A 57671-nucleotide genomic window follows, 5' to 3' on the forward strand; every position below is an offset into this window, starting at 1 on the left:
GTAACCGCAGAATGTGAGGTAACAACATTAACAACTCCTACCGCTACCGATAATTGTGGAGGAAGTGTAACGGTAACTAATAATGCTACATTACCCATTACAACTACCACGGTAGTAACCTGGGCATATGATGATGGAAATGGAAATATTACTTTCCAAAACCAGAATGTAATTATTGACGATACTACACCGCCTGTGCCAGATGTAGCTTCATTACCAGATGTTACAGCTGAATGCGAGGTAACATTGCTAACAACACCAACCGCTACAGATAATTGCGGAGGAGCGGTCACCGTAACTAACGATGCTACCCTTCCTATTACTACCCAAGGTACTACCGTAGTAACTTGGACATTTGATGATGGCAATGGAAACACTGTCACTCAGAGTCAGAATGTTGTTATTGATGATGTTACAAATCCTGTAGCTGTATGCAATAATATTGAGGTAATACTTGATTTAAGTGGTTCGGCAACAATAACTGCCGCACAAATAGATGGAGGATCTACAGATAATTGTGGAATTGCTTCTGTAACTATTGATAATGATACGTTTACATGTACAAACGTAGGGTTAAATACAGTAACACTCACAGTAACCGATATTAATGGAAATACCGATACTTGTGAAGCTACTGTGAACGTTAGTTCTGATGGGATGGCTGTTGCATCAAATGACGGTCCTGTTTGTGCAGGTGAAAACATCCAGCTTAGCGAAACCAGTGGTATTGCAACATCATGGACATGGAGTACTGACGGAAATGCAACTTTTGATGATGCTACAAGTCAGAATCCAATAGTGAGTAATGCTTCAAATGGAGAGGTTTTCACTGTAGAGATCACTTTTTCTGGTGGTTGCACCGCAAATACTACAACAACGGTTACCATTAATGAGACACCGGTTCCAGGTGGAGAAGGCACACAAGAATTCTGTCAGGATATTGATGCAACTTTAGCTGACATTTCTATAGATGCAGATGAAACAATTATTTGGTATGCAAGTGCAACTGGAGATACTACGCTTAATGAAGACACTCTCTTAGTAGACGGTATCACTTATTATGTATCTCAATTTAATGAAACTACTGGTTGTGAATCTTTAACAAGATTAGCCGTTACCACAAGTTTAATTAATTGTGCTGATATAAGCACATTCAAGAAAAGAGCATTCTCGCCTAATGGAGATGGAGTAAACGATACCTTTAGAATAACAGAACTGTATGACAACTATCCTAATTTCAAATTAGAAGTTTACAGTCGCTATGGTTCTCTCCTTTATAAAGGTAATGCTTCCACCCCAGATTGGGATGGAACCTCCAAAGAAGGCAGTGCACTCTCTGATGGTATACTTCCTAATGGAGTTTACTTTTTTATAATAGACTTTGGAGATGGCGAAACGAAGCCTTTTCAGGGAATTGTTTACTTAAACCGATAATCTTTAGAAACTAAATAGAATGAATAATTTTAATTTTTTCCAACTTAAAAACTGTTTTATACTGTTGTTGTTTCTTTTGATTTCAAACGGAATAAAAGCGCAACAAGATCCTCAGTACACACAATATCTTTATAATTTGAGTATTGTGAATCCGGCATATGCAAGCGATCAAGAAGGACTCCTCAATCTTGGAGTACTATATAGAGCACAATGGAGCGGAGTTGATGGAGCACCCAAGACATTTAATGCTTTTGCCCATGCACCGCTAGGGAAGAACATAGAAGCAGGAATCTCAATTGTAAGAGATGATATAGGAGATGGAGCGCTTATTGAAGATAATATCAATGTAGATTTTGCATACGTACTTCAATTAGCCAGAGATAGCAAACTGTCTTTAGGAGTCAAAGCAGGTATTACTAATTTTAAATCTGACTTAAATGGTTTTGTTTTTGATGATCCGCAAGCAGACCCTGCGTTTAATCAAAATATAAATGAGAGTTTTGGAAATTTGGGTGTAGGTGCCTTTTATTTTGATAATAAGTTTTTTGCTGGTTTTTCTGCATTAAACTTGTTGAAAGCAAAACATCTTAATAAAAGAGATGGCCTAGTAAACCGTGGTAGTGAACAAACCCATTTTTATCTTACCAGTGGTTATACTTTTGATGTTAACGGTGACTCTTTCAAATTAAAGCCAAGTGTTTTGTTAAGAGGTGTAAAAGGAGCTCCATTGATTGTAGACCTAAATTTAAATGCAATTTTATTTGATAAATTTGAATTTGGAGTAGGATATAGAACTACAGAATCTATAATTGGTATGTTTAATTTAAAACTAACTCCACAAACACGTATTGGTTATGCTTATGATTATAGTTTCAATAATCTTGGAGATTTTGGTTCAGGGTCTCATGAGGTTTTCTTGCTATTTGATTTTGATCTAACTAGAGTAAAATAAATATTCTAAAATACTTTACTAAAAAAAGGGCTAATTAGCCCTTTTTTTAGTAATCATTTATAACTTTTCCACTGGTATCAACCGTATTTGTTGTTTCTCCCATGCCTTGTAAAGTGGTTTATTTTCCTTATCGTAAAAAGGCCATTGACTATTAGTAATATAATAGAATCCTAGCTCTTCCTCATAAAATCCATTTGTAGGCTCTCCTTTTACTTTTAGTCCGTTGTCTAATAAATCTACCGTCAATACTTGATCGTTTAAATACATAATTTTCACTACTCGTTTGGGCGTAGAATTATTTTGAATTGCTAATAATTTGCCAGTACTCAAATTATAAAGTCCATCGATTCCTTTTAAAAGGTATTCCTTTGAGGTTAGCCACATCATGTTATTATCATTCTCCAATTCAACTATCAAAATTCCTTTTACATAGTCTGCTACAAATAATTGTCCTCTTGCCCTATCTAATGTAAGCCCTTGTAAATTTACTCCATCCATTATTCGAATAGTTTTCACTATTTCCTTTTTGAGAATATCAATGACTAGAATCTCTGGAGTAGCTGAATTAGAAGCATAGAGCATATTATTCTCTCCTAAAACCATGCTGCCTACTATTGTTTCTTGAGGAAGTGCGATCTTATCAACAATGGCCCCGGAGTCTACATTCACTTTACAAATAAAAGGACGAGGAGGTGATTGATTTTTATTTTTAAATTGAGCTAGCTTTGCTGTTGATATCCATACTTCATTACTTTTATCTCCTTTTATGATGCCTAAGGCAGATAAAGGCATCTGTACCAACAATGTTGTTTTATTTAATTTGCTATCGTATTGGTATACATTGCCTGAATGGACATCTGTAAAGAAAAAACGAGAGCCAATTTTTACTAAATCTTCCAGATGAAACGAATCAGAAAAACTCCCAAAAGAATTACTACTTACAGTTAAAGCTTTATATTTATCCCGCTCACTGCTTAAGATATTAGAATAGTCATCATCAGATAGTAAAGCGTTTAAATTTTTATCTTCTTGATATTTTAAAGCTGCATTCCATGTTAAAAGTCGTTTTAAAATAATCATTGCTTCCTCCTCCTCATCCGTTAAGGCATAACCCACCGCTAAATTATACAAGAATGTTGGCTGACTCGGGTTTAATTCAATTGCTTTTAAATTAAGATCCTTAAACTTTTGGTAATCTTTAGCTTCATAAGCTTTTAAACTTTCTTTATACAAATATTCAAGATTTTGCCCCTTTATTCCTAAAAGGAAAAACATAAAAAAAAGAAGAGATATTGATTTCATATAGCAAGGTTATTAATTCGCTGTAACAAGTTACATTAAAACTTTTCAAAATCATCTTAAGAAAAACTTAAGCTAACTGAAAAAATGTTTTATTGCGCATTGATTTAATCTTTGGTTGAATTTAGTTTTACTACGGAGCTACCATTTACCAATACGTCTGCCAAAACTGCATTGCCCTTCTTTACATAAACCAAAGCAAAAGAATTGTTTGCAATAGTATCTCTTTGAGCTTTTAGATAAGCTAACTCTGCATCATATGCTTTTGTTTCTTCCATATAAAATCGGTCAAAAGGCAAATGAAAATTCAACACCCCATTATAATAGTCCCTAGTATACGCCGTTACATAATCATCTGTATCTATAGGCCTTTCTTTATTTATGCCAACTGCCTTTGCAAAGCCTAGAGAATCTTCTTTTATTGAAACATATACTTCTTCATTATAAGCCCAATCAGAGTTGTCTGTAGGAAAGCTTCTTATTTCGTAATTTAGTATAATAAAGGCTCCTCGAAAAGGATCTGTTGGATCTATTGGTTGTGTTTTAAATCTATATGCCTTCCCCGAAATTAGGACATTTTCACTATCATAAATCATTTTTAAGGGAATAGCCCATTGCATGGCAAAAAGTAATACTGATAAAAATATAATGACTTTTGTTTTCATTACTATAAATTCTAAATTAACGTTGAAATGTTTTCTCTAGTTCCTGTTTCTTTTTGAGCATTAAATAGTTTGCTATAAAAAAGCCTATCCCAACACTTACAAAGATAATTCCTCTCAGAACGAAACTTATATCTGTATCAAAAAACCTACACATTATAAGTGCTACAATTACCAATAATCCAAAATTAAATATTCCTAAATTCACTTCTAAAGCTCCATTTCTAATGAAAAGAACACCCATTAAGAAAATTAATAAATTCACAAATATTGTTGCTAAAATTGCATCAAGTGTACCTACAAAAAAGATTACTGTAAAAACCAAAGGAACGTAAAGTAGTGGATTAAAACCTTTATTGGATTGTATATGCTTCAAAATAAAAAGAAGAAGGATCACAAACATCCCAACAGAAATATAAATCTCAACCTCATAACGAAAAACTTCATTTGGTAATTTCTTCCATACATCATTAAAACTTGTGATTAACAAAAGTATTATCATCCCCAGCACTCCCAAAACCTTAAATCCGTTTTTACGTAAAGAATGACTACTTAGCATCTTTAAGCATCCTACCTGATAAAGAATTCCGAATAACAAAGCATACATTAGAAATCCTATTAATTCATTGTTATCTATAAAAGTCCCTAAGGAAATAATAAGGTTTAAGGGCAAAATCCAATTCATTATAGCTGTCATGTTCCCTTCATTATCTTGTTTGATAAGATTGAAATAGAATGGAACTACCCAAACAAAAAGCAGGCCATAAAACCACGGAATTTCAGAACGATATCCATATCCCACTAGAACTACCCACCAAGTGGTGAAAACCAGATGTAATAGGGTTAATGATTTTGATTTCAATAAATATATCAAAGGCGCACAAAGTAGCATCCAGGTAAAGAGAAAATCTTCCATCTTTCCTGGTAAATGGTAGATTTGACTGATTAAAGAAATTGAAGTTCCTACAGAAAAAAACAATAAGGTGCCTGATGATTCTTTCAAAACTTCACCTTTTTTTCTCATTGAATAAATTACCAAAAGCTGCGTTATAGCTAATGGAATAAAGGCAATGATTGTTTTAGAAACTTTAGGAAATGAATCCCAATTATGGGCCAGAATAAGAATAATTCCCAGCCCTATCAAAATAGCGCCTAAAACCCCTGAAATTAGTAACAATCTATTGGGCCTTCGCACAGCTTTCTCCTCATACCACAAACGTATTTTAGTGGCGGTATCAGAACTAATTACTTCCTGATCTACCATCTCAGGTAAATCTTTCAAAAATCTAACACTCATAATTATGGGTTCTTAGGTGATTTAATTTAGTGAAAATAAACGGATATACCCTGCAGATTCTAAAAACCACTCTAGAATACCGCAGGGTTCTCCTCTATGAAAACTAATCGTTCTTTTCCGAAAACAACTGAAGATCGCGAGTATTTTTTTGTACTGCTATAGCCGAAAAAAGACTCAATGTAAACGCTATGCCGTAAAATCCTTTTTCGCTAAGCAGTAAATCAGCGTTCCAAAGACCAACAATTAACAATAAAACAGCCGCTATGGTTGCAAACCAACTTATTCCATAATACATATCTGTTACGGGTAAGCCTTCCAATCTATCCCTAACACTTTTTTGAACAGAGATAACAGAAAAAAGACCAAAAAGTAGAATGGTAAAATAGTATCCTTTTTCATTAAGAGCCATCTCAGCATTCCATAAGCCTATACAATAAGAAACCATCCCTGTAAGAACAGCAAGCCATGAAGCTCCTATAAAAGCGGGAGTAGGTTTTCTAGCGTCTAGAGGAGTTTTAACCTTCTCTTCAGTTGAAAGATCTGAATAATCTTTAATAGCAGTTTCTTTTAATTTTTGTGATGCAATCGGGTTCATAATTTGTGGTTTTTAGTATTGTTTATAGAGCAAATATGCGAACCAAAAACTATTTTCAAAAATTAAAATAACTATATTTATGACGATTTATAAATATGTAAAATATATTAAAATATTGATTTTAAGGTAATTAAATTCTAATAAAATAACGATTTAAATGAACAACTTAACCGCTGTAATTGAAAAAATGAGTAATGAGCAGCGACATCGTTTTATAATTTATCAAAAACAAAAGAACAGACGATCAGACACTCATAACATTCAACTTTTTAAGTTAATAGCTTCAGACAAAGGAAAAAAAATTACTTCTGAAAAAATTTATGGGGAAGAAAATAGCGCTGCTTTTAATGCTCTTAAAAAAAGACTATTTGATAGCTTAATTGAATTTATAGCTGTAGAAGGTTTTGATAATGATGCAACCAACGAAATGGAACTCCTGAGACTACTTCTGGCAGCCAGAATTCTATTGAAACAACAACAATACAAAACTGCTTTTAAGTTACTCAACAAAACCATTTTAAAAGCAGAACTGTTAGAATTATATGGTCTTGCAACAGAAGCCTATCATACCTATATAGAGTATTTACATAAAGATAGTTCTGATAATGGACAACATATCTTCTTAAAAGCTCAAAAAAATATTGAAAAATTTAAGGAAGCAGAAACATTACATATGAACTTTTCTTTATTGCGAAAATTACTTTCAAAAAACCAAAACGAAAGTATTCCCGCGAACTTAAGTTCACTTTTAGAATCTTTGTTTACTAATAGTTTTACCTCACAACACTCGTTAACCTATAAATCCTTATGCCAACTTATGGATATTAGCAATGAATATGCTTCACTTTATCAGAACTTTCATTCAATTACTCCTTTTATGGAAAAAAGCTATGCGTCTATCTCCAAAAAAGAATCGTTGTCGGAACATCACCTTTATTATCACATACAGGTTATTTATTTTATGGCAAACCTATATTTTCGCAACAGAGAATTTAGCACTTCCCTTCACTGGCTAAGCAAGATGCAACTACTTATGCAGCAAAAAAATGCCACATACCAAAACCGATTCTTATTAAAATACACCTTACTTAAAACACTTAATTTACATTATGCCAATCAAACTAAAGAAGCAATTTCGGTATCTGAAGAAACTTTGAAAACGATTTTGAAACCTGATATTGGAGATCATTATAATTTGTTACTTGCGCTTGCCATGTACTATTTTAACATCAATGAACTTAAAAAAGCAATGGCAATTTTTAGAATTTGGAATAAAACAGACTCTTGGTATGAAGAACGACTCGGAAAAGAATGGACTCTAAAGAAGAATTTATTTGAGATTATCCTTCATATAGAAATTGAGAATAGCGAATATGCCCTAACTAGAATTAAAAGCTTCAAAAGAAGATATCGTACTTATTTTGAGAAGGTAGAAGCTAAAAATGCATTTGTATTTCTAAAATTAATAGAACAACATATCAAATACCCTGAAAATACCCGAAGCGAAAAGTTTATTACAAATGCTGAAAAATCAATAGCCTGGAAAGAACAAAATCAGGAAGATATATTTGTGATGAGTTTCTATGCCTGGTTAAAGAGCAAGATGACTGGAAAATCTCTACCAGAAGTGCTGCAAAATTTAGTTCAATCATAAATTTAGATAAAAAAACAATGCCAAAAACTTTTAGCTTATTAACAAATAAGTAGTAAGAGAAGTAACATATTTGGCACAAATTTATACCTTCTAATTGTTAAACAGAAACTACTCTTTAAACCATCCATTTTATTAAAATACGCTAGTATGCACTTTATGGTTTAAAATATTAATATATAATGTATGCACCACTTAAAAATAACTTTCACCTGTGTTTATGAATTTTTTTTATTATTTTAATAGAAAAATATATTATGGATAATGAAGGACAAAACAATAATGATGAAATGTCAGAGTCAGCAGGGTCAGAAATTTCTGCTCAAAACTCAAACAACAGGGCTAATAGCCCAGCTGTTGTAACAGACGATGGCTCTATTGCGAGTACAGATTATGATTCTGATTTAACCTTAACCTCTAGCGTTATTGAAGATTTTATGAACAATAAAAGTATGAGTGAATCTACTGTTGACACCACTTTAAGCTCTAATACAGACAGCACAAACATAGATTTTAATAAGCCTCCTAGCAATGCTGAAATTATGCAGCTTTATGATGAACTTGATAACATGGTGCCTGATAAAGGTGAGGGAGTGATTAAAGTTGAGAATGCTTCTTATGATAAAAGTTCCTTCTTAAGACCTCAAAATGAGAATCTTCAAAATACAAACAATAAGAACCCTAATAAACAAGAAGTAAAAAATAATAGTAAGAACAACAAATCAAAACGGAAGTCAATTTAATAACAAAATTATCTTATAATTTGTATACATTAATAATTTGCCAATGTAAATTCTAAAATCACTTTACTTGTCAATACTCATTCTAATTTGATTTAAACTTTTTAAATCAAATTAGAATGACTTCGATACTTATAACATAATTATCTAGCAACATTAATGCTCAAAAATATGTGACAAGAACATCGTACAATGCAGTTACCTAGACAGCTAAGAAATCTATATTTATTTTTCCGTAAGAGATGTTTATACAGCGCTTATAACTACATTAAAGAAGAAAGTTACGTGTTGTTTTTAATCTATATTGTGGTTCTCAAAAAAATAATGAATTTTCAAGGTTGCACCTTTTTATAAAAAAATCTTTTTACTTATCCTTATTTCCTGTTAGACCGTCGTTCAGAAAAGTTACTAATGAGATTGAATGCTGTTGCATAATATACTCGGAACTCATTTAACTCTCCTTTCAGAGATTTGTCACAAAACAATACAAAAAAATTTAAGAGTAATCTCAATTACTCTAAAAAACAAACCTAACAATATACATACTAAGCTATATCCTTTCTATTATTTTTAGAATAAGAGATCCTGTTGTTAGCAACAAATAACAACTTTACTAATTGAAAAGAAAGGAATTAGCCATAAAAATCCAACAAATAAATAATACTAGACTTAATTCCAAAGGCGTTCATAATTGACAAAATCTAACCAAGTTCTATTTAGATTTTATGAAAATTATAACATCTCTATTTGAAATTCAAAGCATTCCTACACGACTACCCTTGCATTACTAACCAAAAAAAACAACCATGTATAATAGCACAAACACCCCAGTACTTATTTATGATGGCGTTTGTAATCTCTGTAATGGAGTAGTTGAATGGGCATTAAATGCTGCACCACATAAAACTTTTGATTTTGTCCCTTTCCAGTCACAAAGAGGTCAACAACTTCTGAAAAAATATAATTTCCCCTTAGAAAGATTAGACACGCTCATTTATATAGAAGGAGATGATATTACCACGCACTCAGATGCTTTTCTAAGAATGACTCTGCTTTTACCAAACTACAAATGGCTAGGAAACACTTTAAAATGGATTCCTTCATTTTTAAGAAATAGCCTATACAAAACTGCTTCCAAATATAGAATTCAATGGTTTGGCAATAGAACTAAAAGCTGTACCGTAGTATTTTAAATCAGCTATTCTGTATTCAATTTGGTTATTCATCTATTTCACAGATTGTAAAAACTTAAGAATCTTAAGTTCTCTTTTTACTTGATTTACAATAATTAAGCCTATCCCAAAAAATACAAAAACTCCGCTTATTTGTATATAAAGGTAGAATCCTGATGATAGGTTTTCTTTAAAAAGTGGCATCATAGAGATAAAACTTATTATATAAAGAAGCAATAATAAAGGTGTAAACACAAAATGAATTTTTCTTCTCCATTTGTAAAAGATAGCTCTTTCTTGATGATGGTGCTCAAAATCCTGAGTTATTTTAATTGCTTTAAACCGCCTCATACTTAAAAGCTCAAGAATTAAACGTACTAAAAGTACTGCTCCCATAATACTTAATGCTATGCTAGTTCTATTGCTTTTCCATGCAGAGATGTAAAAGAAAAACCATATAATAACAATACATGAAATAAGTAGTATCAATTGCGTCCAAAAATGTTCACGTTTCATTTCTTTGGTCATTTTTTTTGCTTTATGTAATAATTCCGTCTTATCTAAAGCAGCTACACTTTCTTGTTGCTGCCATATATTTTCAATGTTCTTAAAATCAGTCATGATGTACACAATGAGTTAAACTTTTTTTAATTCTATGAATTCGCACTCGCAAAGAGGCTTCTTTAATACCCGTTACTTCTGAGATCTCCTCATAAGTAGTCTCTTCTAAAACCAACATAATTATCATTTTATCTAAAGGAGAAAGTTTTTCAATACACTTGTATAATTGATTCAATTGTTCCTCCTTCTCATTAGCATCCGCAGTAGCAGCTGGTTCTATAAAGGTTTCCGATTTTTTTTCTCTTTTATAAACTGCTTTTCGTTTTTCAGACAAACATGTATTTACTGCAATTCTATAAATCCAAGTACTTATTTTGGCTTCGTTTCTAAAGTTTTCCAGATGTTGCCATGCGCGAATAAAGACTTCTTGCGCCATATCTTTAGCCATGGCCTCGTCTCCAATAAAATATCCCTTACACAGTCTAAACACCTTCTCGTAGTGCGATTCAAATATCGTTTGAAATGTGGCTTCTCTTGTCACTATTTTATTAATTCAGAAGAAATGTGTTTCATAAACCATTCTGGTTGATCATACATGATAAAATGAGCTGAATTTTCTGCATACAATATATTCTTTTGGGGTAAGTTTTTGTATTGCTTCTCATACTGTAATAATATCATCTCCTTATTAGGATAGGTAGCAGCTAAGATAGTTACTGGAATTTCAATTTTCTTAATCGCTTCCCGAAGATCTAATTTCAAAAGATCTGTATATCCATGTACGTAAATTTCTCGGTCACTTTTAATAATCCAATCCGTTAACCGTGAATGCAGCTCTTTATTTAATGACATGTATGAAGCCATTTGAGTCGCCATTGTTTTAAAACTTTCGCCATCCATATTTAAAACATTGTTACTATAAGGATTATCATATACGATAGATGCTGCTTCAAAGTTAGGAATCATTAATGCTCCTATAGAAGGTAATGCGTCTACCACGATCAACTTTTTAAAAAGTATTCCTTCCTCAGAAGCCATCCATAAAGCAAGTGATCCTCCCAAGCTATGACCAATAATGGTAGCTTTATCAAGCTCCTTCTCTTTTACATAATTTAGTAGAGCATCTTTTATTTTTGGCAACCATGGTAGTTCAATAGCAGGAACATCTCCAAATCCTGCCAAAGTAAAAATATGACACTCATAATTTTTATTCAATTGGGCAACAGTTTCATTCCATACCTCTCCAGTACAGGTAAAACCGGGAATTAACAATATAGGAGGACCACTGCCCGATACAGTGACCTTAAATTCATCATATTGTGCATTGGAACTAATAGCAATACTCAAAAACAGGAAAAACAAAACAATCCTAGATACTTTCATGATTTAATTTTTTTATGATTTACCCTTTTGATGCATTCCTATCGTATTTGTTACAAACAAAATGAATAATTTATTATTTCAGAAAATTCATTTAATTAATTAGACCAATAGATACGTTTGAAAAATATAGATTCTGGCAATGCAAAAAGAAAGCAAATACTAGGCGCTGTAGTTAAAAGTAATTGAAAGTTTTACTAAAAAAAATACTACTAAGAAATCCTCTTTGGATTTATTTAAGACTCCAGAGGTAACGCAGATATAATGAAAAAGAGCACTGTGACGAACAGTACTCTTAATTACTAACTACTAAAAATTTAAAACTAACAAACCTTAGTCTTTTTGATAATTTTAAAATTAAAAGAATTACGCTTCTCATGGTTAGGGTGAATCCCCTTTATTACAAGGGTGTTTTTCCCTAGGAAAAGTAGTTAAGGCTAGCAGTATTTTTCTAAAAAAAGAATTGTATTTTTCTCAATAGACCTAAGGCTTTAGAGATATGAATCTCTACTGTTTTGGGTGATATTCCCATCAAAGTGGCAATTTCCTTATACTTGCGATCTTCAAAACGACTCAATACAAATGCTTGTTTACATTTTGGTGGCAACTGGTCTATTGCTTTCCTGAGTTTCTCCACACGTAACTCCTGAGCAGAAGTATCTGCTTCATAGTACTCATAGATAGCTTCTGCTTTTAACGTTTCTAACAAACTCCTCTGTTTTTTTTGTTCACGAAGATGCATTAGGTACTGATTATAAACGCTTTTGTAAAGATATTTTTTAAGGGATGTTTTTATTTGCAATTCAGTGCGTTTATTCCAGATATTGAGAAAAACCTCTTGCACTAAATCTTTGCAAAGCGCTCTGTCAGTAACTATTTTTGAAAGAAAAAAGCAAAGATCATTGTAATAATTTACATATAATTTTTCATATGAATTTGGATCTCCCCTTCGGAGTCCTTGAATGAACAGAACTTCTATTTGTTTAACTTTTCCCATGCCCTACTTATTGCTAAGATAAAAAATCTATTTTAAATAGGGGTTTTTAAAGTTTTCTGCATCTTACTATTAAAAGATCTCTTTATGGATAACATTCTGGATATAATTCAAAAGTATTTACACAATACCGCAACTATGTCCGAGATTGAGCAATTGGAACAATGGGTTCGATCATCCCCAGAAAATGCAGCTCTTTTTAAAGATCATGTATTCATTCATGAACGTAAGGTAAAAGCAAACGCTACATTTAATCCAGAAAAAGCATTTGAAGACTTCCTTCAAAAAACAAATAATACAACACAGCCAAAGATTCCCAATAAATGGATTGCCGTAGCCGCTATTGGTACACTTATTATTTTAATAAGTGTATTTAACAAAAAGCAAACATCTTCAACAAAAAGTCCTGAAATTGTTGAAACTTCAAAGAAAAATGAAGCTATTATACTTACCCTAGAAGATGGTTCTAAAAAAATATTAAACGAAAATGGGATGGAGGTATTTATTGACATTAGTGGAGACACACTTCGGCAACAACATGAGAATACTTTAACCTATCAAGAAAATAAAAAATCAACTCCTGGCAAAACAGGATATCACACTCTTGAAATTCCGCTTGGAAAAACTTTTAAAATCCAATTGTCAGACGGTTCTTCTATTTGGTTAAACGCAGGTTCCCGCTTTCGATTTCCTGTTGAGTTTGATAAAAATGGTGCAGAACGTAAAGTAGAATTAATTGGTGAAGCTTTTTTTGACATCACTAAAAACAAGAAACAACCATTTATTGTAAGTGCATCAGGAGTAGATATAAGAGTATTAGGCACCCGTTTTAATGTCTCTTCATATCAGGATGATAATCAAATTAAAACTACGCTAGTTGAAGGTTCTGTGCATATATTTGATCAAAAAGACCATCACAACAATACATTGATTAGTCCAAGTGAGCAATCGGTTTTTGATAAGTATTCCAACAAAATGGAAACTAAGGAGGTTAATGTAGATAAATACATTTCTTGGATCTATAACAGACTTTTCTTTGAAAATGATCCCTTTCATGAGATTGTTAAGAAAATTGAGCGCAGTTATGATGTGCGTATAGAGAATAAAAACGAAGAACTTAATTCAATTAGATTCACTGGAGAATTCGATATAGAAAAAGTAGAAGATGTCTTTGAAACATTCACTACCAATACACCTTTCAACTATAAAATTGAAAAGAATGAAATAACCATTAACAAATAAAAAAAAGAGGAGTGCGCCAACACTCCTCAATCACTTTAATGATTTAGTCATCAACTTAGTATCAACCAAAAAAGTATTCAAAATTATGAAAAAAAGAACTTTACGCAACGTATTAAAAAATAAGGTGCTACCTTATTTTAAAGACCAGCTAAAAATGAAAGCCACCTTTGTATTCATCTTCTTCTCTATCCTTCAGATTGCTGCTAATCCGGGATATGCTCAGGACAAGATAGAACTAGACCTAAAAGATGTTACACTTAATAAAGTGCTACGTGAAATAAAAAAACAAACAGACTACAAGTTTTTCTTTAGGAGCGATGACGTAAACCTGAAAGAAAAAAAATCTATTAAAGCCAAGAAAGAATCCATAGAAAAAGTACTGGAAAAACTATTTGCTGGCTCTGGTATTCAATACAAAATTGTAGGCAAACAAATTGTTTTAAATAAAAAAATCATAGCACCCACTAAAATACGTAAACAAAGTAGAGAGGTAAAAGGTATTGTAAAAGATGCTCAAAATCTTCCGTTGGCAGGAGCCAATGTACTAGTAAAAGGTACCACTATAGGTACTCAAACTGACTTTGATGGTAATTTTAGTATTGAATTGCCTGATGGGAAAAATACTTTAGTAATATCTTTTATTGGGTTTGAGCCCAAAGAGGTAGATGTAACCGGAAAAGATACGATTGAAATTTCATTGGATGAATCAGCTGCCCAATTAGAAACTGTTGTTGTTGTAGGGTCTCGTAATCCCGCCAGAACCGCCACAGAAACTACTGTGCCTGTAGATGTAATTGATGTAAAAGAACTTACGGCACAATCGCCTCAGGTAAATTTAAATCAAATACTTAATTACGTAGCACCTTCTTTTACTTCTAATACCCAGACTATTTCTGATGGTACAGACCATATAGATCCTGCGTCTCTTAGAGGTCTTGGACCAGATCAAGTACTCGTACTTATAAATGGTAAAAGAAGACATACTTCTTCATTGGTTAATGTGAACGGAACTTTTGGACGTGGTAGTGTTGGTACCGATTTAAATGCCATTCCGGCGGCTGCAATTCAAAGAATTGAAGTATTACGCGATGGTGCTGCTGCGCAATATGGATCTGATGCAATTGCAGGAGTTATTAATATTGTGCTTGATAAGACTGTAAATGAACTTACTTTTAATGTAACTACAGGAGCAAATTTTTCCAAAAATGCAAACGAACAAACTGGCGGAGTTGATGGTGCCACTACTAATATAAGCGCAAATTATGGACTCCCATTGGGTGATAAAGGTGGTTATATAAATTTTGCAGGAGATTTTGATTACCGAAACGATTACAACAGGATGAAAGAATGGGAAGGGTCTATTTTTAATGCTTATAACGCAATTGAATTTGCTGCTTCCAATGATGGTTTCAATATCTCTAATTTATTTACAGATGTAGATGCCATTAAACAATACGGAGCACAAGTGTCTCATTTTGATGCGGCACTTCAAAGTGATATTGCTAACGCAAGTACCATTCAAGATTTACAGGGAATTCTAGGTGTAGACGTAACCGAAGCAGAACTAGCAGCAAGAGGTTTAAATAGAACCGATTTCAATATGCGCGTTGGGCAGTCCGCAGTAAGAGGAGGGCGCTTTTTCGCGAATTTTGCTTTACCCTTAGATGATAATGGCACAGAATTATATTCTTTTGCAGGGATTGGCAGTAGAACGGGTAATTCTGCTGGTTTTTACAGGCTTCCAAATCAAAGTAGAACGTATACACCTGCATACATAAATGGATTTTTACCTGAAATAAATTCAAAAATAAAAGACAAATCCATTTCGGTAGGAATTAAAGGAAAAATAAATAACTGGAATGTAGATTTCAGTAATACTTGGGGACAAAATTCTTTCCTGTATGAAATTTCTAATACCTCTAATGCCTCTCTTCTAAATGCCACCCCTACACGTTTTGATGCAGGAGGCTTCTCTTTTACTCAAAACACAACCAACTTAGATGTAAACCGTTTTTATGAAGATATTTTTGCAGGATTAAATATTGCATTTGGGGCGGAACACCGTTTTGAGCGTTATGAAATTATTGCAGGTGAAGAAGAATCTTATTCTCAATATGATGCCACTGGAAGACCTATTATCTCTAGTACGCAAACACCCACAGTTGATTTCTTTGGAAGTCCAAGACCAGGAGGTTCTCAAGTGTTCCCGGGTTTTAGCCCAGCAAACGAAGTATCTAGGGAACGTTCAAGCATAGCAGGTTATTTTGAAGTAGAAGCAGATTTCACAAAACAGTTTTTGATGACGTTGGCCACTCGTTTTGAAGACTATTCAGATTTTGGTTCCACAATCAACTTCAAATTATCTGGAAGATATAAAATAGGCGAAAATTTTAACTTAAGAACCGCTTTAAATACTGGTTTTCGTGCTCCTTCTTTACATCAGCTTAATTTTAATTCTACCTCTACCATCTTTGATCAGGCGGGAAATCCTGTTGAAGTAGGCACATTTTCAAACGACAGTCGTGCCGCACAGCTACTTGGAATTCCACAACTTACCGAAGAAACTTCACAGAGTATTAGCCTTGGCTTTACCAGTAAAATTCCAAATGCAAACCTTACCGTAACTATAGATGGTTTCTTTGTGGCTATTGATGACCGTGTGGTTTATACAGGACAGTTTAGAGGTCCTGGTACAGGATCTGAATTAGATAATCTCTTAGCGCAAGCCAATGCAACTGCTGCTTCCTTTTTTGCCAACGCCATAGACACTGAAACAAAAGGTGTAGATGTGGTAATAACTCATAAGGGTTTTCTGAGCGATAAAGTACAGTTAAAATCAGATCTAGCAGCAACGTTCTCTCAGACCAGACAGGTAGGAGATATTAATGACTCAGAAGTTCTTAGAAACGCAGGATTAACAAGTACGTATTTCCCTGAAGACAGCCGTGTGTATTTGGAAGAATCTGTACCAAGAACCAAGATTAACCTTACTAATTCATTAACTACTAATAAGTTTAATGTATTCCTAAGAAATGTTTACTTTGGTGAGGTGACGGAAGCTACTACCAATGTAAATCTTCAGCAAGTATTTGGATCTAAGATTGTTACAGATTTATCTTTTGGTTATAAGGTAACAAATCAGTTTACAGTAACGGTAGGTGCTAATAACCTATTGGATATTTATCCAGATCGCGCCGCTCAAACTTTTGAAGGCGACACTGGAAATAATCGTAGTAGTGGTCGTTTTGATTGGTCAAGAAGATCACAACAATTTGGTATTGCTGGTCGTTTTCTTTTTGCCAGATTAAGCTTAAACATCAAATAATAACAGGAAATTTTTATACATAAAAACACCTTGCAGTGGCAAGGTGTTTTTTTATGCGTCTAAATGAATGTTTTAATGCGACGACTAAATCAAATTAATTTCATTTATCTTGATTTTGGAAGCTTGTTTTTATTAAGAAAAGCTTGCAAATCCATAAGAATCTCATCTTCGTCGTGATACTTCACAAACGGAATTGCTAAAAAATTAAAATAAGGTTCTCCTGCTTTGAATCCTCTTGGTAAATAACTTTCAAGTTCTATATCAAAAGATATTTCAATCTCCACTTCCATATATTGTAGGTTTTCCAAAACAAACGGAACCTCAAATGGATCAAAACCCTTCGGCAAATAATCTTCAATCTTATAGTCAAATACTACCTCTGGAGTTTCTTCTACATAGGTTATTGAATGTATATCAAAATATGCTTGATAAGGGCTAAAACCTCTTGGTAAATAAAGCTTAGGATCAAATCCTAATTCAATTTCTTCATTGTCTTCTATGTAAACTATTTCACTAAAAGTAGCGGCATCTTTTACAGGATCGGTCTCATTTTGCATAGCCAATACCGGAGCAAGGCTAATCAAAAAACTGGCAGCAAGTAGGAACTTTTTCATTTGGTCTATTTTTAAGTTTATTTAAAATCATCATTTTGATTTACACTACAAATTTCTGACAGAAATAATGATTAAACACTAATTTTATGAAAAATTTATACTCTCCAAAACCCTTATTTTTACTGGCCTCAAAAGCAATTTTCGCAATAAAAATCACATTTTACTAACTACTGTATAATCGTCCAGAGAAGAGTTTAAGGATATAGCTGCTTCTAGCAAGGTTTTCTAAGAAAAATGCAATTGTAAAGCAAATATTATTTAATTGTTAACCCCTTTTTTGTAGGCGATTTTATGATATTTTTTATCTAAAAACAGAAAGGTTTAACCATTGTTGGTTATTTGCATTTACTACCTTTTTAGTTGTATTCTTAATTAGTTTATGTAAATAAAAAAACTCCACTTTAGGAGTGGAGTTTGACTAACTAACAATTAACTAAATTCAAATGATTCCTAAAATCAATTAATCTTTACAAATTAGTTGCTTTACGGTACACATTAAAACCTTTTGGAAGGTACTTTTTGGAATCAAACCCTAGAGCTACTTCTTCCTCTTCTTCCTCTATATATTCAATAGAATGAATATCAAAATGAGGTTCGTAAGGATTAAATCCTCTAGGAAGGTAAGCAGATACGTCATACCCAAGATCCATTATTTCTTCTTCATCCTCTATATATGCTATACTATGAATATCAAAATAATACGCAGCGGCATCAAAATTATCTGGAAGATACGCTGCCGTATCAAAGTCGAATATAATTTCTGGCGTCTCGCGCACATATGTAATTGAATGAATATCAAAATAAGGCTCGTAAGGATTAAAACCTTCGGGTAAATATAATTTAGGGTCAAAACCTAAATCCACTTCTTCCACTTCTTCTATAAAAACAATACTGTCAATGTCTAATTCCTTAGACTCATTAGATTCATTAGTCTCAAAATTTACAAAATATGTATTCTGAAATAATGTCTCGGTACTATTTTCCTCATTATTGGTCTGTTGAAATAAAGTTACTTCTTGATTACTAACATAAGGGTCTGGATCTTCCTGCGGTGTGGCTGCTTCTTGTCCTAGTAGCAATCCACAAATAATAAATAATTGGTTCATTGTTTAAAGTTTTGATTATAATTTGATTGATATAAGTAAGACTCTAAAGAATTGAAATTGTTACGATTTTTGTGAAATTTTTAACGAATCGCCCAATTTTCTATCATTAATACACCTATTAATATATATCCAATTAAAAACTTAAGAAATCATTAACACAATTTGCCTCTTTAATTACAGTAATTTGGCGTTGAAACTCAAACATTTCATAAAATGACCAACAAAATACTCCTTAGATTTTTATCTTTTTTCCTCATTTTAGGAATCTACCAAACAGCAGATGCGCAACGAAAAAAGAAAAAAGACAAGAAAGGTAAAACAGAACAGACTGCACCTCCGTCTGCCAAAAGTAAAAAAGGGGGGATTCAACCTTATGATAAGGTGATCACAAAAAAAGTAAAAACAGATAAAGGACTTTTTGACACACATATCATTGAGGATGATTATTTCTATGAAATACCAGACTCCTTATTTGGGAGAGAAATGCTGATGGTTACTAGAATCGCCAAAACTGCCAACGGTATTGGTTTTGGCGGAGGAAAGCAAAATACGCAGGTATTAAGATGGGAAAAGAAAGCCAGAAAAGTATTATTGCGAGTAGTCTCGTACAATGTTTATGCCGCAGATTCTCTTCCAGTGCACGAAGCGGTCTTAAATTCTAATTTTGAACCTGTTTTATATAGTTTCCCTATCAAAGCATTTAATAAAGATACCACGGCTACAGTAATCAAAATTAATGAACTCTTTGAGAAAGATGTAAAATCTTTGGGATTACCGGAATCAAGAAGAAAAAGGTATAAAGCAACACGGGTTGATGATAAACGTTCTTTTATTGAACATATTAAGAGTTATCCGCTCAATATTGAAGCGAGACATGTAAAAACATATTTAGCTGGAAATCCTCCTTCTAATCAAAGTATAGGTTCTATTTCTTTAGAGATTAACAATTCAATGATCTTATTACCAAAGAAACCTATGAAACGCCGTTACTTTGATCAAAGAGTGGGTTGGTTTGCAAGGGGGCAAGTAGATTACGGACAGGATGCTCAAGAGAGCAAAACTGTAAGATATTTAGATCGGTGGAGATTGGAGGTTAAAGAAGAAGATCTTGAAAAATTTAAAAGAGGTGAACTGGTAGAACCTAAAAAACAAATTATTTATTACATAGATAGAGCTACTCCAGAAAAATGGCGTGCTTACATCAAACAAGGCATAGAAGATTGGCAGGTTGCTTTTGAGGCCGCTGGTTTCAAGAATGCTATTATTGCTAAAGACCCTCCTACCCCAGAAGAAGATCCTGAATGGTCTCCAGAAGATGTGAGATACTCTGTAGTACGTTATTTAGCATCTCCTATTCCTAATGCTAGCGGACCTCATGTAAGTGACCCTAGATCTGGTGAAATCCTTGAATCAGATATTAACTGGTATCACAATGTGATGACGTTGCTAAGAAACTGGTATTTTGTGCAAACAGCAGCTATTAATGAAGAAGCAAGAGGAGTTGCGTTTAAAGATGAAATTATGGGGCGCCTTATCCGGTTTGTTTCTTCTCATGAGGTAGGGCATACTTTAGGGCTTCCGCATAATATGGGAAGCAGTGTAGCTTTTGCAGTAGACTCTTTAAGATCTGCTTCTTTTACTAAAAAATACGGTACAGCTCCTTCCATAATGGATTATGCAAGATTTAATTATGTGGCGCAACCAGGTGATAAAGGGGTAGCACTTATGCCTAATATAGGAGTGTATGATAAATATGCTATTTCTTGGGGGTACAGACCTATTCTTGATAAAAATGAAGTAGATGAAAAGCCTGTTCTGGACAGCTGGATTCTTAAACATCAAGATGATCCAATGTACAGATTTGGCAGGCAACAATTTGGAGTTATTGACCCAAGCTCTCAAACGGAAGATCTAGGAGATGATGCGATTAAAGCGAGTACTTATGGTATTGCCAATTTAAAACGTATTGTTCCAAACCTGATTATCTGGACAGCCGAAGATGGAAAAAACTACAACGATCTTAGTACTATGTACAGACAGGTTCTTGGGCAGTACAATCGCTATATGGGGCATGTGTCTGCAAATATTGGTGGGGTTTATGAATATTATAAGACTTATGACCAAGAAGGTGCAGTGTACACACATGTTAACAAAAACCATCAAAAGAAAGCAATGCAATTTTTGCAGAATGAGCTATTTAAAACTCCCCAATGGCTATTAGAGCAAAATATTTTTAATAAAATTGAGCATGCCGGAAGCGTAGAGCGTCTTCGCAATACACAAGTACGAACGTTGAATAATATGCTTGATTTTGGAAGAATGGCTCGTATGATAGAAAATGAAACCATGAATGGCACAGAGGCTTATAGTCTAATTGATATGATGTCTGATCTGCGTAAAGGGATTTGGGAAGAGCTTCGCTCTGGAAAGAAAATAGATACGTATAGAAGGAATCTACAAAGAGCTTACCTAGATCGCATGGAGTATTTAATGACCAAAGATCAATCCCCTGTACCCTCAAGATTTAGAAGGTTTATCACGCGTACCAATATTGATGTTGCACAGTCAGATATTCGTCCTGTTGTCAGAGCAGAGCTCAACACCCTCAAACGCAGGCTTAGAAACGCAATAGGAATTACATCAGACAGAATGAGTAGATATCATCTACAAGACGCTTTAGAACGCGTAAATATGATTCTAGATCCTGATAAATAGAATAGAATTCATTACAAATAACAAAAAAAGCGCCGTAATGGTGCTTTTTTTGTTAATAATCTCATAATTCACCATACTCATTTAAACCCTTTGATCAATTCAACGTCTTACTATTAAATAATAAAACACATAGCAACATGAAAAAACTTATGCATTTGGCAATTCTGCTTTTACTTAGCACAGCAGTTTTTGCACAAGAAGGGCCAAGAAAAGGACTAAAAAAAGGAATGAATGATTTTACTCCAGAGCAAATAGCTGTACTTCATACCAAAAAAATGACATTAGCACTGGATTTAACTACTCAACAGCAAAAAGAGCTGTTAATTCTAAATACAGAACTAGCTAAAGAACGCAGGCAACATAGAGAAGAGCGAAAGGCATTAAAAGAAGAGGGTGTTAAGCTTAGCTCGGAGCAGCGTTTTGAACAAATGAATGAGCGATTAGACAGACAGATAGAGGTTCACAAGAAAATGAAAACATTATTGAATAAAGAACAATATTCATTGTGGAAACAGCATCAATTAAAAAAAGGTAAAAAACTTCACAAAAATCGTTTAGAACATAGACGAAACGGATAAAATTTGGTTTGGATTGATTGGAAAACCGCTATGATTTTAGATGGATAATCTAAAACACATAGCGGTTAATTTTTAAATTGATTCGGTTAAAGTTCTGCCGCTACTTCGGCAGCAGCATTTATAGTGGTATCTAGATCGCTATAACTTAAGGCATCATTTAAGAACCAGCTTTCAAACGCACTTGGAGGTAAATATATTCCTCTTTTTAACATCCCATGAAAAAATTTCTTAAAAGTTTCATTATTTCCAGTGGCTGCACTTTCAAAATCAATAACTGGTTTATCCGTAAAATGCACTGAAATCATGGACCCAACTCTATTAATTTGATAGGTTATCCCTGCATCTGTTAGTACTTTAGCCAATCCGTGATGCAAATAATCTGTTTTGTCTTCAAGGCTTTTAAAAATAGAACTATTGTTATTTAATTCTGTTAACATCGCCAATCCAGCTGCCATTGCCAGTGGATTTCCACTTAATGTTCCCGCTTGATAAACGGGCCCTTCTGGAGCCAAATAACTCATAATTTCCTTCCGAGCAGCAAAAGCACCTACTGGTAATCCGCCGCCAATCACTTTTCCAAAGGTTACAATATCAGCAGTAACACCCATAAGTTCTTGTACTCCCCCTTTTGCGAGACGGAAACCTGTCATTACCTCATCAAAAACCAAGAGTATATCTTCTTGGTCACAGAGACTTCTAAGCTCGTTTAAGAATCCCTCTGCTGGAGGAATACATCCCATATTTCCTGCTACTGGTTCTATAATAATTGCACTGATTTCACCTTTGTTAGCAGCTACTAGTTTTTTTACATTTTCCAAATCGTTGTAACGTGCGAGTAAAGTATCCTTAGCAGTTCCCTGAGTTACCCCAGGACTATTAGGACTCCCAAAGGTGACAGCTCCACTACCTGCTTGTATTAAAAAAGAATCCGAATGCCCATGATAGCATCCGGCAAATTTGATGATTTTATCTTTACCTGTATAGCCCCTTGCAAGACGTATGGCGCTCATACAGGCCTCTGTACCACTATTAACAAATCTTATTTTATCAATATTAGGCACCATGTTAATTGCCAGTTTGGCAATTTCTGTTTCAATAGCGGTTGGCATTCCAAACGAAGTACCTTTAGTAGCCTTTTCTTTTACTGCAGCCACTACGGGCTCAAATGCATGCCCCAAAATCATGGGTCCCCAAGATGCAATATAATCAATAAAGGTATTCCCGTCTTCATCATATAAATAAGCTCCTTTTGCTCTATTGACAAAGATTGGGGTTCCACCTACCGAATTAAAGGCCCTTACCGGTGAATTTACTCCACCTGGTATTACTTTTGAAGCTTCCTTAAACAATGTACTACTTCGTTGGTATATCATAGTTATTTTGAAGATTTAATAATGAGTTCCTGACCAACATTAAGATTGGTAGTGTTCAAATGATTGATTTCCATAAGTTCAGAGACGGTCAACCCATACTTCTTTGAAATAGAATACAGCGTATCTCCTTTTGCGACCACATACATTTTACCCTTTATAGGGAGGTGTCTTTTGGTATCTTCTTTTTTTGCGCGATTTCTGTTTCCTTTAATTACTTCTCGATCATACCTGTAAAGCTCATACCTTTCAATTAGAGCAATAAGTTTCTGTGGATACTTTTTATCTGTGGCATAACCCGCCTTTCGCAAGCCTCTAGCCCATCCCTTATAATCATCTTTACGCAGCTTAAATAAAAAAGCATAACGTCCTCGCCGAGAAAGAAAAAGTGAATGATCACTAAAAGAATACATAGGATGGTTGTAGCGCCGGAAACATTCACCTTTTTCATCATCATCATGATAGGCACGGTCTCCCGTCCAACCTTTATGACATTTAATCCCAAAATGATTATTGCTTTTACGGGTTAATTCCCCTTTGCCGGAAGCACTTTCTAATATTCCCTGAGCTAACGTAATACTTGAAGGAATACCATAATCAATCATATTCTGCTTCGCGATTTCTTGAAACGTTTGAATATAATGTTCGGTAGAGGTAATATCAAAATAGACAAATTTTTCAGGAATTAAATTAGGCTCCCATTCTCTTGGTTTTTTTTCCTTGATTTCCTTTTTACGAGAACGTTCCTTTGATCGTTCTGACGCCACTACCTGTTTCTTAGGCCCACAGGACATTAACATCAATACTAAAAAAACAATACTATAAATCTTTTTTGTCATAGTGAATTAAAGGTAAATTTTTCTTCTTGAGTTTTTGATTCATTCCTGCAATTCCCTGGAGCCCCCCCGTATGAATAGCTAATATTTTTGTGCCCTTTTTAAAATAGCCTTTATTAACTAAATCCAGTATACCATACATCATTTTTCCGGTATAAACAGGATCTAAGGAAATTTTGGTAGTCTTATAAAACATATTTATAAACTCAATAAGTGAGGTGTTTATTTTAGCATAACCTCCAAAAGAGTAATCATGAACCAAGCTCCAATTTTCTTTTCGGGCAAATTTACAAATCTCTTTGGTTAAAAAAGCCCCCTCTAAAGCTGGAAAACCTAAAATTTGCTGTTTTTCGCTTGAACTATTAATAAGACCCGCTATAGTGCCACCAGTACCAACGCAAGTCGTAATAAAATCAAATTTGCTATCTTCTTCGTTTAAAATTTCTTCACAGCCCTTGACTGCTAGTTCATTCGTACCACCTTCAGGAATTATATAAAATGTACCAAACTCTTGCTTTAAATTTTCAAGAAAACTATTTTCAGTCTTTTTCCTGTATTCTTCTCTAGTAATAAATATAAGTTGCATGCCTTTCTCGTTGGCAAACTGCAAGGTTGGATTTTGTGGAATTTTAACTCGTAATTCTTCTCCTCTAATAATTCCGATAGTTTTAAAATTCCCCAGCTCACCTGCTTGCGCCACGGCAGCAATATGGTTAGAAAATGCACCTCCAAATGTTAGCAGTGTAGATTGCTTTTTTTCATAAGCCTCAAGAAGATTGTATTTAAGCTTGCGATATTTATTTCCTGAGATAAACGGGTGAATCTTATCTTCCCGTTTTATACTAAGATGAACATCTGCCATTTTTAATTCTGGGAGTTCAATAACTTCATTTGGTATAATAGAGGAGCAAAATTCTTTCATTTATTTTTTAAATACCTCAGAAATGTCCAAAACCTTCTTTTTTTCAGATACCTATTATCGTTCTCGTTAGTGTAAGCTTCTCGTTCAAAACAAATACTCTTATAAGCTTTTATGCGATTACGACAAACTAGCAAACGAATCAAATACTCTGTAATATACCACAGATAAAAAGGAACAACCAACAATTCCCTTTGTTGTCTTAAATGAATTCTTTCATGATTAACCAACTTATGGTTCTTACGCAATTCTTTACTTTTAACAAAGATAAATGGCCAGATAGTAATACCAACAAATCGCTTAGGGAGTATTAAACTTAAAACAAGAATCATTCTTTATTACAGCTTTAAAATTAAGTTACCTTTGTAAAAATACAATTTTGTTGCTGTTAATATGAAGAAAATTATTCCAATTGAAGAAGGCGATTTTTATTTAAGCCCCGAAGGATACAAAGTTTTTACAGAGCAATTTCATTTAAAACGCGGGTATTGTTGTGAAAGTGGATGCCGTCATTGCCCATACGGATACAACAAACAAACAAATTTTAGAAACAAAAACAAGTAAAGGATTTCCTGACGCTAGTTTTGGTAATTTTATAATACATGAAATTACATAAAAACCCTAAACATCAGAAAATCCTTAATCAACCTATTTTTAAAGTATTACTAAATATGTTCTTCTAAATGGTGATGTTCGTCAATTAACGGACCACCTTCAATAATTTGCTTGGACGCTTCACTAGCAAATTTTTCAAAATTTAAATGAAAAGAATGAGCCAGCTGTATAGATTTACCTATGTAAGCACTTTTATTATCCCAAGTATTTATAGGATCAAGAATCTCTGTAGGTACACCAGGACATTCTTTGGGCATAAACAATCCAAAAATAGGATGTTGTTCAAACTCAGCTTGATCTATTTCTCCTTTTAAAATTGCAGAAATCATAGCTCTTGTATATTTTAATTTAATACGTGAACCCACGCCATAAGGACCTCCGCTCCATCCTGTATTAATGAGCCAAACATTAACTCCGGCATCTTTCATTTTTTTACTAAGCATTTCAGCATAAACAGTAGGATGCAATGGCATAAACGGTTCTCCAAAACAGGCTGAGAATGAAGGTACTGGTTCTGTAATACCAGCTTCGGTACCCGCTACTTTGGCGGTATAACCAGAAATAAAATGATAAGCAGCCTGACCAGGTGTAAGTTTAGAAACCGGAGGCAACACACCAAAAGCATCACAGGTTAGGAAAAATATATTCTTCGGATTTCCGGCATAAGAAGGCTCCTGAATATTATCTATATGATAAATAGGATAACTCACTCTGGTATTCTGAGTAATACTACTATTTTCATAATCTACTTCTCCCGTTTCCTTAAAAACTACATTTTCTAATAATGCTCCTTTTCTAATCGCTTTATAAATATCAGGTTCTTTTTCCTCCGTGAGGTCTATAACCTTAGCATAGCAACCACCTTCAAAATTAAAAATAGAATTTCCAGCAGTCCATCCGTGTTCATCATCGCCTATTAGTTTTCTATCAGGATCTGCAGACAACGTTGTTTTTCCAGTTCCAGAAAGTCCAAAGAATATAGCGGTATCCCCCTCCTCTCCTACGTTAGCAGAACAATGCATTGGCAACACATTTTTTTCTACCGGAAGAATCAGATTTAAGGCAGAAAATATACCTTTCTTCATTTCACCAGTATAAGCAGAACCACCAACTAAAGCTATTTTTTTGGTAAAATTAAGAATAGAAAAATTACCTTGTCGAAGTCCGTAAGCAGCAGGATCTTTAGCCACATAACCAGGGGCACATAAAACCAGCCATTCTTCTTCAAAATTTTCAAGCTCAGCAGCAGCTGGTCTTAAAAACATATTATAAATAAAAAGGTTAGACCAAGGGTACTCTGTAACTGTTCGCACATTCATTCTGTATTCAGGATCTGCGCATACATAACCATCTCTTACATAAATTTCTTTTCCAGATAGGTATTGAACAATCTCATGATATAGAAAGTCAAAATTTTCTGGTGCAATGGGTTTATTTATTTTTCCCCACCATACTTTATCTTTGGTATAATCGTCTTTAACTAAAAAACGATCCTGCGGAGACCTCCCTGTAAATTTCCCTGTATTAATTGCAAGTGTTCCAGAGGCAGTTTCTTTGCCCATTTTCTTGTCTACAGTTATTTGCTGGAGTGTCTCTGGAGATAAATTCCAATGAGCTTTTACATTCTTCAATCCATATTTTTCAAGATTCGCTTTCATAAGTGTTGTCATTGTTTCCATTATTAAGGTTGATTCTATATTCAGTAACCAAAAGATTACCGTACAAAACTCGGGCAGGATCAAGAAATATAAAATGACAATTATCATTATTCACAATTTAATATGTAAAAGAATCCCCTTTTGAAAAAGAATCAGCAGGTGTACTCCGATCAAGGATTTTACTACTTTTGTAATGAATTTTTATACATTGAAGCAAATGACATTTCAAGAAGAAATTCTTCAGGGGATTCCAGCGAATTTACCGGAACTTCCTTCATATGATAACAGCACTAATCATGCGCCTAGAAGAAAGCCTATTCTAAATACCAAAGAGACAAAATTGGCTTTACAAAATGCCTTGCGCTATTTTCCTGCCAAGCATCATGCTTTTCTAATGGAAGAATTCAAAGAAGAGTTGCACTCCTATGGAAGAATTTATATGTACAGATTTAGACCTACATATAAAATGTACGCAAGACCTATACAAGCCTATCCTGCCAAATGTGCGCAAGCAGCGGCTATCATGCTAATGATTCAAAACAATCTGGATCCGGAAGTAGCACAACATCCTCATGAACTTATTACTTATGGCGGTAATGGAGCAGTTTTTCAAAATTGGGGACAATACTTGCTCACCATGCAATACCTAGCAGAAATGCACGAAGAACAAACCCTTGTTATGTATAGCGGCCATCCATTGGGTTTGTTCCCTTCTCATAAAGAAGCTCCCAGAGTAGTTGTTACCAATGGTATGATGATTCCCAACTATTCAAAACCAGATGACTGGGAACGTTTCAATGCTTTGGGCGTTACTCAATATGGACAGATGACAGCAGGTAGCTATATGTATATTGGACCGCAAGGTATTGTTCACGGCACTACAATTACGGTATTAAATGCAGGGCGTAAAATTGGAAAAAAAAATGAAGATCTGGCTGGGAAATTATTTTTAACTTCAGGTTTAGGCGGTATGAGCGGAGCACAACCCAAAGCTGGTAGTATTGCTGGTTGTATCACCGTTTGCGCAGAAATTAATGAAAAAGCAGTACATACTAGACATAGCCAAGGCTGGGTTGATGAGGTGATTGACGACCTAGAAATTCTTTGTAAACGGGTGACAAAGGCAAAAGAATCTAAGGAAATAGTTTCTATAGCATACCATGGAAATATTGTAGATGTTTGGGAGCAATTTTACAAAGCAAATATCTATGTAGATTTGGGATCTGACCAAACTTCTCTGCACAATCCATGGGCAGGAGGATATTACCCTCAAGGCATCTCTTTTGAAGAAGCCAAAACAATGATGGCCGATGAACCTGAAACATTTAAAGAACGTGTAAAGGAATCTTTAAGAGCCCATGCAGCAGCTATCAATAAACATACAGCACGCGGAACCTATTTCTTTGATTACGGCAACGCCTTTTTATTAGAAGCCTCCAGAGCGGGAGCAGATGTTATGAAGGCAGATGGAGATGGATTTAGGTATCCTAGCTATGTACAAGATATTATGGGACCTATGTGTTTTGATTATGGTTTTGGACCATTTCGCTGGGTATGTTGCTCAGGAAAGTCTGAAGACCTTCAAAAAACAGATGAAATTGCCGCTGGAGTTTTAGAGAAGCTCGCAGTAACTGCCCCTCCCGAAATAAGCTTGCAGCTGGCAGATAATATTAAGTGGATTAAAAGTGCGAGAGAGAACAAATTGGTAGTAGGATCAAAAGCACGTATTCTTTATGCAGATGCGGAGGGACGTGTAGAAATAGCCAAAGCTTTTAACAAGGCAATTGCCAGGGGAAGCATTGCACCAATAGTTTTAGGGCGAGATCATCATGACGTAAGCGGCACAGACTCTCCATATAGAGAAACTTCTAACATCTATGACGGTTCTAAATTTACCGCAGATATGGCAATACAAAATGTAATAGGCGATAGCTTTAGAGGCGCCACTTGGGTAAGTATTCATAATGGTGGTGGTGTTGGATGGGGCGAAGTGATAAATGGCGGATTTGGAATGCTCCTAGATGGATCTGAGGAAGCACAACGCAGCTTAGAAAGTATGTTGTTTTGGGATGTAAACAATGGAGTTGCCAGAAGAAGCTGGGCTAGAAACAAAGAGGCTGTATTTGCGATAAAAAGAGCAATGCAAGCCAATAAGAATCTAAAAGTTACTTTACCAAATGAAGTAGACGAAGCCTTGTGGAAGGAGGATTTCTAGTTTCTCTTCTTCTTGTAGATTTCTAAGTGTTTTTTGGGATGGTTTAGTGAAAAACAATTAATTAGGATAAAAAATTCATGTAATTTAGAATAAAACACCTGTTTTTAGCTTGATTTTTGATTTTAACAGGCATTTTTTGAAGTTTAGCATGGTTTTTGAAGCCTATTTTGAAATTCAAACTTAATTTTAAAATATTATATTATGAAAGCAATGAGACTTATTTTACCCCTCTTTTTGGTGGTTTTCGCCTCCTCCTGTGTTTCGGTTAGGGTGGCAGCAGATTATGATCGTAAGGCAAATTTTGATGAGTTTAAAACCTTTGCCTTTTTTAAACCCGGTATAGACAAAGCAGAAGTTTCTGATTTGGATAAGAAGCGAATTTTAAGAGCTATTGAATCTGAAATGCTGGCTAAAGGATTTACCAAATCTCAGGATCCTGATTTATTGATCAGTATTTTCACCAAAGAAAAAGAACGCGTAGATGTTTACAATAACTTTGGCTGGGGAGGCTGGGGTTGGGGTCCTTGGTGGGGCTGGGGCGGTAATATGAATACCGTTAGTACCCGCACAGAAGGTGTACTCTATATAGATTTAATAGAAGCTAAAAAGAAAGAACTGGTATGGCAAGGTAAAGGCACTGGTTATCTTACAGACCGCGTTAGCAAAAAAGAAGAGCGTATTAATGAATTTGTAAAAGAAATTCTAATGAAATATCCTCCTGAATTATTTACTTCTAATTAAATAGAAGGGCAAACAAAAAAATAAAAACGCATATTCAGGTGGTAGTATATGCGTTTTTTTCATTTAAGTTTCTTTCTTATTAATATCTTCTAAGAATTCATTGGTGAAATGCTCTTTGTGTTTGGGTTTTGCAAACTTGAGAGCATTATAAGTTACAGAATCTCCTTTGGGAATTGATAGACTTTTCCAAGAAGTTCCAGCAACCATCCTACCAACATACACCAACTGCCCTATGTGATATGCATAATGTGCCAATTGTCTATTAATAGCCTCCATAATAGTATGCCCCATATTCCTAATATAAATTACGGTATCAAAATTGGTCTCATCAACGCTTTCCAGTGCCTTAAAAAGACCAGACCAACCCTCTTCCCATTTAGACAGAAGTTCTTCACGATTCTTTATATCTGCTTCAAACTCCGCATCTCTATCCCGCCATTCTTTCTCCCCATCGGTCGTTAAAAATTCTGTCCAGCGGGAAAGCATATTACCCCATAGATGTTTTACTATAATGGCAATGCTATTACTTTCTGGATTATATTGCCAGAATAATTGGTCATCTGTTAGCTGATTAAAGGTTTTATCACCCAGCAATTTATAATAGGCAAACTGTTTTTGAACGCTTTCTAAATAATTGGTAATCATACATTTTTTATTTAGGTTGTACACTGTAGACTTGCATAGCACTGGCTATTTGTTGTGATTCGGTTGTATTAGGAAATAAATGATACTTTGGGGCAATAATGGTTTGCACCTCAATAACCTTTACAGAAATAATAGAGGCTATAGGGAATAAGTCTCCAGCAATGGGCTTTAAAAATGCTACCTTCTTTTCAAAAGAAAAATCCTTTGGCGTACTAATAGTTGCTTCACCTTTAAGTTTAAATCCTTTTTGAATAAAAACATTAATAAAGCTTACACATACTTTTGGGTTTTCTTTAATATTTCTAACACTTCCGGGAGAAGCAATATTGGCAATTAGTAAGCATTCTTCATTTTCATATGTAAAAACCTCCTTAGGAGAAACATTAGGCATTCCTGCATTGTCAATAGTTGCCAACCAGCATAATATACTGTTGTCAATATATTTTTTTACTTGCTTTGTGATCATACGTAAATTTTAAATTGGGTACCTAATGCATACTAAAAATAAGGAATTAATAGGTTTCTCAAAAAGAGATGCATAAATTGAAAAAAGTAGACACCTATGGATTAATAAAACATAACTGGTTTTTTTACTAGCGTTTTAATACTTCAAATTCAACATAAAACAAAAGGAGGACGCGAAAGCCTATAAAATTAATCATATAACGTTGGTACTTTCTACACAGATGGTTTGATCATAAAGTATAGTCAGCTGTAATTTTAAGTGGGTATTTTATTAAAAATACAACAAACAGAGTAAAAGTAATATGCTTCCCTTTTTGTAACTTTACCATTGTCTACAAAAACATCTGATATGGATACGTCTTATGAAAGCAATCCTATACTGGATAAGCTCCCAAATCACCTAAAGCAGTTTATAAAACCGCAAAAGTACATTGATTATTCTGCGATAGACCAAGCTGTATGGCGTTATGTGATGCGTAAAAATGTAGATTACCTGAGTGAGGTAGCACATCAATCGTATTTAGAAGGACTCCAAAAAACGGGAATTTCTATAGACCATATTCCTAATATGTACGGTATGAATCGTATTCTAAAAGAAATTGGTTGGGCAGCGGTAGCCGTTGACGGCTTTATACCTCCGGCAGCTTTTATGGAGTTTCAAGCCTATAATGTGCTCGTTATTGCATCAGATATACGTCAACTAGAACATATAGAATACACTCCGGCACCAGATATTATTCATGAAGGCGCAGGACATGCGCCCATTATTGCAAATCCTGAATATGCAGAATACTTAAGACGTTTTGGAGAAATTGGCTGTAAAGCTATTTCTAGTGCAAAAGATTATGCCATGTATGAAGCTATTAGACATCTTAGCATCATCAAAGAAGCGCCTGGCACACCTGCCAAAGAAATAGAAGAAGCAGAAAAGCGCATTGAAGCTTTGCAGAATGACATCGGAGCACCTAGTGAAATGTCTTTGATAAGAAATTTGCATTGGTGGACTGTTGAATACGGTCTTATAGGCACTCCTGAAAATCCGAAAATCTATGGGGCTGGCTTACTTTCTTCTATTGGAGAAAGCGCCTGGTGTATGACAGATCAAGTTAAAAAACTACCCTATACTATTAAAGCAGCTTATCAATCTTTTGATATTACCAAACCACAACCACAACTTTATGTTACTCCAGATTTTGCACAACTAAGTCTTGTACTGGAAGAGTTTGCCAATAGAATGGCATTGAGACGTGGCGGATTGGAAGGACTTCAAAAACTTATTGATTCACAAGCGCTTGGTACCGTAGAGTTTAGTACCGGATTACAGGTCTCTGGTGTTTTCACAGATGTTATTTCTCACGAAAGCAATCCTGTATATCTTCAAACTACTGGCAAAACCGCCTTGGCATATAGAGAAAGGGAATTGGTAGGGCATAGCACGCTTGAACATGCAGACGGCTTTGGAAGTCCGGTAGGAAGGCTAAAAGGCATTAATTTGACCATAGAGGACATGAGCCCCAGAGATTTGCGTGCTTACGATATTTACGAGGGAGAAAAAGTCACCTTAGAATTTGTAGGTGGTATTATGGTGTCTGGAGAAATTATTACCGGAACACGGAACCTTCAAGGGAAAATTATTATCATCAGTTTTAAAAACTGTACGGTAACTCACGGTGATAGGATCTTATTTCAACCAGAATGGGGCGTTTACGATATGGCGGTAGGTAAAGAAATTGTCTCAGCATTTAGCGGCCCCGCAGATGTGAGTAGTTTTGATTTAGTAACTCATGTCCCAGAAGAAACAACCATAAAGGTTAAAAAATCACCAAAGCGTGAAGAACTGGAATTATTGTACCAACAGGTAAGGGATTTTAGAGAAGGGAAAAATAAAACTATTTCCAGGCATAAGGTTTTCGAACAGGTGCAGGAGAATCATCCGGAAGACTGGTTGCTCTCCGTAGAACTCTACGAACTCGCCCGAAAGAATAAAGATGACGATTTTGGCGATGAAATTGTTGCACATCTAGAAATGGTAAAACAACAACGCCTAGAAGTGGGTCATTTAATTGACGGTGGGATTGCCCTTATTGACGCTGAGGCACAAGTGGTATAAAATTACTAAGCCAATAACTTTAAATAATCTTTTTATTCAAACCTCAGTTTATTCAACTGCATTTTTAGTTTCCTGTAAGCGGCAAATTTTGATAGCTTTTCACCAATTGCGATCCATTCCGCATCACTGATAAAAAAACCATAGGTGGCTACAAAAATGATCTCAAAATCATGGATCATCATTAAGAAATAGATACCAACATGCATCAATACACCTATTCCCAACATCCAGTATTTTAGCGCTTTTTGCCACACGAGTGCCGGAAAAAAAATTTCCCAATACATCGTTACATATGTTGAAATAGTTACAAATAATCCGTTTTGCACCAGTATTTTATTTATTGAGCTTCCGGAGAATCGCTCCAGACTCAAGGTGTAATAGGTAGCAACACCATTGAACCATACTTTCGAATTAATCTTAAAGAGACCCGAAATAAAATACACCAGACAAAGGTGTATTTTAATAGAAAGAACCGACAAATTATTTAATAGGAATGAAATCGTATTGGGTTTACATTCTTCACTGCTTTTGAATAAGGTGAGCCTGGTGAAGGAATTGGCGAATATCATATAGATCAAAAGAAACTTCATGAAATTATCTCCACCATTCAGGATGTAACCATTTAGTCTTTGTGCTATTTCAACAAGAACATATACCACGATAATGGTAATATTCTTACCAATTCCAAAAAGCATCAGGATGGCAGTAACTAAAAGCATCGTGAGTACAATAGTCGCATGACTGTTTGAAATATTAAAAAAATGAAGCAAATAATCGCTCGTTTTTCCTACTAATGCATCCTCACCTAATACTTCATTTATCACAGGAAAATAAAAAAGATACTTCTTCAGTATATGAAGTGCCAAAAACACTCTAAAAAAAGCCAGATATTTGTAATATGTGCTGGTAATTCTAAGCATATTTGTTTTCTATAGTATTTTTAATTGAAAATCAGTTTTAGTTTTCATTGAAGAGAATCATAGCCGAATCAAATAAAATTCCCTGAACTATTCTATCACTTGGTTTTGTGAGCATTTCTCGATTAACAAACTTGGGCAGCTTAATTTCTCGGATCGAAAACATTACATAATGAATTTGCTTGATTTTCTGATTATCCATGTTTTTTCTAGCTATGATTCGCCCATAGTCCACCAATACTTTGTGAGCTGATACCTGATTTGAAATTTCAATGATTTTGCTTTTAGCTAACGCATTATTATACATAGATGAAGAATCCGGATACTTTTGTTCGTAAAATTCGCGCTGTGAAACTATTGCGTTAATGATGCCTGTTAAGGAACCATTAACCATGTAATCTACTGCTTCTTCTTTGGTATTGAAAGGTACGTTCTCTTTTTTTTGCTGACTGAGAAATTCCAATGCCTCATAAGAGGCTATTTGCGTACTATCCTTAGTGTAAAAAGAATAATACAGCCTATGATTACTTTGAGGAGGAGGTGCAAAGAACGTCCATTTTTGATACAATAGCTTACCAAAAACGCTTAAAGGTTCTTGTAGACTAATTTTTATATAATTACTGGGACCTGCATATATGAAGGTCAGTAACCAATATGCAATGAAAATGGCAACAATAAAAATTCGTGTTAATTTCATAGAAAAAGAAAACCCGTAATTAACTTATAAAAACTAATTACGGGGTTTTTGATGTTAATCTAACATTGCCATAGCAAGTGTTTGTGTAGTATCTTTAGGTGGCTCTTCTTCCTCGCCACCACCGCCGCCATAAGCAGGGGTATGTACAGCAACTACAAATACAGCCACAACAACCAATGTCGTCGTATGGGCTTCTTTCTGAGGTGTAGCAACTGATGTTAATTGAGGAACCTCTTTAGCAATTCCTTCCACATCAAGATCTTGAAGTGATGAAGAATTACTCATCAAACCCAGAGATAGAATCGAGACGATCATTACAGCGACCATCGTCAATTTAACATTCTTTTTTTTCATAGATTTTGGTTTAAATTAGATTTTCGGTTCGTGGAAAACCATCACGGATAAAAATTTATAAATTAAAATCGATACAATATAAGATAAATCTTCAAATATTAAAATAGTAACCTACTATTAAACTGATAAATAACTTTCTAAAATCATAGTATATTTTAAAAATTATAGCGTTTATTTCTTATGCAAAATAAGTTATATACTACGTTAATTAATGGAAAAGTATTTGATTTGATTTTGCATGTATTGAGGAAAACAGGTAGTGCTTTTTTCTGGTAGCCTCTTGGTATCAAAAATACGATAACGGAGATGAATTGGTACTTCTTAAAGAAAATGGAAGTTGCTAGCACTACTTCAGGAGTAATTGGTCTATTAAGCTTTGTTTAATTGTAGTATTGAAAATAGAACTCAGAAAAGCTCTAAATTCGCAGATAGGTATTATTTAGATTCAAATTACCTTACCCAATAGTAAAAAAGGGGCCATTGAGAGTGATTTTACCTCTATAAGGGATCATTATTTTAAAGAAAGTCGGTTTTATCAAATTGTACATCTCCCCTACTATGTCTACAACACATAATGCAGCCCTAGATAGTATATCGATAGACGACTTGAAAATAGGTTTATTACACAGAAAATCAGGTTATTCTAACAAAGAAACCTGAAATGCTAATAACGATTTTTTAAGATTAAAATACAGTTTAGACATTACATTGGGATAGGTGTTTAATGCCGTATAAAGTGTGTTTAGATTTTCTTCATTATAGGCTTCTCCCTCAAAGTAAATCCATTTTTCAGCTAGGTATTTTTCAAAAGCTTTCTTGCTTTCTGAAGCTATCTCTTCTTTAAAAACGGGATGCTCTAAAAGATACCGTATTTGCTTTTTTAATTGCGCTTCTTGGGCTTCTGCAGCTGCTAGATATTCCAAAATTCTCTTAAAAGGAGTCACTCTGGTTGTAAATTCAAACGCCTGTGAAAGGTCGGAAAAGGTTTTAAGATTGGCATCCCATGCTGCATCAAACTCAAAAAAGTCTATATATAAGGTTAACAACTTAGAAGAGACTCCCTTTGCTTTTGCTTTTTCATAGAAGAAGGAAAAGATTTTTTGGTCGTTCCTTTGCAATTCTTCTGTTACCTCTTCTATGGTTACTTCTAATTTTTTTAAGAGAGGTTTACTTTCTTTACTTTGATATTTCTTCCCATCGTAATCAAAAGTTTTAATTACATACACACCATCTGCAATTAACTTTAAGGTTTCCATATCAGACCTTAAGGAGATCTCGGTATACTTAAGATCGGTCATAGTATCTGAAAAAAGTTCTTCTAAAGTAGCTGCGTTTTGATCGGCTATCTTTGCAGCCTCCAAATCAAAAGAGATAGGATTACCTTGATCATAATAGGAGTTATAGATACTGTCAAATGAATTATCTATAAACTCTTTGGTAATTGCCTCCTTAAAATCTTGAGTAGAAAGCCTCTTGATCTCCCCCTCGTAATTTACCGTTGTAAATAAAATTTTGGTAAGCTTTTCGCAGAGTGCTTTTGCATCGCTAAAGATAGTCATGGCTGCGGTGGCTGCTCCTTCTTTTCGCTCTTCCGCTACACTTTTTAAATGTGCAATACGCTCATCCACCCCAGGATGTGAGGCCCATTGATCTTTAATCACTAATTTAGATTTATTAAACTTATTAAGTTCTAAAAAAGAAACACTAGGCAAATTATTTACCAATGGTAATTTGCTATCTTTTGCCAAATACTCCATCACATAGCGTTGTTCTTCAAACACATTGGTGCTTTGCAGGTTCTCTACTATTTTACCTTCATAGAATCCTAAAACCGTATTATAGGCATATTCTGCCAGTCCCATTCTAAGTAACGACTCCTTTAGCGGATGGTAGCCAGTGATTTGCGCTGCAATTTCATCTGCATGAAATTCCATTTCTCTAGACAAGCCCATATACGAAACATTCACCAGGGCATACAACTTTTGGAGAAGCCACTGTATCACTCTTAAAACACCTCTTGCTGCAAAAGTAACCACGGAAAAAATTCCGCTAGACGCCGCAAAATTCCCAATGAGCTTTTCATAGGCATCATTGTCATACAACATATTGTAAATAATCTGATTTACATTGTACACATAACTCCCTACCTTCATTGTCTTTTGAGAAAAATGTCCAAACTCATGAGATAAAATCGCTTTGAGTTCTCTATCTGTAATACTATTTACAAGCCCCATACCAATCATAAGATTTTTACGTACCGGAAAGAACATACTCCAAAAATTAGAATCATAAAATACAGATGCATTCACCTCTGGTGAGAGGTACACTTTTTTAGGAAAATCTGTTCCTACTGCTACCACAATCTCATCTATTAAAGCAAATAAGGCTGGTTGCTCTTTGCGGCGAACTTGAATGAGCATGGTGTAGTCTATCTTGTTAGATTTAAAAGCAAACTTGACCAGAAAAAAGAGAATGATTAACCCAAAGGCAACCAATCCAAATCCTAAAACCATGGTGATAAAAGAGGGACGACCTATAATCATTTGAATTCCCCAATACGCACATAAAGCGGTTAAAGCTATCGCTAAACCAAGCAGTAGCACATAGGAAATTACAAATAGAACAATGGAAAGAATAGCTTTGGTAGATTGCTTTTTAAAGGAGGAGGATACTTGTATTTGATTTTTGATCATAGCTCGATGCTTAAGACTTTTACAACCATTTTAATACTTCTTACCATTAAGAACAAAATTGGTTGAGCACTTAAACATACTACAAAGTAATTATTCTGAAAAATACATTTAGATAAATACCTTAAATTTTCGCTTAAACTGCACTAATTCTTGGGAAGAAGCTTTTAATAAATTGCTACTCATCTAAGCAAAAATAAAAATCGTTTTATTTTTAAAGAATCCTGCTTTCCATAAGATAAAAATTGAGCTGGTCTCAATAATGTATCGAGTATACACGATCTGTAACGTATAGTAGACACGGTTTTTATTTATTCTAAGCTTTTCCCGAAGAATAGCTTTTATATTCCGTTAACCTCCAAAATCTCTGGATGCTTTTGGGTTTTACCATCCCAAACCGTAAAAACCGTGTAAAAATTACCTCTTTTTTTACACACTTTTTCTCAAAATACACACTTTACAGAATAAAAAAGTAGAGCACTTCAGACTATTGTAAAGAATACTACCACACTTTAATACCTGCTAATCAATTTACATTAAATAACTTACGTGTTTTAAGAATTTCTTTTGTAGCTATCATAACAGTATTCAAGATACTTTTCGGCATTATAATTGCTTCCCTTGCATCGATCTAAGATTTGTAAGCAGCATACAAATACCTATGATCAATTGATAGCAAACCATGCTACCAAGAATCGGTCTTTTTAAACGTTATTCATTCTTAAGTTTTAGACCGATTTTATCCCCGCCATTGTTTTTAGGGCTTTGGCGGGGTTTTTTTATCAAATAATAGCTTTATACGACTAGCCAGTCCAGGCTATATAGTTAATTGAACTAATCCTCATACTTTAGGGAAGATATAACACTCTTTATACACTCAATTAAAACAAGCTTCTAGAATTAAGCATACATTTCAAGGATATTTTCTATATTTATTTTATGAAAACTTACCCTCTTCTCTGCTGTTTATTTTTTTCGCTGCTACTTTCTGCGCAAAACGATTTGTTTCATGATGAATCTTATAAAGACGCTGCCTTCTTTGCTTTTAAGATGAAGCTCCTAAAAGCTATTGAAACGCAAGATGTAGATGCCTTAGTGCCAATTCTTGCAGATACGGTTGAAGATGGCTTTGGTGGTTGTGGCGCCTGCCCTAAGCAGGAGTTTATTAACAATCACTTTAGCAAAGACCAAAATAATTATTGGTGGGGTATTCTAAGAAATATTACTCGATTTGGTTTTGCACGTATTGATAAAAATGGGAAATATTTTTTTCAAGCCCCTTCTTGGTATCAAAAACACAATAGCGAGAATGAATTGGTGGTTCTGGGAGAAAATGTAAATGTGCGGGAAGATGCCAGCACTAGTTCAAGGGTAATTGCCCAGCTAAGCTTTACCAAAACCGGATGTAATTGTAGTATCGTAAATATGACGGAGGAGAGTTCTAAATTTGCAGATGGGTATCACTGGATCCAAATTGTTTTACCAAATGGTAAGAAAGGTTACATAGTGAGTGATTTTACTTCTATGAGTGATGGTTATTTTAAAGAATTGTCTGTCAAGAAGATAAATGGCGAATGGAAAATAACTTCGTTTTTTAATCCAGCGGGTTGTTAATTGAGTTGGTATCTGCTCATACTTCATACTGCTATTGATTAAAAGAGTTCCTGCCAATTACTATTGTCTGACTTCGTATTTAATTGCTTTGAATCCCATTTTTACTTTCAGAGTCACTGTCATTCGCTTTTAATGGAAAATAAGATTCATATTGATATAATTTAGAATGTCTAACAATACTTTTAGCCTTTTTAATCTTTTTGTCAATATCTCCACTATTAACTCGGAATCTTTCCAACGCTATTATAAAATGACGCAAATTGTCGTTAAAATCGTCTTCCAGAAAGTATAGATTATGAGTGTTCGCCTTATAGGTTCTACCCTCATTGTGAAGACTTTTAGCTAATTCAAAGTTTTTAATGGCTTCTTCATAATGATAATTAGGCTCTAAATACGCCATAGATTGATTACCAATAAGACTTTTGATTTCATTTTCCAATATTTCCATATGGTTAGGAAATGAATCTTCATTTAAAATTAAAAACTGTTTTAAGTTTCTATAAGCAGCGCACCAATCTCCTAATTCCAAGTGCATATTGGCTAAGTAAGAATAACTTATTACATTATTCAAACCATAAATATGAATAGATCTTATAATCTCTCTTAAGGCAAAGATTGATTCTTTTATTAAAAACATTAATAAATGAATCTCTTTTTCTCTCTGAAATAACGTTATTCGACAATTTAAAAAATCAATTCGAAAATCCTTTAAATGTATTTGATAATTAGGGCTAAACAAATCAATATATTCAAATTCCGATAAAGCTATTTTTTTATTTCTAAGATGTACATATTCCAATTCAAAAATTCTAACATACCGATTGCTGATGTTTCCAAAAGGTGATATAAAGTGATTCATGAATGTCAATTTCTTTACACTTCCTTTATTTCTTTCTACAATTGATTTTATGTGTTCAACCAACATAATAGCCTCTTTAACTTCAACATCACAAGTATTCAAATAGATTAACGCGCGATTTCTATCTTCCTTAGAAACGGTATCAAAAAGCTCACGATACTTTAAAATTTGAGGGCGATTAGAAATATCAGCAGTTAACGTCATTAAACGTGCAATTTTGATAGCAATATTTTTGGCACATTCTATAAGATTGTCAGAAGAATTGAAATCTTTTGAGGTATAAATATAAACACACTCTCTTAGAATAAATAACATTTTTTTATATTGAAATGTACTACTCTTAACTTTGCCAGCTTTACTATACAAACCAGCAGAGACTTCTAATAATTCTAGCACTGTTTCTAAAGAAAAATAGACGTTTAATTCAACTTTATTTTCTTTTTTCACAAAACTATTTATGAGATGTTTAACTCGTTCCTTTTTAATATCGGTATCCAAAATATTCTCGCTTGGAATAGAATTAAATTCTTTGATGTAATCTGTTGGATATAAATTGTTGGAATGAATGTTGGAATATATAACATCTGAAAATTTAGAAGTTATGTTTGCCAAATAATAATATTTATTAGCATTTATATAATCATTGTATTCAGGCAGAAGATAGCAAGGTAGTAATGAAATATTAAGCTTGTCAATTGAATTTTTACAAGTACTAAAAAATTCCCTTTTCCCTGAATTTAGTATCCGCTTTCTAAAAAACAAATTAAAATAATATATGGATTTGTAGTAGTAGACATAAGCACTCGTAGTGGGAATAAAACTTCTTTCATCATTTCGATACAAATCATACAACTGATCTAAGATAATAGTAAGATTTTTACTTTGAATTAAAAAATCATATTTGATAACATTTGGGAACTGACAATTTTTATAATACAAAAGACTCCCTACATTGCTATAATAATCTGCAGCTAAAGTTAATTTTCTATAAATATCTAACTCACTTTCATCTTTTTCCAATTCAGATTCCAATTTATCAAATTGAATTAAAGACATCACTCTTTTTTCAATATCTCTTAAGTTTGCATAGGTAATACCGTCGTTTCTATTTTTTTCTATTAATGCCAGATAAGCTACAAAGGGAACTATAAATAATTGAACGTCTCTATCACTTGTCTTGAACTTCTCATCTTGAATTCTTCCATAATTGCCGTAGTTACTGTTTTCATTAAACAGTAACTCAATACGTCTCATAAGCTTACTATAATGGATCATGGCAGAATCATAAGATCTCATCTTTTCTAAGGTTAAGCCTGTTTTAATACATTTACAAACCATTCAATTAATTGATTATAAGTGACATCTGCAGAAGAAGTTTTTGGCAACTGTACATGTTGAATAGATTCTGAATAGTACACAAGAGCTTCATCATATTCTTTGTCATAAAAATGTAAATCTCCTAAAATAGTTTGAAAGAAAAATAATGCCGTAACAAATTGATTATCTCCTGGAATGGGTCTGTAATCGGCATATTTTTCCTGCAATGCTAATAATTTATATCTATAGTGTTTTTTTATTTGGAGCGACTCATCTAATGTAAAATTAAATGCAGCAGAACTTAAATCTGATATCTTTGATAAATACACTATCTCAGATTTCACCCTATTATAAAATCGATAATGGAAGATGCCGTTTACCGTTTCTCTAATATGATTCTTAGAAAGATAATTGATAAGATCTTTAATAAATTGCCTTAAATTAGGCTCTCGGTTTACTAATATGACTTCTGGAATCAATTCCAGATTTCTCCATGAAAAACCAAATTGATGGAATTTAAGAATATGATCAAAAATAAAAGCATTAGAAAATAATAATTTGTCTCCTAGAGCTTTTAAATGCCTACTATTATTTATTAGAAAAGGGCGGTACATCTGGGAAGTCAGATTTAGTTCATATTGATGATCAAACTTAAACCTTAAAAAGAGGCTTTTATTTTTTTCATCCTCAGATTCGCCATCCTCATGTCTTAGAACAAAATTTTCATCTTGATTTTCCCAATCTCCTTCTGGCACGATAATAGATTCTATTAAAGACACCATTTTCTTGGGGGTTCCATTACTTCTATAGGTGAGATAAATAATGTAATTCTGTAAAAGGAAAATGATTTTATATTTCATCATTTGATACTCATAGTTCCCCTTATACACCCCAACGGAATCTTCATTTTTGGCAATTCCATCCTTCAATCCTGTCAAATGCTCTTCTTGAGTTTTTATATTGTTTGACTTTGGTTTATATTTTTTAATGGTTTTAATAAATAACTTGTTTTCTCCCTTTTGCCTATCCTTATGCTCATCATTTTCAAAGAATAATCTATACTGTAAATCTTTTAATGAATAATTAAGATCCTTATATTCTTCAGTATCCGGAACGCTTGATTCTGACAAAATAAGTCGCATCAGATAATTTTCAATCATTTGTGTGATCCCTGCCCGTGATTCAATTTTATCTTTAAAAAAAGAATTTATATAGATAATCTGATTGAAGATACTACTGTAAAAAGAGTTTCTGTCTGCAATATCAGCAAGTGAAGCATCATATAATTCACGACCGCCAATGAAAAAGAACTTGGCTTTTACTACGTTTAAAAAATTTTTGAGATTCCCCAATAAAACAGCAACTGCTTGTTGTTTTTCTCTGATAGATTGCACATCATCTGGTATCTTAGATGAATACGACTCATATTCCTTTCCTTTTACATCTCTCCTGCTTGGGATTTCAATTTTATCTAATTCATCGATAATAAAAATGAAATTAGGAATAGCTATTGAGTTTTTTTTCTTTCGAAACTTATCTATATCTTTTAAAATTCTAATAAGCTCATGTTCTATCTCTTTTGCAGATGCAATAGGATACACATTATTTTTCCCTTTGGTTCGTCTGAAACCTAAAGTCGGAATTATTTTATATGATTCATCACCAGCAAGATTTGCGGTAAGCTCATTCCTTGTTTCATAACTTAAACTAGAATCAATTCGTTGATATAGAACTTTGAGTTCTTTATAAATTTCGCTCCTTGATACTTCTTTTTTATTACTTGTAAATAAACCAAACAACCACCTAAAGGGCTTATATATGGGCCTATTAAAATAATCTCCTTTTGCCCCTATTACCTCATCTTTCCAAAATTCTAATAAAGCAATAGTAATTCTTTTTAAAATGTCTTTTTCCGATACAAAATCTTCCGCCAAACTTATTTCAAATACTTTATAATATTTAATACTTGATATATAAGGCTTATAGTTCCAAAATTCAATAAAATCCGTTATAGAAAATATTAAAAGAAAAATTAATAATAAAACTATTACTTGGGTTATTTCAAAAGGTTTACTAATATTTATTAAATAAAAGGATACCAAAAAAACTATATCTAAAATTAAAATTCGCCTTAAGATTGATGTATTATCCGTTCTACTAATGTTTTCCAAATTTTCATTCTTATGCAATCCTTTTTTCCCTTTTTCTTCTTCACTATTTTTTAACTCATTCCTATTAAATTGAGAGATTGCTCGACGCACCAAACTTGTCTTACCCATGCCTCTATATCCTGCAACCAAATAAGCGCCAGATTGCGTTTTAGAACTACGTAAAATTTCGATGACCTTATTCTTAGCCTTTCTTCGACCAATAAATCGAGAATCAATTTCATTTTCTCTATCGAGCTGATCACTATAAGGACTATGAAAAAATCTATAATCCTTTAACTCTATATAAACATGTTTTATCCGGGCAGAAAAGTTATTAATAGAATTAGGTAAGCTCAACTTCTTTTCTTCTGACATAATAATAAAGATTAATCTTTGTAATTTATAAATTATGAATGGTAGAAAAGTAAGTATAAATACCTGTTTTTGATTATGGTATACCATAATCAAAAAATAAAACAAGGTTTAAACCAGTAATATAAACCCATTTTAAAAACTAGATTCCCGAGTATCTTAAACTAAAGAAGGTTATGAAAAGTTTATATGAATTTACTAAATATCCGATTTTTAAAAGCCTCATGTTCCCATAAAGCATAGTTCTAAAGAGCATTGTCCTCATTCCAGAAACCCTTGACTTCAGAGCTCACCATCAACCTTAAATACATTGAAATAATTCTCTTCTTTAAAAATTACTCAAACGCACCGCTTTACTAAAACCCCTCCAAAGGAATTTCTTCCAATGTACTTTGATCTTTAATTATTGCTCCTTGATACTCTAATGTCCAGCCCAAAGAATTGGTAAGAATATAGAACTTAGAAAGTTCACTCAAAAGCCGGTTTTGCGCATTTTTTTTGAGTTTTGAAGCTTTTATTTTCTTTCGTAAAGAAGCTTTTACATTTTCTTTTATGAGGTTGTAGTCTTCTGCTGCAAACGGATTTAGATAATCGGCTTGCACATCATAATATTCAAAATCTGGAAAAATCTTTAATTCCGGAGCAGGAATGGAGGTAATACGCAATACTTGATTCAGACTATCCACTTCAAATTGTAATGCACTCAAATCATACGTTACTTGTACCTCAGCATTTACCACAACCAGCGCTTTTTTCTCCGCCGAAATCAGATTCCCAAATAATTCTTTAGCATCTTTATAGCGATAAACTTCTGTAAAATTTCCTTCCGTAACTACCAATTTGCTCACGTTTGTAAGCTGTTCTTGAATAAGCTGCGAACTCTCTGTTAGTATTTGTTTTTGGTTTCTTTGACTTTCACATTCCCTAAATACTAACAAAAGTAATAACGTTATAACAACTCCAAAAAGTATTTTTCGCATAAGTGGCTCATTTTGCTTTACAATCGCAAAGCAGGGTTTCTAAAACTTTATAAATGGGTACGCTTTTGTTAACGTATTGATTTTCTCTTGTAACTGGGTCTTAAAATCTAGATGGGCTACTGAATTCAAATCAAAAGGTTTATGTGCCAACCCAGCTTGTATGGAGGCAACAGTTTTCATAGTGCTACTGGTTTCTTCAGCAATCCATACTTTTTGAAACTGCTCCCAGATAAAATTAATAGCTGTTTGGTTTGGGTGAATCATATCTTCTGCGTAAAAGCGGTAGTCCCGCAGCTCATCCATCATTAATTCATAGGCAGGAAAATAATGCTGGTGCTTACCGGGCGCAACCAATTCATGCACTGCGGCAATGAGATGTGCTTTGCTGCGTTGATTTTCTACAAAGCCATCTTTTAAATGTCTAACAGGTGAAACAGTAAATATAAGTTGTACTTTAGGGTTTACTAACCTGATGAGTGAAACAATAGCTTCTAGGCTTTCTTTTATTTCTACTACGGAAAGTAGTTCTTTGGCGAATTTTTTTTGCGGAACTTTATGGCAGTTAGCCACCCATGCATCTGTTTCCAAATGTCTGTACACCCACGCAGTTCCTAATGTAATAATAATGTGACTTGAAGTACGTAAAAAATTATGAGTGACTTTTAAAGAGGTATTCAAACGCTCCAGCATAACTGTAGCATCCGTACTGCTGCATTGAGAATGTGTTTCAAAACAATGCCAACGCTCATTTAGAAAAAAAAGATCTTCTTTAGTAAAAGAAATCTCGTCAATAGCTCTAACAATTAATTTCTCCAGAGCAGGTGGTTGAAACACAATACCAAAGGGATTACTTAAACTTTTGAATTTATAATAATGAAGCTTATTGCCTATATGATTGGAAAAGCAAGAACCAAATAAAAGTATGTTAGAATGGTAGGATAGTTGTTCTTTTTCAGGATATAAGGGTACTGGGGTGCTAAATTTCATTTATGGGCAACGTTCGTTTAGCTAAAAAGACCAAATTTAGCTTTAGGCATTTTTACATACCTCTTCCTTTTTTAGGCTTAGCAGATTTTTGTTCTGTACTTTTTCTCTTAGCCTTAGGCTTTTTATCGTCGTTTACATTCATTTTGTCAGGAGTAGTTAGCTTAGTAAACGCAGAAAGGTCTAAAGGTGTACCCGCTTTTTGTTCCTCTTTTACAGGAGAAGAAGTTACTTCTGGTATACTAGCAGCTGCTTGACTCAAACTTTCTTCCGCTTTCACCGTTTCCTGAAGTTTTCCAATAAGTTCTACCTCATTGGGCATGGCGAATTTCATAAACTCGTCTATGTCTGTTCCTTGCAATGGTTCTACGCCTGGTGGCAGTGGAATATCCATAATGCCACTCAACTCATCAAAGATTGATTCTGCATCTTCTATAGAATTTCCATTAACAGGTAAAACAGGTGACCTTTCAATAGCTTGATCAAAAATTTCTTCAGTATTCGCTGTTGGGTTGAGCATTTGTAATGCCTCCATAGTAACTAAAACCTCCGGGCTGAATTTTGAATTATTCACTTGACTATCAGTAAGACCAAAAGATTCCATACCCACTTGCCGCGCTTCAGTTAGCGTCTGCTTAGCGATGGATTCTTGTGCGTTTTCGTTTGGCTCCATTATTACCTAAATATCCCTAAATATAAAGGGTTTAATTAAAATATCCAAAGATAGCAATCTAAAATTAACTAATTTCTAATTATTTTTAATTTATGAAACAATATATTCTTGTGCTCTCAAAAGAACTTTTGGAATTCCGCCTGCGTTTTTCCCTCCTGCTGTAGCAAAGAAAGGCTGTCCGCCACCACCACCATGAATTAACTTTCCTAATTCTCGCACTACCTTACCTGCATTGTACTCTCTGGAAGCTACTAATGATTTACTGATGTAACAGGTTAGCATTACTTTTTCTCCATTTTGGGAAGCAAACAAAAGAAATAAATCTTCTTCCTCATTTGCCATTTCAAAAGCTAAATCTTTAATCGCCGATGGAGCTAAATCTATTTCTGTAGCTAAAAACTGTACCCCATTGATCCTTTGCAATTGTTTTTTTAAATCTCCTTTTAGGTTTTTGACCTTTTGCTTTAAGAAGCTTTCTACTTGCTTTCGCAAATTTTCATTCTCTTCCTGAAGCTCTCTAATCGCCTTTACAGGTTCTTTTGGGTTTTTCAACAAGCTTTTCACCTCACCATACGCTTGTGTTTGCTCATCAAAATATGAAATAGCAGCATCTCCGGTAATCGCCTCTATCCGGCGAATTCCCGCAGCAACCGCACCTTCAGATTTGATTATGAAGTGCCAGATATCTCGCGTACTAGCCACATGTGTGCCTCCACAAAGTTCTACAGAGTTTCCAAAACGAATCATACGTACATTGTCTCCATATTTTTCTCCGAACAGCGCCATCGCGCCTTTATCTATTGCCTGTTGATAAGGCATGTTTCGATCTTCTTGAAGCAACAAACCTTCACGAATACGAGCATTTACAAAATGTTCTACTTGTGTGAGCTCTTCTGGCGTGAGTTTGCTGAAATGCGAAAAATCAAACCGCAAGTAGCCACTGTGCACCATAGATCCCTTTTGTTCTACATGCGTGCCTAATATACTGCGTAACGCCTGATGCAATAAATGGGTTGCGGTATGATTAGAAGCAGTTCGCGTACGTTGCTTAGCATCTACTACTGCTTCAAAAGTTTGCCCCACATTTCTGGGAAGGCTTTTAGTATAATGTACAATTAAATTATTTTCTTTCTTGGTATCTATAATATAGGTAACCCCTCCATCTTTCGCTTCCAAATATCCTTTATCGCCCACCTGTCCTCCACCTTCGGGATAAAATGGGGTAGTGTCAAATACCAATTGAAACAACGCACCTTCTTTCTTAGAGGTTACTTTTCTGTATTTACAGATGTGTACATTGGTTTTAAGCGTATCATAGCCTACAAAAGCTTCTTCTTTTGTAGGTTTGAGATCTATCCAGTCATCTGTAGTTATGGCAGTAGCTGCTCTGGAACGTTCTTTTTGCTTTTGCATTTCCGCCTCAAATCCGGCTTCTTCCAATTCCAGTCCGCGTTCTCTTAAAATCAAAGCCGTTAAATCTTTGGGAAACCCGTAAGTATCATAAAGCTCAAATGCTTTTTCTCCACTAATGGTTTTGCCCTTTACATTTTTTATGATTTTATCTAATAGCAATAAACCTTGATCTAAGGTCTTTAAAAAAGAATTTTCTTCTTCCCGAATCACATTAGTAATTAAATTTTTCTGCGCTTTTAATTCTGGAAACGCATCACTCATTTGATTGCTGAGGGTTTGCACCATTTTATAAATAAAAGGTTCTTTGGTGTTGAGAAAGGTGAATCCGTACCTAATAGCTCTTCTCAAAATACGCCTGATTACATATCCTGCTCCGGTATTTCCGGGGAGCTGCCCATCTGCAATGGCAAAAGCAACTGCTCTTAAATGGTCTGCAACTACACGAATAGCAATGGTTGTCTTATCATCATCACCATATTTTATACCGGTTATAGTTTCTATTTCTCTAATTAAGGGCGTAAAAACATCCGTATCGTAATTGCTGGTCACATTTTGCAACACCATACACAAGCGCTCAAAGCCCATGCCTGTATCTACATGTTGTGCAGGGAGTTTCTCCAGATGTCCATCTGCTTTTCTATTAAACTGCATAAACACCAGATTCCATATCTCAACCACCTGCGGGTGGTCTTTATTTACCAAGGTTTGGCCAGGTACTTTGATGCGTTCTTCTTTTGAGCGAATATCTACATGAATTTCAGAACATGGCCCGCAAGGCCCTTGGTCTCCCATCTCCCAAAAATTATCCTTCTTGTTCCCCATAATGATGCGGTCTTCTGGAACAATCTCTTTCCACAAATCAAAGGCTTCTTTATCCATTTCAAGCCCCTCTTCTTTTGCACCTTCAAATACCGATACATAGAGACGATTTTTATCTATATTGTAAACCTTGGTGAGCAGTTCCCACGCCCACTCAATAGCTTCTTTTTTAAAGTAATCACCAAAACTCCAGTTGCCTAACATTTCAAACATGGTATGATGGTAAGTATCCATACCCACATCTTCCAGATCATTGTGTTTACCACTTACTCGTAAGCATTTCTGGGTGTCTGTTACCCGCTTGCTTTTGGGAGTTGCGTTGTTGAGAAAGTATTCCTTAAACTGATTCATTCCCGCATTGGTAAACATCAAAGTTGGGTCATCTTTAATAACCATGGGTGCAGAGGGAACCACCTTGTGTTCTTTATCTTCAAAAAAGTTTAAAAAACGTGCTCTTATTTCTTTGGAATTCATCCTTCTCTTAGTTTTCTTCAGGAATTCATACAGGCTTCTGCCTATAAAACTTATTCAATTTTACGTTTTTAAAAAGAATATTTAATTCTTAATATAATCTTAACAGATTGTGAATGTATCCGCTCTTCAAAAAACAATTTCTATATTTGTTCGTTACTCAAATCATAAACCAAACACAACCTAACTTTGGAATGCAAAAATAGAATATTTTTAAGTTATGTCTAAAGTAAAATATTATTACGATTCAGATACACTTTCCTACCGGAAAATAGAGCCTAAAAAGAGTCGGAAAGTAACCAACGTAGCCTTATTTATAACGGCTTCCTTATTATTTGCTTTTCTTATTGTTCTAGTGGTGTTGAACACCAATTTAATCAATACTCCAAAAGAGCTTTCCCAAGGAAGGGAATTACAATACATGGAACTGCAATATGATTTGCTGAATAAAAAGATGAAGCAGATAGAAGCAGTGATGGCTAATTTGGAAGATCGAGATAACAACTTATACCGTTTGTATTTTGAAGCCAACCCTATTCCTGACGAGCAGCGAAAAGCGGGGTTTGGAGGAATTAACCGTTATAAAACACTGGACGGTTACAATAATTCTGATCTTGTAATTAGCACCACTAAAAGAATTGAGATTCTACAAAAACAATTAGTAGTACAGTCCAAATCTTTAGATGAAATAGCGAAGCTTGGTGCTGAAAAAGAAAAGTTTTTGGCGGCAATTCCAGCTATACAACCTATAAGAAATGAAGATCTTACCAGAATGGCCTCTGGTTATGGTTGGAGATCTGACCCATTTACCAAAGCAAGAAAGTTTCATTACGGTATGGATTTTACAGCTCCACGGGGCACTCCTATTTACGCCAGTGGTGATGGAACTGTAGTGAGAGCAGATAATAGCTCTGCGGGCTATGGTAAACATATCCGTATTCAGCATGGTAATTACGGATATATTAGCCTCTATGCGCATTTGAGCAAATACAACGTAAAAAAGGGTCAGAAGGTAAAACGTGGAGATCTTATTGGATTTGTGGGTAGTACTGGACGGTCTCAAGCCCCGCATCTTCATTATGAAATTTTTAAGGATAAAGAACGTATTAATCCTATTAATTTCTACTACGGAAGTTTAACTGCGGAAGAATTTCAATCTATGCTTCAGATTGCTACACAAGAAAATCAATCTCTGGATTAATGCATATAGAGCTTCCAGAAAAAAGATATTACGGTATTGGCGAGGTGGCTGATGCTTTTAATGTGAATACATCGCTCATTCGTTTTTGGGAAAAAGAATTTGACATCTTAAAACCTAAAAAAAATGCAAAAGGTAATCGGAAGTTCACTCCAGAAGACATTAAAAATCTACAACTGATATATCATTTGGTAAAAGAACGTGGTTTTACTTTGGAAGGTGCTAAAATTCATCTTAAAGAAGAAAAGAAGAAAACACTCTCCAATTTTGAGATTATTCGTAAATTGGAGGGAATTAAAACTACCTTGTTAAAAATCAAAGAACAACTATAACAACCTTATTAAAAAAGACAAAATGAAAAAGTGGCTTATCCCTGTAATTATTATTGGTATTCTTATTGTAATGGGATTTCTGTTTGCAGGATTTGTGGTACGTGTAAATAATCAAGCAATTGCATTAGAAGAAAATGTTTCAAAAGCTTGGGGTAATGTACAAACCTCCTATCAGCGTAGAAATGACCTGATTGGCAATTTGGTTAAAACGGTACAAGGAGCGGCAGATTTTGAGCGTAATACACTTAGAGAAGTTATTGAAGCCCGTGCCAAGGCAACTGCTACCACTATTAATCCAGAAAATATTACACCAGAACAATTAAAACAGTTTAATGAAGCGCAAAGTGGTTTAAGTGGAGCGCTGTCCCGTTTGCTAGTAAGTGTTGAACGTTATCCTGATTTAAAAGCGAACCAGAATTTCCTGAAACTACAAGATGAACTTACCAGTACAGAGAATACGATACAAACAGCCAGAACCCGATATAATGAGGCTATTGCCCCTTATAACAATCACCTGAGGACATTTCCAAATAGTATGGTAATTGGCTGGTTAGGTTTTGATGGTGCCACTAAACCTTATTTTGATTCTGAACCTGGTGCTGAAAAGCCAGTAGATGTTGATTTTAAATTTGACTAATGCCGAGCTCTAAAGTAGAAGACTTTTTAACCGCCGCTGAAGAGAAAGAAATAGTAGCAGCCATTCGCAAAGCGGAAGGTAACACCTCTGGTGAAATTCGTGTGCATATAGAAAGACATACAGACAAAGATGCAATGACACATGCAAAAGAGGTTTTTCATTGGTTAAAAATGGACAATACAAAATTAGGAAATGGGGTTCTTATTTATATTGCGGTAGACGACAGAAACTTTGTAATCTATGGAGATCATGGCATTAATGCAGTAGTCCCAGAGAATTTTTGGAATCGTACAAGAGATGTAATACAAGCGCATTTTAAACACAAACGCTTTAAACAAGGCTTAGTAGAAGGTGTTTTAATGGCTGGCGCCGAACTGGAAAAACATTTTCCGTGGGATAACGGAAATAGCAATGAACTTTCTGATGAAATTTCTAAAAGCACTTCATGAGAGTACTTAAAATTAGTTTTCTTTTCTTTTATATATTTCTCATAGCCGGAACAACGGTTTATGGGCAGTTTACCATTCCTGATGCTCCCATTTTAAGTGAGCAAACTAGCATATATGACTACGCGAAGTTACTTACCAAAATTCAACAAAAATATCTGGAAGATAAACTGGTTCGCTATTCTGATTCTACATCTACTCAAATTGTTATTATTACCATAGAAAGCCTACAAGGAGAGAATATAGGATTATTGGCTCCCAGATGGGGTCAAAAATGGGGTATTGGACAAGCAGAAGAAGATAATGGAGTAGTTATTCTGTTAGCAGAAAAAGAACGAAAAATTTGGATTTCACCTGGTTATGGGGTTGAAGACAGATTAACCGCTGGTATTACAGGAGAATTGGTAAGAAATGTTATTATTCCTGAGTTCAAGCGAGGTGACTATTATATGGGGCTAAACAAAGGTACAGATGCTATCTTTCAGGTCTTGACAGGCGCTTATAAGGGCACGCGTAAAACCTCTAAACAGTCAGAAGGAATCCCTGTTTTTTTTATTGTATTCTTCTTTATCATCATCGTATTTATACTTTCCAGAGGAAATAGAAGAGGTGGTGGTGGGAACCGAGGTAACCGCCGCGGCATGGATCTTTCTGATATTATTATCTTGAGCAATATGGGACGGGGAGGCTTTGGCGATAGCGGAGGCGGTTTTGGAGGCGGAGGCGGTTTTGGAGGCGGAGGCGGCTTCGGAGGTGGTTTTGGAGGTGGTGGATTTAGCGGTGGTGGTGCCGGAGGTAGTTGGTAGTAACTTCCATTCACTCTACCTATAAATAGGGTTGAAATTTACACTCAAATTGCTGAAAACATTGTGCTCTTCAAATAAAACATGTAAGCATTGAGACTTCCTTATCCAAAAATAAAGGTGCTACCGCTACCTCAAAAAAGATAATTTTCTGGAAATCTATACAAGCCAGAAAGTAAGGCACCAGAATTAATCAGTGAGTTCTACGTCTTGAATAATTGCTTTTAAATCATCCATTGAAATAGGTTTTACTACAAAATTATTAACTTGTTTGTAGGATTTTGCTCTATTTATATCCGATGGATCTTTTGAAGAGGAGACCACGTAAATAAGGATTTTTTTAGGTACTTCAATTTTGAGAAACTCGTCTAAAAATTGCCATCCATCTAAAATGGGCATATTGAGATCTAATAAGATAATATCTGGAAATCCTTCTTGAGACTTCAAAATCGCAGAAAGTGCTTTAATGGCTTCGTCTCCATTTTTATAAACCAAAAAACGATTGCAGAAATTTGCTAATTCCATCATTTTTTTCGCTCCAAATACAAATATAGGATCGTCATCTATTAAACATGCAATATCAATTTTCGCCATTTTTTAAATAAATTTTGAAGGTAGTTCCCTTATTATTTTCACTTTCTACTTCTATCCTTCCTCCCATAGCTTCTACCTGATTTTTAGTGATAAATAAACCAATACCTCTGGATTGTTCATGCTGATGAAAAGTTTTATACATCCCAAATAACCTATCTCCATGCTTTTCAAGATCTATACCCAGCCCGTTATCTTTAAATTCTAATAAGACTTCTGCTCCCTTAATACTGGCTGTTATCTTTATAAAACTATTTTGTGAATGTCTTTTATATCTAAAACTATTAGTTAACATATTCAAGAATATACTTTCTACATAAGCATGGACCCCGGTGACTTTTATCTTAGATGAAATACTACTGATGATATTGAAATTATTATCGCTTGTAATGTAAGAAAGATTACCTAAAACATCAATAAGCATATTTTGTAAACCAATACTAACCATATTTTCCTCTACAGTGGTGTTGATTTGCACTATCTCATTGAGATGTTCAATGGTTTGACTAAGACTGATACTTGCAGAATTGAGTAACTTTAGGATTTCTTCCCTACCTTCATTTGTCTCTTCTTCCCGATATAAATTCAATAACATTTGCAAATTTCCCGTGTGAGAACGCATATTATGAGACACTATATGAGCAAAATTCTTTAACCGCTCATTTTGATCTTTGGTAACCTCCAATAATTTATTTATCTCTGCTTCTTTTTGTTTGCTTTTCTCAATATTCACAGCAACCTTAAGATACCCTACCACTTTACCTTCTTCTTTAATTGCCGTAATGGTTAGCAATACTGGTATTTTTTTTCCATGCTTCTCTATATAAGTGAACTCCTGAGTATAAAATCCATCTTCTAGAATCTTTGTACTAAAGATATCATGCATGGTTTTTGGATACCATCCTTCTTTAATCAACTCCTTAAGCTGTATTTCTTTCTCTAATTCATCATGAAAAACATCTGGAGTTAAAATACCTATAACCTCACTTCTTGTATATCCAAGAAGGTTCTCCGCTCCTTTATTGAAAAGAATTATTTTACCCTCAGTATCCGTTCCTATTATGCTCACTTCACTGCTTGCTTCCAAGATAGCTTCTAATTTAGCTAGTGTTTGTTGCAGCGCCTTTTGGGTTTTAACCATTGGAGTAACATCTAAAATCTGCGCCACATAATACAGCGGATTTTCAAACTCATTACGTACCATAGACACCGAAAGCACCACCTGTATATGCTCACCGTTCTTATGTATATATCGCTTCTGTAAGTGTGTAAAAGGAATTGTACCCTCTTTGAGATATTTCATCGCTTTACGATCCTCCTCCAGATCGTCTTTATGTGTAATATCTAAAAAATTAGTACTTAAAAGCTCATCAGGATTATACCCCATAAGTTCGCAGAAGGTATTATTTACTTCAAGAAACATGCCGTTTAAATCAACTATCACCATCCCGGCAGCAGCATTTTCAAAACTACTTCTAAATCTTTCTTCGCTTATTCTTAGTTTTACTTCTGCCTCTTTTATTTTAGTGATATCACTAGTCATCATAATAATACCCCCCACTTCACCTCCGTCGTCATACCAAGGATGCAGTTCCCAATTGGTATATTGAAGTTTACCATCTTTGCGTATAAAATAATCTTCTTCAGATCTCAACACCTCTCCTTTGAGACATTTTCTATGATCATCTTTCCATCTTTGCGGGATTTCCGGAAATATTTCGTAATGCGATCTTCCAATAAGACTACTCTCCTTAACTCCATAATCAGAGAGCCATTTCTTAGAATGTGCCAGATAACATAAATTAGTATCTAACATGGCTATTGCGCTTGGAGCATTTTCTATAAAAAGAGAATACTGATCCAGATTTTTCTTTTGTTTGGTGATCTCAAGGCGTGTACCCACCATCCATTCTGGTTCTCCTTTGTGGTTGCGACTAATGATTTTTCCACTGTCTCTAACCCAAACCCAATGCCCGTCTTTGTGTTTCATACGGATATTACAAACGTACTGATCTGTTTTTCCAGAAAAGTAATCGTCTACTGCTTGCCTAGACACCTCAAGATCGTCTGGATGTGAATATTTTAACCAAGTATCAATAGAAATAGGTGCCAATTCTTCCAATTCATATCCAATTATTTGAGCCCATTGCTTATTAAAAATAGTTTCACCAGTATTCACATTCCATTCCCATGTTCCTATAACACTTTTTTCAATAAGCAACTTGAGGTGGCTGTTTCTGTTAAGTTCTCTGGTTATAGAATCTTCTTTTACGCTAAATCCCGCAAGCATACGAGTTTCCTGAAGCACAGGATGTTGCACCCTTTTCATAACCCATTGCACAAACAACGTATTTCCATTCTTGGTTTTACAAATTATTTGTTTTACCGGTAATTCATCCTGATCATTTTCAATTTCTGAATCATCAGACATAAGCAACTGTAGATTATTTGCTCTGATGATACTTTGGCAAATAGCAGATCTATTCATTTGATCAAAAGGGCTGTACCCCATCATTTTCCAGAAAGTACCACTTGCCCAACGATTCCATGTGTTTGCTGGATTCCAGTACCACAAACCATTTAAACCAAATATCTCTTGGAATTCAAAAACAGCATAATCTATGCTTAACAATTCATAAAACTCTTGTCTTAATTGATGACCACCCTCGATAGGATCTACTCCTGACGGTCGATTGGATTTTGGAAACTTCATTAACGCTTAGCTACGAGGAGGGCCCTTTAGGAAGGTAAATGTAGTTAATATGAGTTGTCTTGTGTTACGGGAAAACCGTAAAAAAGAGTTATTTCTAAAAGTTTAGTAAATCAAGAACTGCTGAAGTTATTAAAATAATACGATCTATTTCTTACGGAAAAACACTTGAATTGGAACTCCATGAAAATCAAAATGTTCCCGTAGTTTATTTTCTACAAAACGCTTATAAGGATCTTTCACGTACTGAGGTAAATTTGCGAAGAATGCAAATTGTGGGGTTGGAGTTGGTAATTGTGTACAGAATTTTATTTTTATGTATTTTCCTTTGGTAGCCGGTGGTGGCGTATTGGCTAATATAGGAAGCATCACATCATTTAATTTACGAGTAGAAATACGCCTGGACCTACTTTCATAAATAGACACAGCAGTTTCTATTGCTTTAAAAACTCGCTGTTTGGTAAGTACGGAAATAAAAATTACAGGTACGTCTGTAAACGGTTCTGTTGCCTTACGAATCATTTTTTCAAAATCGCGGGTTGTATTGGTCTCCTTTTCCATTAAATCCCACTTATTGACTAAGATAACTATACCTTTTTTGTTTCGCTCTGCTAACCAAAAAATATTCAAGTCTTGCCCCTCAAATCCACGGGTAGCATCTACCACCAATAAACAGACATCTGCATGCTCTATAGCCCTTACAGAACGCATCACCGAATAAAATTCTAAGTCTTCTTTTACTTTGGCTTTGCG

At 34.5% G+C, this 57671-nt stretch carries 48 protein-coding genes (1 of these 48 running past the window's edge); 19 read left to right on the forward strand and 29 right to left on the reverse strand.

The features are described from left to right. Positions 1-1434, forward strand: a 1434-nt coding sequence (locus tag WBG07_RS18285) for a T9SS type B sorting domain-containing protein (protein WP_340203432.1), incomplete at its 5' end; no start/stop codon positions are given. 19 nt (positions 1435-1453) lie between these two features. After that, positions 1454-2386 (forward strand): PorP/SprF family type IX secretion system membrane protein, encoded by a 933-nt coding sequence (locus WBG07_RS18290; protein WP_340203434.1) that lies wholly within the window; start codon positions 1454-1456, stop codon positions 2384-2386. Between the two features lie 57 nt (positions 2387-2443). Here the strand turns inward: WBG07_RS18290 and WBG07_RS18295 are convergent, their stop codons facing one another. From WBG07_RS18295 to yiaA, 4 genes are all read right to left on the reverse strand, one after another. Then, the gene (locus WBG07_RS18295; RefSeq protein WP_340203436.1) at positions 2444-3688 is read right to left on the reverse strand and encodes a hypothetical protein; all 1245 of its coding nucleotides are present in this window, start codon (positions 3686-3688) and stop codon (positions 2444-2446) included. Positions 3689-3792: 104 nt separating this feature from the next. Beyond that, a complete protein-coding gene (locus WBG07_RS18300) occupies positions 3793-4350 on the reverse strand; it encodes a GDYXXLXY domain-containing protein (protein ID WP_340203438.1) in 558 nt (185 codons plus the stop codon). A gap of 16 nt (positions 4351-4366) precedes the next feature. Further along, positions 4367-5644, reverse strand: coding sequence for a DUF2157 domain-containing protein (locus tag WBG07_RS18305; protein WP_340203440.1), 1278 nt, complete (start codon positions 5642-5644; stop codon positions 4367-4369). Between the two features lie 103 nt (positions 5645-5747). Further along, on the reverse strand, positions 5748-6239 hold the full coding sequence (gene yiaA, locus WBG07_RS18310; protein WP_340203442.1) for an inner membrane protein YiaA: 492 nt from the start codon (positions 6237-6239) through the stop codon (positions 5748-5750). Between the two features lie 157 nt (positions 6240-6396). Here yiaA and WBG07_RS18315 point away from each other — a divergent pair, with 157 nt between their 5' ends. From WBG07_RS18315 to WBG07_RS18325, 3 genes are all read left to right on the forward strand, one after another. After that, positions 6397-7893 carry a hypothetical protein gene (locus tag WBG07_RS18315; RefSeq protein ID WP_340203444.1) on the forward strand — a complete coding sequence of 499 codons (1497 nt, stop codon included), beginning with the start codon at positions 6397-6399 and terminating at the stop codon, positions 7891-7893. A gap of 287 nt (positions 7894-8180) precedes the next feature. Continuing rightward, positions 8181-8633 (forward strand): hypothetical protein, encoded by a 453-nt coding sequence (locus WBG07_RS18320; protein WP_340203445.1) that lies wholly within the window; start codon positions 8181-8183, stop codon positions 8631-8633. Between the two features lie 803 nt (positions 8634-9436). Then, positions 9437-9823: a thiol-disulfide oxidoreductase DCC family protein gene (locus tag WBG07_RS18325; protein WP_340203447.1), complete on the forward strand. Its 387-nt coding sequence runs from the start codon at positions 9437-9439 to the stop codon at positions 9821-9823. 33 nt (positions 9824-9856) lie between these two features. On the opposite strand, the gene WBG07_RS18330 is transcribed toward WBG07_RS18325, so the two are convergent. From WBG07_RS18330 to WBG07_RS18345, 4 genes are all read right to left on the reverse strand, one after another. Continuing rightward, on the reverse strand, positions 9857-10423 hold the full coding sequence (locus WBG07_RS18330) for a hypothetical protein (RefSeq protein WP_340203449.1): 567 nt from the start codon (positions 10421-10423) through the stop codon (positions 9857-9859). Beyond that, entirely contained in the window at positions 10416-10904 is a 489-nt protein-coding gene (locus tag WBG07_RS18335; protein ID WP_340203451.1) for an RNA polymerase sigma factor, read from the reverse strand. The genes WBG07_RS18330 and WBG07_RS18335 overlap by 8 nt, the downstream gene beginning before the upstream one ends. Then, the gene (locus WBG07_RS18340) at positions 10904-11746 is read right to left on the reverse strand and encodes an alpha/beta fold hydrolase (RefSeq protein WP_340203453.1); all 843 of its coding nucleotides are present in this window, start codon (positions 11744-11746) and stop codon (positions 10904-10906) included. The genes WBG07_RS18335 and WBG07_RS18340 overlap by 1 nt, the downstream gene beginning before the upstream one ends. Positions 11747-12194: 448 nt before the next feature. Further along, positions 12195-12740 (reverse strand): RNA polymerase sigma factor, encoded by a 546-nt coding sequence (locus WBG07_RS18345; RefSeq protein ID WP_340203454.1) that lies wholly within the window; start codon positions 12738-12740, stop codon positions 12195-12197. A gap of 84 nt (positions 12741-12824) precedes the next feature. On the opposite strand from WBG07_RS18345, the gene WBG07_RS18350 reads away from it, so the two are divergent. Continuing rightward, positions 12825-13979, forward strand: a complete 1155-nt coding sequence (locus WBG07_RS18350) for a FecR family protein (protein WP_340203456.1) — start codon at positions 12825-12827, stop codon at positions 13977-13979. 85 nt (positions 13980-14064) lie between these two features. After that, positions 14065-17304, forward strand: coding sequence for a TonB-dependent receptor domain-containing protein (locus tag WBG07_RS18355; protein ID WP_340203457.1), 3240 nt, complete (start codon positions 14065-14067; stop codon positions 17302-17304). Positions 17305-17408: 104 nt separating this feature from the next. Here the strand turns inward: WBG07_RS18355 and WBG07_RS18360 are convergent, their stop codons facing one another. Both WBG07_RS18360 and WBG07_RS18365 read right to left on the reverse strand, forming a co-directional pair. After that, positions 17409-17918, reverse strand: coding sequence for a hypothetical protein (locus WBG07_RS18360; RefSeq protein WP_340203459.1), 510 nt, complete (start codon positions 17916-17918; stop codon positions 17409-17411). 467 nt (positions 17919-18385) lie between these two features. After that, on the reverse strand, positions 18386-19024 hold the full coding sequence (locus tag WBG07_RS18365; RefSeq protein ID WP_340203461.1) for a hypothetical protein: 639 nt from the start codon (positions 19022-19024) through the stop codon (positions 18386-18388). A 213-nt stretch (positions 19025-19237) separates the two neighbouring features. Between WBG07_RS18365 and WBG07_RS18370 the strand changes: the two genes are divergently transcribed. Together WBG07_RS18370 and WBG07_RS18375 are read left to right on the forward strand one after the other, a co-directional pair. Beyond that, complete coding sequence (locus tag WBG07_RS18370) at positions 19238-21739, forward strand: zinc-dependent metalloprotease (protein WP_340203462.1); 2502 nt, start codon at positions 19238-19240, stop codon at positions 21737-21739. Positions 21740-21876: 137 nt separating this feature from the next. Further along, positions 21877-22317, forward strand: a complete 441-nt coding sequence (locus tag WBG07_RS18375; RefSeq protein ID WP_340203464.1) for a hypothetical protein — start codon at positions 21877-21879, stop codon at positions 22315-22317. 86 nt (positions 22318-22403) lie between these two features. Here the strand turns inward: WBG07_RS18375 and hemL are convergent, their stop codons facing one another. Genes hemL through WBG07_RS18390 form a run of 3 tightly spaced genes read right to left on the reverse strand, consistent with a single transcriptional unit; the run spans position 22404 to position 25445 of the window. Next, entirely contained in the window at positions 22404-23690 is a 1287-nt protein-coding gene (gene hemL, locus WBG07_RS18380; protein ID WP_340203465.1) for a glutamate-1-semialdehyde 2,1-aminomutase, read from the reverse strand. Positions 23691-23692: 2 nt separating this feature from the next. Next, positions 23693-24526, reverse strand: coding sequence for a glucosaminidase domain-containing protein (locus WBG07_RS18385; protein ID WP_340203467.1), 834 nt, complete (start codon positions 24524-24526; stop codon positions 23693-23695). After that, complete coding sequence (locus WBG07_RS18390) at positions 24507-25445, reverse strand: 1-aminocyclopropane-1-carboxylate deaminase/D-cysteine desulfhydrase (protein ID WP_340203469.1); 939 nt, start codon at positions 25443-25445, stop codon at positions 24507-24509. The genes WBG07_RS18385 and WBG07_RS18390 overlap by 20 nt, the downstream gene beginning before the upstream one ends. 390 nt (positions 25446-25835) lie before the next feature. On the opposite strand from WBG07_RS18390, the gene WBG07_RS18395 reads away from it, so the two are divergent. Next, positions 25836-26006: a DUF5522 domain-containing protein gene (locus WBG07_RS18395; RefSeq protein ID WP_340203471.1), complete on the forward strand. Its 171-nt coding sequence runs from the start codon at positions 25836-25838 to the stop codon at positions 26004-26006. A gap of 101 nt (positions 26007-26107) precedes the next feature. Here the strand turns inward: WBG07_RS18395 and pckA are convergent, their stop codons facing one another. After that, positions 26108-27736 (reverse strand): phosphoenolpyruvate carboxykinase (ATP), encoded by a 1629-nt coding sequence (gene pckA / locus WBG07_RS18400; RefSeq protein WP_340203473.1) that lies wholly within the window; start codon positions 27734-27736, stop codon positions 26108-26110. Between the two features lie 196 nt (positions 27737-27932). Between pckA and WBG07_RS18405 the strand changes: the two genes are divergently transcribed. Both WBG07_RS18405 and WBG07_RS18410 read left to right on the forward strand, forming a co-directional pair. Then, entirely contained in the window at positions 27933-29930 is a 1998-nt protein-coding gene (locus tag WBG07_RS18405) for a urocanate hydratase (protein WP_340203475.1), read from the forward strand. A gap of 201 nt (positions 29931-30131) precedes the next feature. Beyond that, on the forward strand, positions 30132-30671 hold the full coding sequence (locus WBG07_RS18410; RefSeq protein WP_340203477.1) for a DUF4136 domain-containing protein: 540 nt from the start codon (positions 30132-30134) through the stop codon (positions 30669-30671). Positions 30672-30734: 63 nt separating this feature from the next. On the opposite strand, the gene WBG07_RS18415 is transcribed toward WBG07_RS18410, so the two are convergent. Beyond that, positions 30735-31316 (reverse strand): DUF1572 family protein, encoded by a 582-nt coding sequence (locus WBG07_RS18415; RefSeq protein ID WP_340203479.1) that lies wholly within the window; start codon positions 31314-31316, stop codon positions 30735-30737. Positions 31317-31323: 7 nt separating this feature from the next. Continuing rightward, positions 31324-31782: a pyridoxamine 5'-phosphate oxidase family protein gene (locus tag WBG07_RS18420; RefSeq protein ID WP_340203480.1), complete on the reverse strand. Its 459-nt coding sequence runs from the start codon at positions 31780-31782 to the stop codon at positions 31324-31326. Between the two features lie 348 nt (positions 31783-32130). Between WBG07_RS18420 and WBG07_RS18425 the strand changes: the two genes are divergently transcribed. Further along, complete coding sequence (locus tag WBG07_RS18425; RefSeq protein WP_340203482.1) at positions 32131-33891, forward strand: aromatic amino acid hydroxylase; 1761 nt, start codon at positions 32131-32133, stop codon at positions 33889-33891. Between the two features lie 32 nt (positions 33892-33923). On the opposite strand, the gene WBG07_RS18430 is transcribed toward WBG07_RS18425, so the two are convergent. The 4 genes from WBG07_RS18430 to WBG07_RS18445 all read right to left on the reverse strand — a co-directional run bounded on the left by WBG07_RS18430 (position 33924) and on the right by WBG07_RS18445 (position 38552). After that, entirely contained in the window at positions 33924-34811 is an 888-nt protein-coding gene (locus WBG07_RS18430; protein ID WP_340203483.1) for a hypothetical protein, read from the reverse strand. A gap of 37 nt (positions 34812-34848) precedes the next feature. Further along, a complete protein-coding gene (locus WBG07_RS18435) occupies positions 34849-35505 on the reverse strand; it encodes a hypothetical protein (RefSeq protein WP_340203484.1) in 657 nt (218 codons plus the stop codon). Positions 35506-35559: 54 nt separating this feature from the next. Next, positions 35560-35859: a hypothetical protein gene (locus WBG07_RS18440; protein ID WP_340203486.1), complete on the reverse strand. Its 300-nt coding sequence runs from the start codon at positions 35857-35859 to the stop codon at positions 35560-35562. Between the two features lie 638 nt (positions 35860-36497). Beyond that, positions 36498-38552 carry a M48 family metalloprotease gene (locus WBG07_RS18445; RefSeq protein WP_340203488.1) on the reverse strand — a complete coding sequence of 685 codons (2055 nt, stop codon included), beginning with the start codon at positions 38550-38552 and terminating at the stop codon, positions 36498-36500. 936 nt (positions 38553-39488) lie between these two features. Here WBG07_RS18445 and WBG07_RS18450 point away from each other — a divergent pair. Beyond that, entirely contained in the window at positions 39489-40163 is a 675-nt protein-coding gene (locus tag WBG07_RS18450; RefSeq protein ID WP_340203490.1) for an SH3 domain-containing protein, read from the forward strand. A gap of 79 nt (positions 40164-40242) precedes the next feature. Here the strand turns inward: WBG07_RS18450 and WBG07_RS18455 are convergent, their stop codons facing one another. From WBG07_RS18455 to alaS, 6 genes are all read right to left on the reverse strand, one after another. Further along, positions 40243-42318 (reverse strand): hypothetical protein, encoded by a 2076-nt coding sequence (locus WBG07_RS18455; RefSeq protein ID WP_340203493.1) that lies wholly within the window; start codon positions 42316-42318, stop codon positions 40243-40245. Positions 42319-42329: 11 nt separating this feature from the next. After that, positions 42330-44864, reverse strand: a complete 2535-nt coding sequence (locus tag WBG07_RS18460) for an ATP-binding protein (protein WP_340203495.1) — start codon at positions 44862-44864, stop codon at positions 42330-42332. A gap of 353 nt (positions 44865-45217) precedes the next feature. Then, the gene (locus tag WBG07_RS18465; protein WP_340203497.1) at positions 45218-45841 is read right to left on the reverse strand and encodes a DUF4230 domain-containing protein; all 624 of its coding nucleotides are present in this window, start codon (positions 45839-45841) and stop codon (positions 45218-45220) included. A gap of 39 nt (positions 45842-45880) precedes the next feature. Continuing rightward, positions 45881-46828 carry a GSCFA domain-containing protein gene (locus WBG07_RS18470; RefSeq protein WP_340203498.1) on the reverse strand — a complete coding sequence of 316 codons (948 nt, stop codon included), beginning with the start codon at positions 46826-46828 and terminating at the stop codon, positions 45881-45883. Positions 46829-46880: 52 nt separating this feature from the next. After that, a complete protein-coding gene (locus WBG07_RS18475; RefSeq protein WP_340203499.1) occupies positions 46881-47498 on the reverse strand; it encodes a hypothetical protein in 618 nt (205 codons plus the stop codon). Between the two features lie 90 nt (positions 47499-47588). Beyond that, positions 47589-50204 carry an alanine--tRNA ligase gene (gene alaS, locus WBG07_RS18480; protein ID WP_340203500.1) on the reverse strand — a complete coding sequence of 872 codons (2616 nt, stop codon included), beginning with the start codon at positions 50202-50204 and terminating at the stop codon, positions 47589-47591. Between the two features lie 217 nt (positions 50205-50421). Here alaS and WBG07_RS18485 point away from each other — a divergent pair, with 217 nt between their 5' ends. From WBG07_RS18485 to WBG07_RS18505, 5 genes are read left to right on the forward strand one after another with little or no spacing between them, the layout of a single operon-like run. Next, positions 50422-51402, forward strand: coding sequence for a peptidoglycan DD-metalloendopeptidase family protein (locus tag WBG07_RS18485; RefSeq protein ID WP_340203501.1), 981 nt, complete (start codon positions 50422-50424; stop codon positions 51400-51402). Next, a complete protein-coding gene (locus WBG07_RS18490; protein WP_340203503.1) occupies positions 51402-51731 on the forward strand; it encodes a MerR family transcriptional regulator in 330 nt (109 codons plus the stop codon). The genes WBG07_RS18485 and WBG07_RS18490 overlap by 1 nt, the downstream gene beginning before the upstream one ends. Before the next feature lie 22 nt (positions 51732-51753). Then, positions 51754-52368, forward strand: coding sequence for a LemA family protein (locus WBG07_RS18495; protein ID WP_340203505.1), 615 nt, complete (start codon positions 51754-51756; stop codon positions 52366-52368). Beyond that, entirely contained in the window at positions 52368-52817 is a 450-nt protein-coding gene (locus WBG07_RS18500) for a TPM domain-containing protein (RefSeq protein WP_340203507.1), read from the forward strand. The genes WBG07_RS18495 and WBG07_RS18500 overlap by 1 nt, the downstream gene beginning before the upstream one ends. Then, complete coding sequence (locus tag WBG07_RS18505) at positions 52814-53620, forward strand: TPM domain-containing protein (protein WP_340203509.1); 807 nt, start codon at positions 52814-52816, stop codon at positions 53618-53620. The genes WBG07_RS18500 and WBG07_RS18505 overlap by 4 nt, the downstream gene beginning before the upstream one ends. Positions 53621-53806: 186 nt before the next feature. Here WBG07_RS18505 and WBG07_RS18510 read toward each other — a convergent pair whose 3' ends face one another. From WBG07_RS18510 to der, 3 genes are all read right to left on the reverse strand, one after another. Continuing rightward, positions 53807-54211 (reverse strand): response regulator, encoded by a 405-nt coding sequence (locus WBG07_RS18510; RefSeq protein ID WP_340203511.1) that lies wholly within the window; start codon positions 54209-54211, stop codon positions 53807-53809. Continuing rightward, positions 54198-56921: a PAS domain S-box protein gene (locus tag WBG07_RS18515; protein ID WP_340203513.1), complete on the reverse strand. Its 2724-nt coding sequence runs from the start codon at positions 56919-56921 to the stop codon at positions 54198-54200. Before WBG07_RS18515 ends, WBG07_RS18510 begins: the two co-directional genes overlap by 14 nt. Before the next feature lie 144 nt (positions 56922-57065). Beyond that, positions 57066-57671: the end of a ribosome biogenesis GTPase Der gene (gene der, locus WBG07_RS18520; protein ID WP_340203515.1), read on the reverse strand. Its footprint extends 699 nt past the window's final position; the window shows 606 of its 1305 coding nt (coding positions 700-1305); the start codon falls outside the window, past its right edge; its stop codon occupies positions 57066-57068.

Source organism: Ascidiimonas meishanensis, from assembly GCF_037782385.1.
GTDB lineage: Bacteria > Bacteroidota > Bacteroidia > Flavobacteriales > Flavobacteriaceae > Ascidiimonas > Ascidiimonas meishanensis.

Excerpts from the sequence above, each read along its gene's own strand:
- WBG07_RS18490 (WP_340203503.1), top strand. The coding sequence starts at position 51,402 with ATGCATATAGAGCTTCCAGAAAAAAGATATTACGGTATTGGCGAGGTG.
- WBG07_RS18370 (WP_340203462.1), top strand. The coding sequence starts at position 19,238 with ATGACCAACAAAATACTCCTTAGATTTTTATCTTTTTTCCTCATTTTA.
- WBG07_RS18325 (WP_340203447.1), top strand. The coding sequence starts at position 9,437 with ATGTATAATAGCACAAACACCCCAGTACTTATTTATGATGGCGTTTGT.
- WBG07_RS18445 (WP_340203488.1), bottom strand. The coding sequence starts at position 38,552 with ATGATCAAAAATCAAATACAAGTATCCTCCTCCTTTAAAAAGCAATCT.
- alaS (WP_340203500.1), bottom strand. The coding sequence starts at position 50,204 with ATGAATTCCAAAGAAATAAGAGCACGTTTTTTAAACTTTTTTGAAGAT.
- WBG07_RS18510 (WP_340203511.1), bottom strand. The coding sequence starts at position 54,211 with ATGGCGAAAATTGATATTGCATGTTTAATAGATGACGATCCTATATTT.
- WBG07_RS18515 (WP_340203513.1), bottom strand. The coding sequence starts at position 56,921 with ATGAAGTTTCCAAAATCCAATCGACCGTCAGGAGTAGATCCTATCGAG.
- WBG07_RS18425 (WP_340203482.1), top strand. The coding sequence starts at position 32,131 with ATGGATACGTCTTATGAAAGCAATCCTATACTGGATAAGCTCCCAAAT.
- WBG07_RS18475 (WP_340203499.1), bottom strand. The coding sequence starts at position 47,498 with ATGGAGCCAAACGAAAACGCACAAGAATCCATCGCTAAGCAGACGCTA.
- WBG07_RS18415 (WP_340203479.1), bottom strand. The coding sequence starts at position 31,316 with ATGATTACCAATTATTTAGAAAGCGTTCAAAAACAGTTTGCCTATTAT.
- WBG07_RS18315 (WP_340203444.1), top strand. The coding sequence starts at position 6,397 with ATGAACAACTTAACCGCTGTAATTGAAAAAATGAGTAATGAGCAGCGA.
- WBG07_RS18385 (WP_340203467.1), bottom strand. The coding sequence starts at position 24,526 with ATGACAAAAAAGATTTATAGTATTGTTTTTTTAGTATTGATGTTAATG.
- WBG07_RS18345 (WP_340203454.1), bottom strand. The coding sequence starts at position 12,740 with ATGGGAAAAGTTAAACAAATAGAAGTTCTGTTCATTCAAGGACTCCGA.
- WBG07_RS18300 (WP_340203438.1), bottom strand. The coding sequence starts at position 4,350 with ATGAAAACAAAAGTCATTATATTTTTATCAGTATTACTTTTTGCCATG.
- WBG07_RS18395 (WP_340203471.1), top strand. The coding sequence starts at position 25,836 with ATGAAGAAAATTATTCCAATTGAAGAAGGCGATTTTTATTTAAGCCCC.
- WBG07_RS18465 (WP_340203497.1), bottom strand. The coding sequence starts at position 45,841 with ATGCGAAAAATACTTTTTGGAGTTGTTATAACGTTATTACTTTTGTTA.
- WBG07_RS18330 (WP_340203449.1), bottom strand. The coding sequence starts at position 10,423 with ATGACTGATTTTAAGAACATTGAAAATATATGGCAGCAACAAGAAAGT.
- WBG07_RS18295 (WP_340203436.1), bottom strand. The coding sequence starts at position 3,688 with ATGAAATCAATATCTCTTCTTTTTTTTATGTTTTTCCTTTTAGGAATA.
- WBG07_RS18430 (WP_340203483.1), bottom strand. The coding sequence starts at position 34,811 with ATGCTTAGAATTACCAGCACATATTACAAATATCTGGCTTTTTTTAGA.
- WBG07_RS18290 (WP_340203434.1), top strand. The coding sequence starts at position 1,454 with ATGAATAATTTTAATTTTTTCCAACTTAAAAACTGTTTTATACTGTTG.
- WBG07_RS18350 (WP_340203456.1), top strand. The coding sequence starts at position 12,825 with ATGGATAACATTCTGGATATAATTCAAAAGTATTTACACAATACCGCA.
- WBG07_RS18440 (WP_340203486.1), bottom strand. The coding sequence starts at position 35,859 with ATGAAAAAAAAGAATGTTAAATTGACGATGGTCGCTGTAATGATCGTC.
- WBG07_RS18470 (WP_340203498.1), bottom strand. The coding sequence starts at position 46,828 with ATGAAATTTAGCACCCCAGTACCCTTATATCCTGAAAAAGAACAACTA.
- WBG07_RS18435 (WP_340203484.1), bottom strand. The coding sequence starts at position 35,505 with ATGAAATTAACACGAATTTTTATTGTTGCCATTTTCATTGCATATTGG.
- WBG07_RS18410 (WP_340203477.1), top strand. The coding sequence starts at position 30,132 with ATGAAAGCAATGAGACTTATTTTACCCCTCTTTTTGGTGGTTTTCGCC.
- WBG07_RS18450 (WP_340203490.1), top strand. The coding sequence starts at position 39,489 with ATGAAAACTTACCCTCTTCTCTGCTGTTTATTTTTTTCGCTGCTACTT.
- pckA (WP_340203473.1), bottom strand. The coding sequence starts at position 27,736 with ATGGAAACAATGACAACACTTATGAAAGCGAATCTTGAAAAATATGGA.
- WBG07_RS18375 (WP_340203464.1), top strand. The coding sequence starts at position 21,877 with ATGAAAAAACTTATGCATTTGGCAATTCTGCTTTTACTTAGCACAGCA.
- WBG07_RS18485 (WP_340203501.1), top strand. The coding sequence starts at position 50,422 with ATGTCTAAAGTAAAATATTATTACGATTCAGATACACTTTCCTACCGG.
- WBG07_RS18320 (WP_340203445.1), top strand. The coding sequence starts at position 8,181 with ATGTCAGAGTCAGCAGGGTCAGAAATTTCTGCTCAAAACTCAAACAAC.
- hemL (WP_340203465.1), bottom strand. The coding sequence starts at position 23,690 with ATGATATACCAACGAAGTAGTACATTGTTTAAGGAAGCTTCAAAAGTA.
- WBG07_RS18495 (WP_340203505.1), top strand. The coding sequence starts at position 51,754 with ATGAAAAAGTGGCTTATCCCTGTAATTATTATTGGTATTCTTATTGTA.
- WBG07_RS18500 (WP_340203507.1), top strand. The coding sequence starts at position 52,368 with ATGCCGAGCTCTAAAGTAGAAGACTTTTTAACCGCCGCTGAAGAGAAA.
- WBG07_RS18405 (WP_340203475.1), top strand. The coding sequence starts at position 27,933 with ATGACATTTCAAGAAGAAATTCTTCAGGGGATTCCAGCGAATTTACCG.
- WBG07_RS18340 (WP_340203453.1), bottom strand. The coding sequence starts at position 11,746 with ATGAAAGTATCTAGGATTGTTTTGTTTTTCCTGTTTTTGAGTATTGCT.
- yiaA (WP_340203442.1), bottom strand. The coding sequence starts at position 6,239 with ATGAACCCGATTGCATCACAAAAATTAAAAGAAACTGCTATTAAAGAT.
- WBG07_RS18355 (WP_340203457.1), top strand. The coding sequence starts at position 14,065 with ATGAAAAAAAGAACTTTACGCAACGTATTAAAAAATAAGGTGCTACCT.
- WBG07_RS18305 (WP_340203440.1), bottom strand. The coding sequence starts at position 5,644 with ATGAGTGTTAGATTTTTGAAAGATTTACCTGAGATGGTAGATCAGGAA.
- WBG07_RS18455 (WP_340203493.1), bottom strand. The coding sequence starts at position 42,318 with ATGAGATCTTATGATTCTGCCATGATCCATTATAGTAAGCTTATGAGA.
- WBG07_RS18360 (WP_340203459.1), bottom strand. The coding sequence starts at position 17,918 with ATGAAAAAGTTCCTACTTGCTGCCAGTTTTTTGATTAGCCTTGCTCCG.
- WBG07_RS18505 (WP_340203509.1), top strand. The coding sequence starts at position 52,814 with ATGAGAGTACTTAAAATTAGTTTTCTTTTCTTTTATATATTTCTCATA.
- WBG07_RS18390 (WP_340203469.1), bottom strand. The coding sequence starts at position 25,445 with ATGAAAGAATTTTGCTCCTCTATTATACCAAATGAAGTTATTGAACTC.
- WBG07_RS18460 (WP_340203495.1), bottom strand. The coding sequence starts at position 44,864 with ATGTCAGAAGAAAAGAAGTTGAGCTTACCTAATTCTATTAATAACTTT.
- WBG07_RS18365 (WP_340203461.1), bottom strand. The coding sequence starts at position 19,024 with ATGAACCAATTATTTATTATTTGTGGATTGCTACTAGGACAAGAAGCA.
- WBG07_RS18420 (WP_340203480.1), bottom strand. The coding sequence starts at position 31,782 with ATGATCACAAAGCAAGTAAAAAAATATATTGACAACAGTATATTATGC.